Here is a 57,671-nt window from a genome sequence, read left to right as displayed (position 1 = left end):
GAAAAACTTTGAGCTATAGATGCAGCTTTTTTAGGATCTGCCTTTAAAGCAGATACTATATCAACCCAGTCAAGAGCTGATAAATGGTAAAAATGAACTATGTGATCCTGAACTGAATGCTGAGCAATTATGAGGTTTCTGATATACTGAGCATTTAAAGGTACCTCAACATTCAAAGCATTTTCTACCGACCTGATAGAAGCAATCGCATGAACTGTAGTACACACACCACAAAATCTCTGAGCAAATGCCCAAGCATCTTTCGGATCCTTACCCCTTAATATTACCTCTATCCCCCTCCACATCTGTGCAGATGCCCAAGCATTACTTACTCTGCCATTATTCACTTCAACATCAATTCTTAAATGACCTTCAATTCTTGTAATTGGGTCTATAGTTATCTTCTTTGCCATCCAAACCTCCTTGATATTGCTTTACTTTTTTCAACAGTTTCTTCAGTTAAAATTTCATCTGGATTGTGACCAGATGGTAAAACAGGAAACAGTTTTACAAAAATCAAATATAGTAAAATTTCCAACGCAACTATTCCCAGAGTTATCATAAACTCAGGTAGTGATGGGAAATATCTCCAGCCAGGCCCAGGGTTAAAGCCTACAATATAAACATTCATTCTATATAACCCTCCCCCAAACAGTATCAAACATGCAGTTACAAATAACCATCTGGGGGATTTCCTAATTTTATCATTTAATAACATTATAGAACCAACTACTATCAACATAAACTCAATCAAAAACATTATTGAATAAAAATCACCTTTAAAAACAGCTGATAACTGCCCTCTATAGTACAAATCTCCAATTCTTATGGAAATCCAGATTGCTGTTAACCAAGGTATTATACCAGCAAGTCCAGATAATTCTTTTACCTCATAAGGCCTATTGAATGCAAATGAGGATACAATCGACTCAAATATAACAATAGCAAAACCTATGTACACGCAGTTAATAAGGAAAAGCAGCGGAAGAAATCCAGTATGCCAAAGTGGATGCAGTTTATGCGTAGCTATTGTCATCATTGAGCCTAAAGATGACTGGTGCATTGAGGGAAGCGTGATACCTAGAGCAATGAAAAAGATAAGAACACTATTCAACTTTGGATATAACCACTTAGCATATTTTGCTAAAAAGTTATCCTGATTTTTTAATCTTTCTAAAATTGCAGGTAAAAACTCAACAAACAACACTAATGTATATGTCATTACACAAAGAGCCACCTCAAACATCACTGAATTAAATTGCCATCTTGAAGGAATGAAAAAGTTGTAAACATTCCAATACCTTCCAAGGTCAATAACCACTGATAAACCTGCCAGCCCATATCCAAACAAACTTGTTAGAATGGCAGACCTGATCAAAGGATGATACTTCCATCTATTCATTATATAAATCAATATTGCCATAGCATATCCACCACAAGCCAGCGCAGTACCTGTAGCCACATCATAAGCTATCCATATCCCCCATGGATACCCATCACTTAAATTAGTCACAGCTCCAATACCTTTTACATAGCGAACACCAATAAACATAAAACCAATGATAACAATGGCCAGCAAGAACAAAAATGGCTTTGTTACTATCTTTCTTTTCAACACTGTATATTCATTTTCATGGGCCATTACTTATCCTCCCTCTCATCAGACTGTTCATTTTTCTTTCTATTCCTGAGTGCAATTAAACAAAGCGTTGCATACAAAGCAACCGGAGCAATAAACCCCTTATACACTGTATGTTGAATCTTTTCGGTAAAAGCTGCTGGTGATTTACTATCTAATTTTGGAAAACCTAACTTTTCAAAAGGCACAGAAGCCAAATATATTACATTTGTTCCACCAGCTTCAAATTCTCCATAAATGTGATTAACATATTTATCAGGATTTTCCTTTAAACGTCTTTTTGCTTCCTTTAGAAGATCCTTTCTCTTACCAAAAACAACCGCTTTTGCTGGACAAACTTCTGTACAAGCAGGCTCGCCTTTCTCTTTAAGGTTGGTAAATTTACACATATCACACTTGACAATTTTTGGAAATGCCTTCTCCCATTCAAACTTAGGAATATTAAAAGGACAAGCCACCTGACAGTAACGGCACCCTATACAAATATCTTCGTTGTAATAAACCACACCATTTTCATCCTGCCTCATTGCCCCAACAGGACATGCTGAAACACAGGATGGTTTTGCGCAATGCATACACTGATGTTTAATGTATGACCACACATTCTCATTTTCTTTATACAGCTTTATAATTGTTCTTGTTTTACTATCTAAATCCTTAGGAGCATCCCACTTTCCATCTGGATCAAAATCTGCTTTTTCTGCAGGCATACCATTAACTCTTTTGCAAGCTGCAACACATGCTTTGCATCCCACACACGCGGTAGCATCATAAAACATTGCATAGGCATCATCTTTCACAAAATTTTCTTCATTAGCTTCTGCAGTAGCAACACCTGAAACACAAGCACCAGCTATTAAGCCAGCTGTAGTTTTTAAAAATTCTCTCCTAGTTTTCTTTTTCACTATCCTCCTCCTTTGGCAGCTTCTTTGCCAAAACAGCACCTGCACCAACTGCTGCTCCTGCTACTGCTCCGACAACAGCTGTAGTCACAGGATCTGCACCTTTACCACGTTCAGTTGGCTCAGTTGACGGATAAGTATCAGGAGGTGTTGGATTGTGTATCTGAACTTTTTCATCAATAGATTTTTTGAAAAGAATGGAAGGCTCTGTACATCCAATGCATGGATGACCAACAGAAACAGGCCAAACACCTGCATCATTAAACCTGAGAACAGAACAGTTTGCAAATGTAGCGGGTCCCTTACACCCTAGTTTATACAGGCAGTACCCGTTTTTATGGCCTTCATCACCATATTTTTCAGCAAATCTACCAGCATCAAAGTGCGGTCTTCTCTCACAGTGTTCATGAATTTTTCTACCATAAGCAAACAAAGGCCTGTTCAATTTATCAAGCTTAGGAAACTTATTAAATGTCATATAATACAATATTACCGATAAAAAGTTATAAGGATTAGGTGGACAACCAGGCACATTAATAACTGGTTTATCCTTTACGATATCCCAGACACCAACCGCACCAGTGGGATTGGGGTCAACAGCTTGAATACCGCCATATGATGCACAGGTCCCTATAGAGATAATTGCAGCTGCCTTTTCTGCCATTTCTTTCAATGATTCTACAGCTGTTTTTCCTCCCACCTTGCAGTAAACACCACCTTCTTTAGTAGGAATTGCTCCCTCAACAACCAAAATATAATTATTTTTATTTTCTGTAACTGCACTGTGCAAAGATTCCTCTGCTTGCACACCTGAGCCTGCCATCAAAGTTTCATGGTAATCTAATGACACCAGGTCAAGAATCAGCTCTGACAGGCCAGGATGGCTAGAGCGAAGAAGTGACTCAGAACAACCAGTGCACTCTTGAAAGTGCAACCAGACTACTGATGGTTTTTCTGCCTTTTCAGCTGCTTCTGCAACTTTTGTATGCATTCCATAAGGCAGTCCCATTAAAGCTGTTGTTTTGATACATATTTTAATAAAATCACGCCTACTAATGTTAAATCTTTTCATACTACCTCCATAAATGTTTATAAAGGCCTATCGGAAAAAATAATTAACAACAAAATTTATAGAAAACAAGAGTTTTTATTGAAAAAAACAATAATTATTATTGTTTATATTTATAATACAATGTTCTATCAGACCTTATACTACAATTAACGTATTAATGTCTTTCTTTTATCAATTATCATTTTTTTTAGTTTATAACCAATCTAAAAAAAACGTTTTAATAACAATGTTTCGCCATCAAAGCAGCAATAAAGCAACAAAACATCCTTCAGTTTTCTCACGCACGACAACTAATGCTTCTAACAATCCTCTATTTTCAATATATTTAGTTAATTAAAAATTCAAATTACATATATTTGTAAAATCTATATCACACTCAAATAACTATAGATTTATTCAATACTAATCATTAGGAATGATTATCACCACTAATCTCGTCTAATAAAACATCTTTATTTTATTTTTTTTTTTATCACACCGAAACATTAAGACAGCCAGCGGCCTATTTTTTAGAATTACATATCCAAAACCAGTTAGGATAATGTTTCTTAACTAATGATTAGCCTATGGAAGTATAGAATGACTTCATGAGTGTTATTTAGTTGATGCTGAAAAAATTATAACGTACTATCATACAAAAAATTATTCTAAGACAAAGAAGACATCACCAGTTTTTTTACAAAAATCCTAAAAGCCTGAAGATTTATTTTAAGAGTTATTCCAATAAAAAAATCAATGATAATATTTGTTGTGTTTTATTCCCACCTTGCCATTGATAAGGAGCTGGCAGGCAAAATTATCAAAAAAGAATCAGATAAAAATTTAAAAAACTCTTATAATCACCATTATTTTTTGCCAATAAATATTTTTGCACATCCCAAACGTGGATTGTCTCCAGATGTACTAAAATACATATAATAAGTTTATGATTTATCCATATCTTCATTGCAATTAAAGAATCGTTTTTGGTCTGGTAAATTAAAATCTGTACATTCTACTACCAATTGATAACTATAATTTCTTGTTAATAGCTGTCCTTCGAAATCTACACCACTGTTTTTTGTCATAATGAGATACTCTCCGTCACTACTTACTTTAAATTTAACAAGATACTCATCATTCTTATTTAATAAACAAACCATAAAACCACCTTCTTTATCCATTACACCTAAATTTTTTGCTTTATCTAACATACCTGCAATATCAGTAACTTCTTTAGCCTGTAAATCAAGAGCAAAATTTAAAGATACAAAAACCACAACAAGAAACATTAATACTTTTTTAAACACAATTTGCCTCCATTTAAATTTATCATTATAAAAGAACAACTCATAATGCACTAAAATCTCTAATATTAAAGATTTTCTTTATCAAGTATGCGGTACTGGATAGCTTCTAAAATATGTTTAGATAAAAGATCTTTTGACTCTTCCAAATCAGCTATGGTACGAGCTACCTTTAAAATCTTCGAATAGGCTCTTGCCGATAAGCCCAATTTCGTCACGGCCTGTTCCATCAATTTCAAACTTGATTCATCAAGTCTGCAATACTTTCTAATCTGCTTCTCATTCATCTGAGAGTTATATAGTATCCCTTCTTCCTTAAACCTTTCCATCTGTATCTTTCTTGCCACTTCCACACGCTTTCTTATATTCTCAGATGATTCACCAGGCTGCAGCTTTGATAAGTCTTTTATATCAATTGAGGAAACCTGCACCTGAATATCAATTCTATCCATCAAAGGACCAGACAATTTTGCTCTATACCTTTGAATTTGAGCTTGAGTACATACACACTCTCTTCTGTTATCCCCTAAATATCCACAAGGACAAGGGTTACACGCTGCCACAAACATAAAATTTGCAGGATACGTCACTGTTCTGTTTGCCCTACTTACTGTCACCACTCTATCTTCAAGCGGTTGCCTCAATACTTCCAGCACACTCTTTTTAAACTCAAGCAATTCATCGCAAAAGAGTATACCGTTGTGGGCAAGGCTCACAGCTCCCGGTTTTGCATCGCGTCCCCCACCTATTATAGATACATCACTGGCTGTATGATGTGGGGCAATAAAAGGTCTTTTGCTAACAATTTGATTTTTATTAATTAGCCTTCCTGCAACAGAATGAATCTTTGTAGTCTCAATTATTTCTTCTAAAGTCATTTCAGGAAGAATGGAGGGTATCCTTTTTGCAATCATCGTCTTGCCACTACCAGGAGATCCTATCATCAACAAGTTATGCATTCCAGCTGCTGCAATTTCAGCAGCCCTCTTCACAGCGAACTGCCCTTTCACATCTTCAAAATCATGATATTCATTTTCATGGATAAGCAATTCGGTAATATCCTTTTTTATGGGCCTCTCATCCATCTCGCCTGCTAAAAAGGCAAGCACTTTATCTAGAGAGTCAAACCCATAAATTTCTATACCATCTATTATAGCTGCTTCATTTATATTCTCTTTTGGAACAATAATTTTTTTAAAACCATTTTCCTTTGCAAATATCGTAAAAGGTAAAACTCCTTTTACCCCTCTCAGTTTTCCATCAAGTGAAACTTCACCAATGAAAAAAGTGTCATCCATTTCTGCATTTAAGAAACCTGACGCTGCAAGTAATCCTATAGAAATTGGTAAGTCGTAATGAGTCCCTTCCTTCTTAAAATCGGCAGGTGCCAAATTAATAGTAATAGGTTTGGCAAAAATATTGAATCCGAGATTTTTTAAAGCTGATTTAACCCTTTCACGACTTTCCTTGATACTTGTTTCTGCAAGACCAACCACTGTAAAGGAAGGCAATCCCATATTCGAAATATTAACTTCCACTTCAACCAAGACTGGTTCAATACCCTCAAGATGTGCAGTGGAAACCTTCGCAAACACATTAAAACCTTATTATCAATCATTAATTTTCATAAAGATAATAAAAAATACCTGTTTCCTCAAACTTCATCTTTATATTTGTAACCCCCTCTAAAAACTCCCTTAAAACCCCTTTTCTTTCTTCTGGCTCATACAAAATCACATCATTTGAGAAATGAAAATCCTTTTTCATAGAAATGAATGCATCTCTATAAGTTCCAATAGCATCAATTAGTCCAATTTTCTTTGCTTGATTACCAGTTAAAATCCTACCATCGGCATACTTCAAGAGCAATTCTCTTTTTATACTCCTTGCCTTGATTATATCCTCTACAAATTGATTGTAAACATCCTTGATGGCATTTTCCAGTAATCTCTTCTCCTCTTTGGTCATCTCCCTTGAAGATGAGCCTATATCCTTAAATTTTCCACTTTTGATGGTAACAACTTTTATTCCTATTTTATCATAAAGCTCCTTTAAATTTGAAAATTTCATAATCACACCAATACTTCCTGTAATGCTCCCAGAAAGAGCAAAAATTTTATCGCAAGCTGAAGCAACATAATAACCACCAGAAGCTCCAAGTGTGGAAATTGCTGCATAAACCGGTTTCTTCATGTTCCTAATAAATCTGTAAATCTCCTGGCTTGGAGCTACAGCACCACCCGGTGAATTTATTTTTAATATAACACCTTTAATGTATTCGTCTTTTTCAGCTCTTTCCAACTTTTTTGTCACCTTTTTCGAATCAACTATTACACCATTAAGCTCTACTACCAAGACATGTGGTTTTTTGAGCAATACAGAGGAATCACCTTTAGTAAGCATCAAAACCATCTCTATAAAAAATATTATAACAATCAAAAAAAGAATAAATTTAAAAAGAAGTTTCACCCATTTCATCAGCTTCCCCTCATTTTATACATATATAACAGGTAGAATGTATAAAAAATTCCTATATAAAAGGAGTAAATACTTATTCTCCCTAATCTAAATCTTGAAATCTTATCCTGTTTCACTCCTATTAGTGCAATAATTAACATTATAGCAGATAAAAGAGCTGATTTCAGGTGAATTAACGATACAAACTCAAATACAGAACCTTTCATATAAAAAATATCCACAAAAAACAAAATTGCCACATTAAACACACATGAACCAGCAATATTTCCAAAAGCCATATTTGCCGATCCAACCCTAATTGCCCCAATAGATGCCGAAATTTCAGGTAAAGATGTAACAAAAGCGAGCAAAAAAGCCCCCACAAAACTTCTACCAAGCCCTGTCTCCAATGCAATTACATCCGCTGATTTACTCAAAAGTAAACCTGCTACCACAATTATAATTGCAAAAAACGTAAAAAGTAACACAGCTTTCCTGAGCGAAGCAGAATCAACTTTTTCGTCTTCATTTTCCATTTGTATATCAAAAAATGAACTTCTATAAGCACTGTAAACAGACGCCACATAAATAACAAAAATAATAATACTACCTGATGATACCCATAAGAAATTAGGCATTTTGAATACAAATCCCATTATTGCAACAATGGTCAATAATAGAGCATAAATACCTGTCACTATATTAGCTAGGCTTATATCCACAAAGATAGAATCTTTTTTAAAAAGCAAGTCCATCAAAAATATTATAAATATGTTAAACATATTTGAGCCAAAAATATTTCCAAAGGCAAGAGAAGGCGCATCCACCACTGTAACAGAACCAATGGAAGATATCAGTTCAGGTAAGCTTGTGACTACTGAAAGAAGGAGAATCCCTACTAGACTATGTCCAAGATTCGTTGCAGATGCAATCACATCACCATATTTTGACAAAGCCATTCCACTATAAACAATTAAAATAGCACAAACAACAAAGAGAATATAATACATTGATTCTTACTCACTCCTGAAAAATTAATTTTGAGATTACTCTGGGGAGTCCCCAGAAACCAAGACAGTAAAGCAATTTTATTGTATTTCTGAATATAAAAGCCATTTTCTTAATTTTTACACATATTCAAAACCTAAGCTTTTCATTAAAAACATCAAAAACTAAAGAAAAACTTTACTCGCTTTTAATAAATAGCTTTTAATTAAAAATCAGTTAGCTTAAATAAAACTAACTGATTATTCAATATCTTTAAGCTTATCTTTTAAAATATTACCTAAGCTAAATCCAGTATCTTCTTTACTTTCCAACTGCTTTAAAAACTCTTTAACTTCTCTCTTTTCTGAATCAAGCAGATATTTTTTCCTGGACAAAAAGACCTTCTTATCCTTCGCATTATAGCCAATTACAACAGCTTTTATAGTATCTCCAACCTTTACAAGCTCTTCAGGCAACACTTTCTGCTCATCAAGCTCTCTTGCTTCAATCACCCCTTTAATCTTTCTTGGCAATTCCACTTCCACATAATCTTTTGTTACCAATGTAACAGGTACTTCCACAACTTTTCCTTTTGGCAAAATTTTATCAATCTCTCTCCAAGGATTCTTTTCAAGCTGTTTTATACCAAGAGAAATTCTTTCTCTCTTGTCATCAATCTTTAAAATTTTAGCTTCAACTTTATCACCAACTTTAAACATTTCACTTAAGTCAGTAACATCTTCAGTCCAAGAGATATCCTCTTTCCTGATAAGTCCATCAATAAATACTCCAAAATCTACAAATATACCAAAATCAGTAATACTTTTTACCTTACCTTTAATCACAGACCCCTCAGGGTGTTTGTTTCTAAGGCTTACCCAAGGATTTTCACTCAAAAGTTTCAAAGAAAGAACAACTTTTTTATTTTTATTATCAATATCTATTACCTGACCTTCAACCACGTCTCTCACATTCAATTTCACATTAGCTTTTTTCAGCCAGCTAAGCTCATCATCAGGGATATACCCATCAATGCCAGGCTCAAGTTCTACAATATAACCTTTTTTCACCCTTGCAACAACGGTACCTGATGCTTTTTCACCTTTTTTATATTTTTCATCTACTTTTGTCCATGGATCAGGCTGCTTGTCTTTTAAACTTATTTCAACCTTTTCATTTTCAGAATCAATATTCACTACTACACCTTCGATAACATCATCAATCTCTAAAAATTGATTTGGATGTTTTACTCTTCCCCAGCTGATATTCTCCTTTCTTAGGAATACATCAATTGGACCGACATCAACAAAAACACCATAATTTTTTATACTCTTCACCCTACCTTTTACAAGATCACCAACCTTTGTTTTCTCAAAGAAATTCCTTTTCTCTTCCTCTCTCACTTCCTGCAGATAAATCTTTCTTGAAGCAAGAAAGCTTTTATCTCTCTTGTTTAATTTGAGAATTTTAGAGTTGAAAACTTTTCCTATATAGTATTCAGGTTCACGTTGTTTATGCATATATTCCATATGTCCATCAGGAATAAAACCTTCCACTGTGCTGAATAAAACTTTAAAACCTTTTTCCACTTTTTCCAATACTTTCAATGGCAAGTATCTACCTTTTTCATGAGCTTCCAAAACATCCTGCCAGTCCTTTTTCTGATCAAGCACCTTTTTTGAAAGCCATACCCTCGCACCACCACCAGTCACTCCAACTACCATAACATCTACTTCATCACCTACTTTAACAGTCAACTCTCCATCAGCCAGGAAATCCTCTTTATTTGCAAACCCTTCACTTTTATAACCAAAATTTATCAATACATGATTGTCAGTAATCTGAACAACCTGCCCTCTTACCACAGTACCTTTTTTAGGCAGTGATAATGATTCTTCCAATAAAGCTTCAAAATCTTCCATTTCAAGTTCGTTATTGTTTTTTGCATTTTCTTGCATTTCCAACCTCTTCTAAATAGTTTATAACATCGTTTATCAGATAATCAGGAGTGCTTGCTCCTGCAGTTATACCAACTTTTTCAATATTTTCAAACATTTTTTCATCTAATTCATCTTTTGTCTCAATATGAATGCTGTTTTTACATATTTCTTTGCAAATTTCGTAAAGTCTTCTTGTATTACCGCTGTTTTTACCACCCACTATTATCATCATATCTACCTGTTTTGCCACTGCTTTTGCAGCCTCTTGACGGTAAGTAGTGGCATTACAAATTGTATTAACAACTTTTAGCTCATTGCATTTTTCTTTGATTACATCAACCACATTTTTGAAATATTCTCCGTTTTGAGTAGTTTGAGCTACAACACCATATTTTTCTTTAAAAGGTAATTGCTCAGCTTCTTCTTTTGAAGAAATTAGATAATACTCCCCTTCTACATAGCTCACTATCCCTTTGACCTCAGGATGCTCCTTTTCTCCAAAAACAACTACAGTATAACCCTCCTTTGATAAATTCATTGCTGATTTGTGCGCTTTTATAACAAAAGGGCATGTTGCATCTATAATATTCACATCCTTTTCTTTCAAAAAGTTATAATTATCTTTTGTAATTCCATGGGATCTAATAATAACCGTATGTTTCTTCTCAACATCACCTGTTGATTCTACTGGCAAAACCCCTTTTTCTTTCAATTTATTTACAAGCTGAGGATTATGTATTATAGGGCCAAGTGTTACGACATTTTCATATATTGTGGACGCATTCTCCACAATTCCAACAGCCCTTTCAACCCCAAAACAAAAACCGGCATGCTCTGCTTTTATAATTTTCACTATCTATGCACCTTACCAATATTTCTCTCAATTATTGAAACTACATCATCTATTGTCAAGCCTGTTGTATCTATTTCTATGGCATCATCAGCCTTTTTTAAAGGAGCCACATCCCTTTTGGCATCCATTTCATCCCGCTTTTTAATATCTTCTAATACCTCTTCAAAAGTTATCTCTACACCTTTTTCAATAAAATCTTTGTATCTTCTTTTTGCTCTCTCATTTAAAGTAGCATTTAAGAAAAACTTAAATTCTGCATCTGGAATTACCACAGTACCGATATCTCTTCCATCCATTACCACATTGTTTTCTGACGCAATTTTTTTCTGCATATCTGTTAAAACTGCCCTTACCTCTTTATTAGAGGCTACTTTACTTACAAGGTTTGTCACTTCTACACTTCTTAACTCATCTTTCAAATATAAAGCAATTTCATCTTTAACAACAAGATACTGCTCACCATCTTTATACTCAAAAGTAATCTCTTTTTCTTTAAGTGATTCTACGAGCTCATTAAAATCCATATTCTCAGTGAGCATGAGATAAGCAGCAAAACGATACATAGCCCCTGTATCGATATACAACAAGCCGTATTTTTTTGCTAAAATCTTTGCAATAGTACTTTTCCCACTACCTGCAGGCCCATCAATGGCTATGCGAAGCAACCTTAAACCTCTAACAGCTCAAACCTCTCAATAAAATCAGGAAACGATACATCAATACTCTCGATACTGTCAATTAAAAAGTTTCCAAATCTTTTTGCAAGTAAAATATTTATCATTGCAATACGATGATCATCAAAAGATTTTAACACTCCACCATCATTCACATTTTTAATTGGGTAAACCTTAAACCCATCGTTATACTCTTCTATCTTAGCACCCACAACATTCAAATTATGAACAATAGAATTAATTCTATCAGATTCCTTCACCCTCAGCTCTTCAGCATCCCTTATCTCAAGAGGATTCTCACAGAAAAGTCCAAGGACACCAAGAAGTGGAATTTCATCAATAATATTGGGAATAATCTCCCCCTCAACTTTGCCACCTTTTAAACCAGAGTGTCTTACAAAAATATCCCCTCTAACCTCAAAAGAATCATCCCGAACTGTAATAGAAATATCTGCACCAAGATCTTTTAAAACCTGAATAAAACCAGTCCTCGTAGGATTTAAACCCACATTTTTAATCAAAATCTCACTATTTTCAAACATTAAAGCTGCACCTATAAAAAAGGCAGCAGAAGAAAAATCCCCCGGCACTTCCACAATTGAAGGTTTTAAAATTTGCTTACCAGGTACCTTTATTTCATCATTATCTATTTCAAGATCCACACCATAATATTTTAGCATTACTTCTGTGTGATTTCTTGTTTTTACCCTTTCCACATAAACCGTTTCTCCATCTATCTGCAAACCTGCCAAAATTATTGCACTTTTCACCTGCGCACTTTTTACAGTTGACTCAATTTTTATCCCACGCATTTCAGATGGCAAGATGGTGATAGGTAAGTTTTTATTATTGTTTCTACCAAAAATAACAGCACCCATTTTGCTTAGCGGTTCTGTAACCCTGCCCATGGGTCTTTTTTTCAGAGAATTATCTCCCGTCAAGACAAAATATTTTCTCATAGGGGAAAAAAGTCCCGTTAAAAGTCTAGCTGTAGTCCCTGAATTTTCACAATTTATTATGTCAAAAGGCTCATTAAAATGTTCATACCCTTTAGAAATAACCTTAAAACCATCCTCAATCTCTTCAAACTGAACCCCACAGGCTTTTAAAGCGGCCATCGTAGCCTTTGTATCCCTTGACATAAGAGGATTTTTTACAACAGATTCGCCACAAGCCATTGCAGAAAGGATAAAGCTTCTATGTGTTATAGATTTATCAGCAGGAACTTCCACTTCACCTTTTAATGTTTTTACTTTCTCAAAAGTAACCATATATCACCCTCACCTACACTCACACTGCACACTTACACATACCTACACACATTTCACAGTCCTCTTCTTATATTGCTAATAAGACCAATATCGTGAAAAATTGCATCTTCCTTTTTATCAAGGATATTATCTTTCCAGCTATTTAAAATATTTATAAATTCATCAATCAATGAAACTACAACTTCACTATTATCAAGAAAAATATCGGTCCACATTCTCGGTTCACTTGCTGCAATCCTAGTGAAATCTTTAAATCCCCCCCCTGTAAAACCAAAAGCATCACGATTTTTTATATCTACCAAATCTATCAATGCAAAAGCTATAAGATGTGGGAAATGACTAATTAACCCAAAAAGTTCGTCATGTTTTTTCGCATCCATCACCTTTACAACCATCCCAATCTCTTCATGCATCTTTTTTAAAGCTAACACCGTATCATCATCTTTCTCTACCGTTAAAAAATGATATGCACCTTTCAACATGTTATCATCACTATACTCAAAACCTGATTTTTCCTTCCCAGCTATGGGATGGCCACCATAAAAATTCAAATTTAACTCTTTTGCTAACTTCACGAGGGAAAACTTTGTACTACAAGCATCAGTAATAGGTATAGTTATATTTTTCGCTGATAAATCTCTTAAAATCTTTTTTGCAGATGAAACAGGCGTTGTAATATATATCAAATCAAGGTCAAAAGTTAAAAAATCATCCAGAGTATTTGCAACTCCTTCGAAAATATCAGACTCAATGGCCTTTAAGAGAGTCTCATTGTTAGAATCCAGACCGTAAATTTTATACCCTTTTTTATAAAAAGCTTTGGCAAAAGAGCCACCGATAAGACCGATACCTATAACACCGATTTTTTCAAAAACCTTCGGCACCGAATCTACTCTTCCAGATGTTTCTCTAAAGTAGCAGCTATAACTCTAACCCTTCTCATCAACACATCAAAATTTTCTGGTAAAATAGATTGATCCCCATCACTTAAAGCCTCTGAAGGCCTTGGATGAACCTCCACCATTAAACCGTCCGCACCGGCAGCAATGGCAGCCTGTGCCATAGGAAGTATACAATCTCTTCTACCCGTCCCATGACTTGGATCCACAATAATCGGTAAGTGGCTTGCATTCTTAATAACAGGAACAGCAGCCAAATCCAGTGTATTCCTCGTCTCAGTATCAAAAGATCTTATTCCTCTTTCACAAAGAATTATATCGTAATTCCCTTCACTAGCGATATATTCAGCAGCCATTAGAAATTCTTTTATTGTGGCACACATCCCTCTCTTAAGCATAACAGGAACTTTTGCCTTACCCACCTCTTTTAAAAGCCTAAAATTTGACATATTCCTTGCACCAATCTGTAAAATATCAGCATATTTTGCCACCAAATCTAAATCCCTTGGATCCATAAGTTCTGTTATGACAAGCATACCGTAATGATCAGCCACTTCCCTTAAATATTTAAGCCCTTCTTCACCCAACCCCTGAAAAGAATAAGGGCTTGTTCTCGGTTTAAACGCTCCACCACGTAAAATCCTTGCACCAGCTTTGTAAATCGAATCAGCAACTTCAAAGAGCAACTCTCTACTTTCAACAGAGCAGGGGCCTGCCATCACTGCAATATGTTTTCCACCAATCTTAACTCCTTTAATATTTATAACAGTAGGCTCTTTCTTAAAATCTTTACTCACCAGTTTGTAAGGCTTTAAAATAGGAACAACCTTCTCAACACCGGGTAATGAACTCAATGGTTTATCACGTAAAGCCCTTTCATCACCAATAGCACCGATAATGGTTCTTTCTACCCCCATTGAAAGATGGGTTTTAAACCCATAATCGGTAAGTTTTTTTACTACAAAATCTATATCTTCTTTTGTGGCCTCAGGCCTCATTACAATAATCATGTTATACCTCCAAAACCTCTTTTAGCTTTTCTATAAAAATTTCATTCTCCTCAGGCAATCCGATGGATACCCTGATGTAAGGTGCAAGTTTCGGTCCAAGAAACCTCACAATTACACCTTTATATAGCAAATCATTAAAAACCTTATTACCGTCCTTCACATCTACAAGGATAAAATTGGCCTGCGTTTCATAATATTTCAATCCCAGTTTTTTAAACTCATTATAAAGATAAATTTTACCATCTCGATTATTTTTAATAACCTTCCTCAAGAACTCGTGATCTTCAAGAGCAGCTTCAGCCACAATTTGAGCAGCCATATTCACATTGAAAGGCTGGCGCACTCTGTTTAACATATCAATCCCTTCAGGACTTCCTATCACATAACCAATCCTAAATCCTGCCAAACCATAAGCTTTTGAGAAGGTCCGCATAATAAAAAGATTTGGATATTTATCCAACAATTTTACACTCTGAGGATAATCATGAGCATCAACAAACTCATAATAAGCTTCATCTAAAACAACAAGAACATCATCCCTAACATTATCAAGAAAATTAACTAGTTCATCATGGCTAAAATATGTACCTGTAGGATTATTAGGGTTTGCAAGAAAAACTATTTTTGTATTATTATCAATTGTATTTAGTATTTTTTCAAAATTTACTTTGAAATCATCGTCTGTTTCAACCCATTTGCAGAAAGAGCCGTTCGCCTGAGCAATTATTCCGTACACTGAAAAGCTTGGGAAAAAAGAAACCACATTTTCACCAGATTTTACAAAAGTTCTAATTAACAATTCTATAATTTCATTAGAACCTGTACCAAAAAGTAGCTTATTCTCTGCAACCCCGAGCTTACCGGCAAGCTTTTTTCTTAAATAATAACAATCGCCAAGAGGATATCTATTCAATTCATCCATAAAGGAAATTAAAGCCTCTTTACTCTTTGGCGAAATCCCCATAGGATTTTCGTTTGACGCAAGTTTTATTGCCTTTCTTATCCCCAATTCTCTTTCCAGCTCTTTTACAGGTTTACCAGGCTTATATGGTATAAGTAATGCAATATTTTCTCCTGCAAGCTTTTTAAAATCTATCATTTTTCCCCCTTTGGATAAGAGCCTAATATTTTTAATATATTAACATTTTTTGAAAAGTTATCCAGTGCAATTTTTACATTTTCATCCATAATATGACCATCTATATCTACGTAAAAAATATACTCCCAGGCTTTCCTTTTGGAGGGACGAGACTCTATCTTTGTCATGTTTATATTCTGTTTTGCAAAAGCCCTCAGTGCCTCATACAAAGAACCAGCTCTATGAGCTACAGAAAACATTATTGATGTTTTATCATTGCCGGTCCTTGCAGACTCTGTATATCCAATCACGAGAAACCTTGTAAAATTGTTTGTAAAATCTTCTATACTTTTTTCTACAATCTTCAAACCATAATGAATTTCAGCCATCTCAGAGGCAATAGCAGCTACAGATGCATCTTTTTTAGCAATTTCAGCCGCTTTGGCAGTAGACTCCACCTCCACTACAGTAATCCTTCTTGCATTTTTAGATAACCATTTTCTGCATTGAGCAATAGCATGGGGGTGAGAATAAATCTTTTTTATATCATCAAAATTTCCACTCAAATTCATCAAATGATGGGATACCTCAAGGTATACTTCGCCACAAATTTTAAGATTTGAATCCATAAACATATCAAGGGTATGATTTACCACCCCTTCAAGAGAGTTTTCTATAGGAATAACCCCATATGTACATCTCTTCTTCTCCACATATTCGAAAACATCAGAGATATTGGAAAGCGGAATTAATTTTGCTGCTAGTCCAAAATGTTTTATTCCAGCCAGATGGGTAAATGTCCCTTCTGGCCCAAGATAAGCAATTTTCTGCACCTCTTCAAGGGAAAGTGATGCAGATATAATCTCACGAAACACATTTTTTATATACTCATCAGGGAAAGGGCCACTATTTATAGCTTTTAATCTTTCGTAAATAGCTTTTTCTCTCGACGGCACATAAAGAGGTTTGTTTTGAGCTTTTTTTATCTTACCAATTTCAATGGCAAGCTCTGCTCGTTTATTCAATAATTTTAATATCTGCTCATCAATTACATCAATTTGTTTTCTTAATTCATCTAATCTTTCCATGTGCAAAATATAAATCAGAGTTAAAAAATATTCAACCCTTATTTAACCCTTAAAAACAACTTCAAATTCTGGAGTCACCCCAAAATTTAAAAAATAATATTTTATAATACATTGGAAAATATTTTTCGGGTTTAGGTTTCCAAAAAATCGCCATGGATGGCGATTTTTGAGAAACCTGCCTCGCAAGTGGCACTGGACGTGCCACGAGAATGAGAAAAATATTTTCCACTGTATTTAGTGTGTAATCTACTAATAATACTCATAATATTACTATTCTTAAAAAATAGGGGTGACTCCAAAACCTCAAATTAAATTGAACTTAAATGGAAAATACTTTAGAATTATATATGAGAGCAGATGCGTTTTTTTTTAAAAAAATCTTAGATAATCTACCAGACATCGTTTTTTCAGTAAACAAAGATCTTACCATCTTATTTGCAAATCACAAAGCAAAAGAAAAAGGTTTTATCGAGGGCAATAAATGCTTTGATAACAAAAAAGAATTTCACAATATTTGCCAAAATGTATCAAAATGTCCAGCTAAAGAAGTTATTATTACAGGAAAATCTAGCGATAATGAATTGAAAGTTCCATTTAATGGAAAAACAAAATATCTACAGATCACCTCAACTCCTATAATTATTAACAAAAAAACTATTGATAACGTATTAATTACCATAAAAGATATCACGGATAAAAAGAAAATTCAAATTCAGTTAGAAGAAAGAAATCAAATTTTTAGAGACCTTTATGAAAAAACCTCTGTTGCAATTATCTTTTATCAAGATGACATTATAATCTTCGCAAATCCTGCAGCCACTAAAATTACTGGTTATTCAAAAAATGAAATTGTTGGGATGAAATTCTGGGAGTTAGTAGATGATAATTTTCAAGAAATTGTAAAAAAACGGGGTAGAAAGCGACAAGAAGGGTATGACCCTGAAAACAAATATGAAATACTTGTAAAAAGAAAAGATGGAAAAAAGAGATGGGTTTTACTGGAAGGACGAGTTACAACTTACAACGGTAAACATGCAGGGTTAATAACTGCCATTGATATCCACGAAGAGAAATCTGCTAAAAAAAAGCTTCAAAACCATCTCAATTTGCTGTTTATCTTGCATGAACTTAATAAAAATCTCAAACTATTACAATCTAAAGAATTAATTTTATCAGAAACGGCAAATCTTCTTTCAAAATATAATGATATAAAATGTTTTTCTATCGTTTTACTTGATAATAATAAAGAAATCAGTGACTTTATAACTTACGGTTTTACAAAGGATGATGAAACACTATTTGCAAAAAATCTTGAAAAAGGGTTACCAGAATGTATCAACGCATTGCATAATCAAAATTATATCGTCTTAAATGATCATCATAACAATAAGACATGCAAAACCTGCCCATATTTAAACTTACAACATGGAAGCCTTACTTTTTCATCCAAAATTCAGTATCTCAATAATTTTTATGGATACATAATCTTAAACATAAATGCTTGGGATAGAAAACTCGAAGAATTTGAACGTATAATCCTAAGTGAAATATCAAACCTTATAGCAAGCACGTTCTACAGATTAGAACAATCTATGAAATTATCAAATTTATCTGAAGATTTTGAAAAATTTTTAGAAGAAAATCTTGCTGCAATTTGTATTACCACACCTAAAGGAGATTTTATCGACTGTAATCAAGCATTCTTAAATCTCTTTAAATATAAAGATAAAAATGAACTCAAAACGATTAACGCTTCAAATTTCTATAAAGATAGAAAACAGCGAGAACTATTTCTAAAAATTTTAAAGGAAAAGAAAACGGTAAAAAACATCGAAATGACTTATATCGATAAAGAAGGTAATGAAACTATCGTTTTAGAAAATGCTGTTGGTAGATTTGATAAAGATGGTAATCTTACACATGTGTATAGTTTTCTATATGACATAACTCTTTATAAAAATTTTGAATTTCAGATAATAAATACTGAAAAACTAAGAAGTATTGCATATTTTACTGCCGGTATAGCTCACGAACTCAACAACATGTTAACTCCAATTGTTACATTATCATCCTATCTTTTAAAAAATAAAGATCTGCCAGAACAGCTAAAAAAATCAGCAAAAATAATCCATGAATCTTCAAATAAATCTGCACAGTTAATAAATAAGCTATTAGAATTTAGTAGAGAATCTAAATCAGATATCAAAATTTTAAACATTAAAAAATTAATAAATGATACTGTTCCATTAATTAAAAGCACACTTGGAGAAAACATCTCTTTGATCATAGATATCCCTTCAAATTTGCCTGCTTTTGAGGGTGATCCAATCCAGATGACTCAAGTTATTTTAAATCTCACAGCAAATGCAAAAGATGCGATGCCAAATGGAGGAGTTTTTCAGATTACAGCAAATTGTAAAGTTATTGATGAATACAGTAGCCTCTTTAATCCTGAACTAAACCCCGGTGCATATATCGAGCTATCTATATCTGATACTGGTGTCGGAATTGCGGAAAAGGATTTACCCAAAATTTTTGAACCATTCTATACCACAAAAAAAGCTGGTGGAGGAACAGGCCTTGGTTTAGCTACCAGCTATGGTATAATAAAAAAACATGGTGGCACAATAACTGCAGAATCTGAGGTGGGTAAAGGTACAACCTTTAAAATCTATCTCCCCACAATTATGCATACCTACAATTTAGTAAGCGATTTGTCTATACAATCAAAAAGAGATAAAACCAAGAAAACAATATTATTAGTAGATGATGAGGATTCTATACTTGATTCAGCAAAAATTATTTTAGATCGTGAACTGTATGATATTATGACATCAAACAGTTATAACGATGCTTTAATTAAATTTACTAGTAACAATATTGAGCTAGCAATAATAGATATTTTTTTATATGACAAAAATGGCATTGATTTAGCAAAAAAGTTTTTAACATTAAAACCTGAAATGCCAATCATTTTTATTTCAGGGTCTGACGAATCCAAACTAATAAAAGAAATTTTCGATAAAAATTACCCCTTTTTCAAAAAACCTTTTGATGCCAAAGAGTTACTTAAGGTTATAAAAAATCTTTTGAAAAAATAATGCAAAAGAAATGAATTTAAATAAAATACTTGTAAATGAAATAAAAAAATTCTACACTACAGCAAAATTTGATAACTACAATATCTATTTTGGTGGACTCCTACTGTAAACTGCAAATTTGGTGCTGCTGATATCAGAAGAAAAGGTTATAAGGCAGTTGAAGAAAAATTATTTTTAAATTTTATATAAAAACCGTTGCAAAAAGTTTGTTTTTCATATATATGAGTTGTTCGCTCATTTTAAGATGGAGGTAGAGATAATGGCAAGAAGATGCGATATATGTGGTAAAGGTCCAATGTTTGGACACACAATTAGCCACGCTCACAACGTCTCAAAAAGGGTTTTTTATCCTAATGTGCATAAAATTAGAGTTATTGAAGATGGTAAAGTAGTAAGAAAGAAAGTTTGCACAAAATGTATTAAAGCTGGTAAAGTTCAAAAAGCATAACAACCCATATAACAGGCTCATTTTAATAATGAGCCTTTCTTTCCCTCTTATCTATTTTTATGGATGCCCCTTGAAAACTTTAAGTGCTGTATTTAAATATTTTGAAATAATCGAGAGTGATTCTTTTAATCTTTGCTGATTGTATTTTGATAGCTTTTCAGGATTAATATATTTATTAACCTGTTCCATTTTTTTACTTTTTTCAATCTGACTCCTCAAAATCATATCCACTAATATTTCATAGGCATTCATCACGTTTAACACCATATCTTCACCCAAAATCCCTTTTCTTTTAAGAGCTTTCAATCTGTCTATAGTATTAGTTTCGAATAATCCATGTTTTAAAATAAATGCTCTTGTAACATCCACGATAAAAGTAAGAGCTTGAGTTTTTAAATTGATTTCCCCTTTATGCTCTCCCTTCTTCTCCACAATAAACCTTCCAAACATCGAAAGAGGTATTCTATTATGTGTTTCTTTCTCCAACAACTGAATCAAAAAAATATCCTTTTCTTTTACTACCTTCACCACAAAATCTTTCAATTCCCAAACAAGTCTTTCATCTCCTGCCAAACACCCCATATCAAACATTATCGATGACCACATCAGCCCTATATTTCCAGGATTATTAACAATATTTGCAATGTCAGTTTTCCAATCCGACAATGTTTTTGACAACCTTTCATTTATAATCATAACATGACCTGGACATTTTCTATATCCCACATAATTAAGGTTTTCCACCAAATCATTAGCAAAATCCATCATAATCTTTTTTTCTCTTAATGTTATATCATCAGCAAAGATAAAACCATTATCCTGGTCAGGATCAAGCATCATCTCTTTTCTCGCACCACTTCCCATAATAACAAAAGCATGTTTAATATCTTCAATATTTATCCCTTTTTTACTATAAAACATCTGTACCGTTAATTCATAAACCCTCTTTTGGATTTCAAGGTGAATCATAGATAAAGTGGGTAACACCTCACTCGTCAATCTTGTCTGATCTACAAGTTTTTCCACAATCTTATATAAGTTTTTATAAATATCTTTCAACTGATCAAAATTGTTTGCATTTTCTACATTAATGCTCAAAATATTTAGGTTTTGATAAAGATATTTTAAAATATCATTATTTGAAATAATCCCCACCGGCTTCTCATTTTCAACTATCACAATGTATTCCTTATTGTTCAACTGCATATCGATAAAAGCTTCCACTAAAGGGTATTCCTTAGGCAATTTTAAAACATTTTTATCCATAAAATTACTTACACTCAAATCGTCACAATCCGTCTTTGCCAGGAAATGGTGAACAATATTTTTTGCTGTCAAAATTCCACTAACCTCTCCCTTGTTATTTAAAACCACAACTGAGCCAATTTTATATTTCCCCATCTTCCTACTTGCATCATAAACCGAAGCATCTTCTTCAATAGAAATAGGATCCTTTGTCATATATCTACCAATCGGCTTATAATTCTTATCAAATGATATCTCACCGGTTCTATCACACAATATATCCAAACGTTGTTTAACCTCATAATAGAACTTTTCTCTAAACTGCTCCGATTCATTAATAAGTTTATAGACACAAATTTCAGGCATAAAAACCAAAAAAGACCCTTTTTTTACTCGGGCATTTACAAGATAAGAGCCTTTACCAAGAAAAGCAGATAACCCTACAAAGTCTCCTTCCAAAAGAGTTAATATTACTTTATCATTGTCCATGTAAATAACTTCACCACTTACAATCAAATAAAGACCTTTATGATACTTATCCCCTTTAAAAAATAAAACCTCATCTTCTTCAAATTCCAAAATTTTTGATTGTGAAATTATCTTACTTACTTTTTCATAGGAAACATCAGAAAAAATATTGTTATTATTAATAAACTTAACCAAATCAACAGGCATAACCAACCTCGTATTTTTTATTAATTTTAACATATCATTGGTAATTTTTAAATATTTTTAGCATATTTGTTTAAAATTTTATTATCATAAAACAAAACTATTTTATATTAATAACACCAATTATTCATCTTATTTAATATATAGTAAATGAAATACAAAAAACTATTAGTTTATCACATATAACATATTGATAATACTTACATCTCAAAATAGAAAAATATTTTATTATTGACAATTATTAAACATTATACTATTTACGCCTCATAAATTAATATTTCCTAAACTAATAAAAGAAAACTTAAAATGAAAGGAGGTGAATTTAAAAAGTTTTTTAAAAATAACCAAGGAGGATGTCTATGAATATTGAGCAATTATTGAATTCCGAAAAATTCAAAAGATTGGTACGTACGAAATGGACTTTTAGTTTTATCATGCTTGCAATACTTTTTTTCATCTATTACGGATATGTTTTTACTATAGCTCTTAACAAACAACTCGTTGCCCAAAAAGTCGGCCAGTACACTACAGTGGGCATTTTAATGGGGGTTTTAGTTGTCGTTGGAGCATGGTTGTTAACAGTTATTTATGTTATCTGGGCTAACACAAAATACGATAAGATTGTGGACGAGCTCAAAAGTGAGCTAAAATAGGGGGAGTTATATGAATACAAGTGTTGGAAAACCAAATATTATTGCTATAGTTTTCTTCATTTTAGTTGTTATTCTCACATTAGTTATTACTTATTTTGCTGCCAGAAAAACCAAAACTACCAGCGAATTCTATGCAGCTGGTAGAAGCGTAAGCGGTTTTCAAAACGGTCTTGCTTTGGCTGGTGATTATATGTCAGCTGCGTCTTTTTTAGGTATTTCAGGTCTTGTTGCTTTAAAAGGTTATGATGGTATGATTTATGCGGTAGGTTGGCTAGTTGGTTGGCCAGCATTGATGTTTCTAATTGCAGAACCTTTAAGGAATCTTGGGAAATACACCTTTGCTGATGTTGTGGCTTTTAGATTAAGACAGGGGCCAATTAGAATTGCTGCTGCAATTGGTGGTCTTTTAGTTGTTCTTTGCTATACAATTGCACAGATGGTCGGTTCCGGTAAACTGATTCAGCTTATGTTCGGGATGCCTTATGAGCTTGCTGAAATTATAGTTGGTTTTGTTATGCTTCTATACGTTCTTTTTGGTGGAATGCTTGCTACAACCTGGGTACAAATTATTAAAGCTGTACTTCTTCTTTTAGGAGTTACTGTTTTGACCATACTCACACTTGCAAAATTCGGATTTAATCCTGGTGTTCTTTATGGCGAAGTTCAAAAGATGTATGGTGAAGCAATGCTTAATCCTGGTGGACTTATTACAACACCACTTGATTCATTCTCATTAGGTCTTGCTCTCATGTTTGGTCTTTTGGGACTGCCTCATATTTTAATGAGATTTTATACAGTACCTGATGCAAAAGAAGCAAGAAAATCTGTGGTTTATGCTACTACATTCATTGGATATTTCTACCTAATTATTCCTATAGTGGGATTTGGTGCAGCAGTACTGGTTGGTAAAGATCTCATCACTCAAATAGGTAAAGGTGGTAATATGGCAGCTCCGCTTCTAGCAGAGCTTCTCGGTGGAAAAGCCTTCTTAGGTTTCATAGCTGCCGTTGCTTTTGCAACAATACTTGCAGTTGTTGCAGGACTTACTCTTGCCGCTGCATCAGCTCTTTCTCATGACATCTATGTGAGTGTTTTCAAAAAAGGGAAAGCTACTGAATCTGAGCAGGTAAAAGTGGCTAGAATATCCACTGTAATTTTCGGTGTAACAGCCGTATTACTCGGTATTCTTTTCAAAGGACAAAACGTGGCATTTTTAGTGGGTCTTGCCTTCGCTATTGCCGCAAGTGCAAACTTCCCCGCTCTTTTCCTATCAATTGTCTGGAAAAAATTCACAACTGCAGGAGCAGTTTGGTCAATTTTGGCTGGAGGAATTTCAGCTACAATATTAATTATCTTAAGTCCTACTGTATGGGTAAAAGTGCTTCATAATCCACAGCCAATCTTCCCATTGAAAAACCCTGCGGTTGTATCAATGAGCTTAGCTTTTATAGTGGCAATCATCGCTTCTCTCATGACTCCAGATAAAGAAGCTGAGAAAAAATTTGAAGAAGAAAAAGTAAGAACATACCTAGGTGTAGGTGCAGAATAAGATAAGGGGGCATGTCCCCCTTATTTTTTTAAATCTTCCAAGACGAACAAAACGGCATCAAGTAGATTTTCACAGATAAAATCAGGCTTTTTTTCATAATTTTTCAGTTTAACTAATTCACCTTTACCATATCCCGTCATAACCATAATTGTTTTGCAACCTGCATTCCAGCCAAACTCCATATCGCTCAGTTTATCCCCTACCACATACATATTTTTCTCATCTATGGGCAACTCCTGTAATGCCTTATCAATCATACCTGTCTTTGGTTTTCTGCAGTTGCAGTCAAGAGCATACTCCTTAATTTTTGAAGAAGGATGGTGAGGACAGTAATATAGTGCATCAATTTTAGCACCGTTTTCATTTAAAATACTCTCCATCTTTTCATGCAAAAGATGCATTGTACCAATAGGGTAATACCCTCTTGCTATACCAGCCTGATTAGTAACCACGACAGCTAAAATATCATTTACATTTAGAAGTCTGACTGCATGAGACACAAAAGGGTAAACTTCAAAATTGTCGGGATGATTTATATAACCTGCTTCTTTATTAATAGTACCATCTCTATCAATAAACACTACGGGTCTCTTCTCCATCTCTTACCCTCTTGAAACGTTTGTGTATTAGATACCACTGTTCAGGATACTTCCTGATAATATCCTCATAAACTTCATTGATTTTTCTTGCAACTTTCTCCATATTCTCTTTAATATTCCCATTTCTCTCAGGAAATATTGGCGGATAATCAATCATTTTATAGTAACCATCTTCTCTAATGAGAAAAATGGGTAGAATAGGAATTTTTTTTCTAAGAGAGAGTAACGGTACACCTGCAATGAAGGAAGTTTTCAAGCCAAAAAAATCCACATAAACACTATCTTTTGAAAGGGCACTATGATCAAGCAGTGTCCCTATGGCATAACCTTCATCTACAAGTTTTGAAAGCTCCAACGCCACATCTCGATGAGTAAAATATTTTATTCCATCTGCACTTCTCTGTTTTTTAATAAAATCATCAATCTTTTTGTTTTTAATTCGCCGTCCTACTATAGCAGTATTTATTTTAAAAACTTTTTTAAAAATTACTGGAGTGAATTCCCATGAACCAATATGAGCACTTACGACAAAAACAGATTTATACTTTTCCAATAATTTTCTAATCTTATCTTCATTTTCAATAATAACATTATTCAAAATAAACTCATTATCCACCTTATGAAGATAAAAAATCTCCATAAACGAACAAAAAGTATTTTTAAAAGATTCTTTTACAACCTTTTTAATATCTTTTATTCCAATAATTTCACAGTTTCTCTCTGCAACTCTTCTCCTACCCCTGAGGACATAGTATGCAATATTACCAAGGAAGTTTCCATAACGATAAAGGGTAGTCAAATCTCGGTTCTGAAAAAATTTAAACAAAGCTTCCACTCACACCCACCTTTTTATTTCTGCAAGTATCCTATCAAGCTTATCTTCAGAACTTTTTTTCAACTCTCTTTCAAATCCATCAAAATCAGCTGGTAACATAAAGTCATCTCTGAAATATTCAATAAGCTGCTTTTTATCTTCCACCACATAAACAACATTATGTTTCCTTGCTAAATCATAAATCTCTTTGAAATTCCACATATTTTTCCCAATTGCCACCACTTTTTCAAACTGCAGTGCTTCGTAAATATTGTGCCCCCCAATATTTTCCACCACAGACCCACCTATAAAAATTTTCTCAGAAATCTTGTATAACTTTTCCAGTATTCCAAAAACATCCACTACGACTACCTTGGCATCTCTAACAGCTAAATCCCCATCACTCCACTTTGCTGGGCTATACCCTTTATCTCTAACAATCTGCACTACTTCTTCCACACGGTTTAAATGTCTAGGCACTATTATAAGTTTTTCAAAATATTTCCCCACACTTTCAAAAGCAGCTAAAACAAGTTCTTCCTCTCCTCGATGAGTGCTACCTGCAGTTATAATTTTCCCTTCTAAAAATGATAAATCTGAGGTATCAACATCTTTTTTTTCAAAAAATTTCAAGTTGCCAAGATTTATTAAATTTTCATCACACCCTATAATTTTTGAAAACTTTTCAAAATCTTCATCACTCTTTACAAAAATCTTTTCAAAACGTCTTAGAAGATTTTTAAATATAAACCTGAAGAAATAATACCCTTTAAAACTTTTATCAGAAATCCTCCCATTAATAAGATAAAGGCTACATCTTTTACTTACACTGTAAATTAAATTCGGCCATAACTCAGTATCTACTATAAAAAAAGCTTTTGTATTTAACAAATGTACAAGATAACTTATAGCCAAACTGTTCTCTAAGGGTAACAAGAAAGAAATATCAGGATTTATCTCTTTTTCAGCAATCTTTTTACCTGAATATGTCACAGTACTTACTACTATTGAAATATCTTTCAATTCTTCTCTAATTCTATCCACCAGTATCTTTATACTCTTTGCCTCACCTACACTTGCACAATGAAACCAGATACTCTTTTTGGGTATATTTTCTATTTTAATAAAACCGAATCTCTCAAAGTAATCTTTTTCCTCTTTCTTCTTCAATGCAAAAAGATAACCCAAAGGCACTGCAATGGGTAACAAAATCAAAATAATAACATTGTATATAATTCTAAAAATCAGCATCAAGAAGCTCCAGCATCCTTTTTTGTAAAAAGTTTCTATCCTTTTCCATTAACGAATCATCTATACTTTTTGAAAAATATATAGGCTCACCATACATTATTTTAACCTTTGAAAATGGATATGGGAGAATGAATCTATCCCAACTATTAAACTCTTTGTATTTTTCACATTTGCAAACAGCAGGCACTACAAAATTTGTCTTCTTTTTTGCAAGATAAATCACCCCAGGTTTAACCTCAAAACGAGGACCTTTAGGCCCATCCACTGTAACAGCAGCATCAAAATTATCCCCCATCCTCCGTTTTGCACCAATTACTGCCTTGACTCCACCTCTTGTGGATGAACCTCTAACTGTTTGAAATCCAAACTTTTTAAGAAAAAAATCAGCTATTTCCCCATCCTTACTCTCTGATACGATAGTTACAATCCCTTCATTTCTGTGAAGATAAACAAAAGGGAAAAGCTGCCCATGAAAAATGGCAAAAATTATCTGCTTTTTCTCTTTTCTCAAATTGCTTACAATTTCACCATTATAAATTTCATATTTTAATGTTTTGTAATATCCTTTTAAAAAGTAATAACCTAAATTAAGTAATGTTCTATTCATTTACACTATCTTTTACAACCTCTATAATCACATCCACCTCTTCATCTTCAAGAAAAGGATTCATAGGAAGAGAAACTACCTTTTTAGATAAGTATTCTGAAACTGGAAAATCTCCTTTTTTATACCCAAACCTTTCAAAACTTTTTTGCAAATGAACAGGCACAGGATAATAAATGGCAGATGCAATCTCATGCTCCTTTAGATTTTCAATAATTTTATCCCTTTTGTCTGAGACAATTGTAAACTGATGATACACATGAGTACCATCACTATTTTCTTTTTGAATATCCACAATCCCTTTTAGAGAATTTATGTATTTATCAGCTACATTCCTTCTGTCTTCATTGAATTTATCAATATACTTTAGTTTTACCCTCAGTATGGCTGCTTGTATATCATCTAACCTTGAATTAAATCCAAGCATCTCATGATAATAACGCACAAATGAACCATGATTTCTAAGAGCTTTTAAATTTTTGTAAACCTCTTCATCATTAGTAGTAACAAGACCACCATCTCCATAACAACCAAGGTTTTTGCTTGGGAAAAAGCTAAATGCACTTGCATCTGCAAAACTACCCACTCTTTTCCCTTTATAAACAGCTCCAAAGGATTGTGCACAATCATCCAACACTTTCACATTATGTCTTTTGGCAATATCAAGAATTTCATCCATATTAGCAGGATTGCCAAACAAATGCACAGGGATAATCACTTTTGTTTTTTCTGTAATTTTCTCTTCAAGTTGCTTAACATCCATATTCATTGTCTCTCTATCCACATCTACAAACACAGGTCTTGCGTTGCAATAAAGTATTGCCTCTGCTGTTGCAATAAATGTGAAAGGAACTGTAATTACTTCGTCTCCTTCTTCCACTCCCAATGCACGCAAGGCAAGATGCAAAGCATCCGTTCCACTGGCAACGCCAACAGCATATTTAACTCCCAAATAATCTGCGGCCTCTTTTTCAAAAGCTTCCACATTTGGACCTAATATAAACCTTGTCTCTTTTATAGATGATTCCACTGCTTCTCTTACTTCATCACCAATCAAATTTAGTTCCCTTTTAATATCTAGCATTGGTATCATATCTATTCCTCCTTCTAATACTTTTTAAAATCTATTTTTTATCCGATGAATCTATGGTCTTAGGATCAAGAATATCCCTCAGCCCTTCCCCTAGTAAGTTGTATCCCAAAACGGTTAGGAAAATAGCTATACCTGGGAAAAAGGACAACCACCAGGCAAACATAATATTGTCTTTACCTGCAGTCAATATATTTCCCCATGAAGGAGTCGGCGGCTGAACCCCAAGTCCCAAAAAACTCAGTGCTGATTCTGTAAGAATAGCACCTGCTACACCTAAAGTAGCCGTAACAAATATAGGGGTAAAAACATTTGGCAAAATATGCTTTATTAAAATTTTCCAAGTTGGCAAACCCAAAACTCGTGTTGCCAACACATACTCCCTTTCCTTTACACTCAGTACCTCTGCACGCACCATCCTTGCAACACCCATCCAACTTGTAAGACCAATTATAATCATTACATTTGTAAGACTTGGTTTTAAAAAACCAATAACGGCTAAAATAAGAAAAAAGGATGGAAAACAAAGCATTATATCTACAAATCTCATTATCAAAACATCAACAAAACCACCATAAAAGCCTGAAATTAAACCTAAAATTGTTCCTATTAAAATGGAAATCCCCACTGCTACAAACCCTACAAACAATGAAACTCTGGTTCCATAAACCACCCTGCTAAAAACATCTCTACCAAGATCATCTGTACCAAATAAATGCTCTTTTGATGGTGGTAGAAAAATATTGTTTAAATCTATTTTAAAAGGGTCATGGGTAGCTATTACAGGTGCGAAGATAGCAATAATAAAAAATAAACCTACCAAAATTAATCCTATCCAAAAGAGCTTATTTCCCCTTTTTACCATACCTAATCCTTGGATCAGCCAATGCATAGGCCACATCAGCAATGAGATTACCAATCAAAGTAAGAACAGCTCCAATAACAAGTATCCCCATAATTGTAGGATAATCCCTCATCATAACTGATTGATAGAAAAGCTGTCCCATCCCTGGCAACCCAAAAATTGATTCAAAGATTACGCTACCACCAATAAGCCCTGGAATTGATAGCCCTAAAATAGTAATCACAGGTAGTAACGCATTTTTTAAAGCATGCTTAAACAGTATCTTCCTTTCAGGTAACCCTCTAGCCCTTGCAGCTTCAATATACTCATCATTTAAAACATCAAGCATACTATTTCTTGCAAAACGGGAAAGCCCTGCAAGTCCACCAAATACGGAAATTCCTACCGGCAAAATCGTGTGTTTTACAATATCCACTACCTTCCCAAATGTTGATAATGACTCATAATTGTAAGACTTCAATCCTGCAATAGGGAGCCACCCCAAAATCACTCCAAAATAATACATACAAAGAAGTGCTAACCAAAAAGTGGGAATAGCAAAACCTATAAAAACAAATATAGTTACTCCTCTATCAAAAATAGAATCTTTATAATATGCAGATAGTATCCCCAGAGGCAAAGCTATAAGAAAAATAAGCATCATTGATGTTATATTTAGATACAGTGTTAAAGGTAACCTCTCTTTAATCTTTTCTAAAACAGGTTTTCTGTCGGCAGCAAATGATTCTCCAAAGTCAAGTTTTACAAGTTTTTTTAGCCATAACCAATATCTCACATGTATCGGTTTATCAAGGTTATAAAGCTTTATAAACTTTGCCCTTGCTGTTTCAGATATCTTAGGATTCATCTGCGAAAGAAATTGCACAGGATCACCAGGTGCTAAATTTATCACCAAAAAACTGATAAGTGTAATCCCCACAAGAAGAGGAATCATCCCAAATAATCGTTTGACAATATAAGCTAACATACTACCTACTGGGTAAAATGATACTTCTGCTCAGATTTTGGAACATACCATTCTATAAAGTTATACATAAGACCCGCAGGTGCGGGCTTAACATTTCTAAAACGTTTGTGAAGGGCAATCAGTGCATCAGGTACGTATAAAAATGTATATGGTTGCTCTTCTGCAAAAATCTCCTGGATTTTATAATAATATTCTTTTCTTTTTTCTGTATCAAACTCTGTCCTTGCAAGTTCAATAAGTTTATCAACCTCTTTATTTTGATAACAGATAAAATTGAGTTTTTTATCTCTACAATTTGAAGAATGCCATACATCATAAAGATCAGGCTCTTGTGGAATACTCCATCCCAAAATGACCACTTGAAAATTTCTTTTATCAATATATTCACTAATGAAAGTAGCCCATTCCAAAATTCTGATTTCCACATCCACTCCTATCTTCTTCCAACTTTGCTGTACAATCTCCGCAATCCTACTACGGGTGGAATTACCCTGATTTGTCAAAATAGTCACTTTAAACTTCTTTTTCCCTTTTTCAAGGATACCATCACCATCTCTATCCTGCCAGCCAGCTTCTTTTAAAAGCTCTTTTGCCTTTTCAAGATCATACTCGTATCTTTTCACATCCCGGTTATACCAAATAGTACCAGGTTTATAAGGACCTGTGGCAATCTCTCCCAGCCCAAATAATACCCCTTTTATAATATCATTTTTTGGAGTGGCGTAGGATAATGCCTGTCTAACCCTTTTATCTGCAAAAAAAGGATTTTTTAAATTATAACCGATATAAGTGTAAGAATTTGCAAGATATTTATATTTTTTATAACTTTTTTTAAATCTTGGATTTTCAGTCTGCTTTGTATACTGTAATGGAGACAACCCCATAAGGTCAATATTTTCATTAAGTAATTCCAAAAACATGGAAGATGTATCTGGAATTATTCTAAAAATATACCTTTCAACGTAAGGTTTCCCCTCAAAATAGTCTTCATTTGCAACTAGAGTAATATGATCTTGTGACTTCCATTCCAAAAACTTATAAGGACCAGTTCCAACAGGTTTTCTCTGTAATGGAGATTTTGTAACTTCGACCCCTTTTAGTAAATGTGAAGGTAATATGGAAATAGTCCAGCTTGAAAGTGCAGGTGCATATGCTTTTTTATAAAAAACTTTCACTGTATAATTATCAACTACATCCACTCTATCTATCAATCTAAAATCTGCATCATAAGCTGTGGGCGTCTTATCATCAACAATTAACTTATAAGTAAATTTTACATCTTCCGCTGTAAAAGGTGCACCATCATGCCACTTCACACCTTTTCGCAAATAAAATGTTATTATTTTTTTATTTTCAGAAACTTCCCATTTTTCAGCAAGATCACCAACAAGATTTAGGTTTTTATCGTATTTTAACAATCCATTATATATAAGTCCTGCTACAGAATGGGATGCCGAATCTGTTGCCAATATTGGAATAAGATTACTTGCGTCTCCAATACTCCCTTCTACAAGGGCATCACCATAAGCTTTGACTTCAACAGTCGAATCTTTCTTATATTCAGCAGAAGGGGAATTGTTTTTATCCCCCTCACTGCATGAAAACAAATTAATTACAAAAAAAAATATAATAAATAACTTTAAAAACCTCATTTGCTCTGTGTTGGCACCTTAGGAAAAGATTGATTGTTTTGAACTGGTGCTGAAACTGGTATTTTATTTAAAATGGACTCTCCTGTTCTGTTTTTTGATAAGATAGTAAGAGTAATTGAAGTAAAAAAGAATACTATCACAAGAATTGTTGTAATCTTGTTCATAATATTAGCAGGTGTAGCTGGTCCGAAAGTATCTGAAGAACCACCACCAAAAGCTGAACCTAAATCAGACTCTTTACCTGACTGCAATAAAACAGCCAAAATTAATAAAATACTAACAAACACATGAATGGCTATAATAACTGAATACATTTCCCACCTCTATTCATAGAATTTTAAAATTTTTACAAAACTTTCAGCCTTAAGGCTTGCACCACCTACAAGAGCGCCATCAACATTTTCAGCACTCATAAGCTCTTTAATATTTTCAGGCTTTACACTACCACCGTATAAAATTCGAAGATCATTCGCAATATTTTCTCCATAAAGCTTTGACACAAAACTCCTGATTTCTCTATGCATTGTCTCAGCATCATCTTTGCTAGCAGTCTTGCCTGTCCCAATTGCCCAAACAGGTTCATAAGCGATTACCACTTTTTTCATGTCATCAGAGTTTAAACCTTTCAATCCAAGAGCTACCTGCCTTAACACTGTCTCAACTTCACATCCTGCTTCTCTCTCCTCAAGTAATTCACCAACGCATAAGATGACATTTAACCCCTTATCCACAGCTTGACGAACCTTTTTGTTAATAATCTCATCACTTTCTTTAAAAATGTGCCTTCTTTCAGAATGTCCCAAAATTACACAATTTGCACCAGCTGATATTACCATGTCTGCTGATACTTCCCCAGTAAATGCACCAGAATCTTCAAAATATATATTTTGAGCAGCTAATATATGGCTATCATTTAAATATTTTTTAATCTCACCCAAAGCAACAAATGATGGAGCAAACCCATAATCCACTTTCAGTTGATCAATACCAGCATCTATTACAGAATTTACAAGATTTACTCCTTCAGAAATTGTTAGATTCATTTTCCAATTTCCAACGATTAGAGGCTTTCTCATTTCTTAGATTCCTCCAATTTTTTTTCAATATTATTTATATCTTTACCCATTTCACAACTTCCATTGAAAGTAACTCCGTCCTCTATTATCAATGATGGAGTCTTTATTGTACCTTTGACAATTGCGGGTTTATACAACTCAACTTTATTTTTTGCAATAATATTTCCATCAAAAAAACCTGAAATTTTAACAACTCCTGCTTCAACGTTTGCCTTGACTTTACCAGTCTCAGCCACAACGAATGTATCACTGCTTTTCACTTCACCTTCAAACTCACCATCAATCCTAACCAAGCCATCAAAAATCAAAGTACCTTCAAATTTGGTGTTTTTCCCTAAAAATGCGTTGATAGTATTACTCTCTTGTTTACCACCTTTTATCATAACTCGCCTCTCAAGATATTAATGATTCTATCAAGTTCATCGCTACTATTGAAGTTTATAACAATAGCACCGCCTTTCTTCTTCATCTTGATATCAATTTTGGTTTTAAAATAGTTTTCAAGCTCTTCCTCAAGAGCCATAATAAAGACATCTTTACTCTGCTCATCTTTATTTTGAACTTTTTTATTTTTTCTTTTTACTAACTTTTCTACATCTCTTACAGAAAGATTTTTTTCAATAATTTCCTTAAGAACATATAGACGATACTCAATATCCTCTATCCCAAGAAGCGCTCTTGCATGCCCCTCACTAATATGTCCTTCCTTTAGAGCCTGAAAACTCTTTTCATCAAGATTTAAAAGTCTGAGAGTATTTGCCACTGCCGCCCTACTTTTCCCCACAATTGAGGCTACCTGTTCCTGAGTATAACCATACCTTTCCATAAGTGTCTTGAATGCTTCAGCCAACTCAACAGGATTTAAAGATTCTCTCTGAATATTTTCAATCAAACCTATTTCAATTTTTTCCTGCTCCGTGGTTTTGTCTATAACAATAGCTGGTATTTTTTTTAATCCTGCAAGGGCAGCTGCTCTCCATCTCCTTTCACCGGCTAAAATTACATACCCATTTTCTACTCTTTCCACTAATATGGGCTGTATGACCCCTTTAGATTTTATAGAAGCAGCAAGTTCCTCAAGTTTTTCCCTATCAAAAATCTTACGAGGTTGGTTTTCATTTGGTTTGATGTCTACGACATCAATTTCTTTAACAATTTTTCTTTCATCTTTATTATCATTTTTAGAGGGAATCAAAGACTCCAAACCTCTTCCTAAAGGGTTTCTCTTACTCATCTTCTACTTATCACCTCTTTTGCAAGTTCTATATAACTTTCAGCACCTTTTGATCTTATATCGTAAGAAATAATAGGCAACCCATGACTCGGCGCTTCACTCAATTTTACATTTCTAGGAATAATTGTTTTAAACATTTCATCTCTAAAGTATTCTCTAACCTGCCTGTAAACTTCCTTAGACAAATTATTTCTAGGATCATACATTGTAAGTAGTATACCTTCCAGTTTCAAACCAGGATTTAAATTTTCCTTTATCAGCCTTACCGTGTTTAATAGCTGACTTAATCCCTCAAGGGCATAATACTCACACTGTAAAGGAATGAGCACTGTATCAGCAGCTGTAAGAGAATTAATTGTCAACAAACCAAGCGATGGGGGACAGTCAATAATTATAAAATCATAGTCATCCTTTTTTTTATCAAGATGTCTCTTGAGTCTTGTTTCCCTTGATAAAACAGTAACAAGCTCAATTTCTGCTGCTGTTAAATCTATTTTACTTGGAACCAAAAACAAATTATTAATCTTTGTTTCAAAAGTAACCTCATCAAGCTCAACGTCCCCAACAATAACATCATATACACTTTTATCAAGCTCATGAGGTAAATACCCAAGCCCACTTGTAGCATTCCCCTGAGGATCCATGTCCACGATCAAAACCTTTGCTTCTGCAATAGCAAGTGCAGAAGACAAATTAACCGCTGTGGTTGTCTTTCCTACACCACCTTTTTGATTCGCTACAGCAATAATTTTACCCATAACTTTGTAGATTACTCCATAAAAAATTAAAAATCAAGTTTATGATTTCAATATTTATAATTTTGAATCAGCCTCTAGCTTCAAGAAAAATCAGCAGTTCCATTAAAGTAAACATTCTCTTTGCAAGCAACTTTTTTATCATCAACCTAAAAATAACAGAGGTAAGTTCTGCATCAAAAAGTGCCCTGTGCCTTTTGTATGGAGAATTTAGCTTAATATTATACTGCTCCATCAAGGCATCAAGGTTGTGATAACGATTATAAATATTAACTTTCCTTGACAACGTAAGAGTATCAATTACAAAGTCAAAGGGGTCACTAATAGAATAATCTTTCATGACTCGTCTTAAAAAGCCCATGTCTTTTTTTGCGTTGTGAGCCACAAGAATACTACCCCTTGCAAATTCTAAAAACTGATAAAATGCTAAACATTCATCCGGTGCATCTTCAACATCTTTATCAGTTATACCATGGATAGAGACTGAATTATCTGGTATATGAATACCAGGATTAACTAATAAATGAAATTTATTTTTATAATCCATCTTCAATCCTGGCTTTATTTTTACAGCGCCTATCTCCACAATTCTATCTCCATCAAATGGACGGACACCGGTTGTCTCAATATCAAAGACACAATACTCAAGCTCATCAATTCTAGAATCTAGTATGTCAGATTTTTCCAAAATCATTCTATTTGCTAACAATCCTTGATATATCGTTATAAAAAGCAAAAAACATAAGTGCTATCAATAGAGCTAATCCTATATATTGTGCTATCTCTCTTACCCTTACGCTAACAGGTCTACCTCTTATTATCTCTATAATATAGAAAAAGAGGTGTCCACCATCTAGCACAGGAATTGGCAAAAGATTTAAAATAGCAAGATTAATACTTATTACAGCCATAAATGCCAATAGACTTGCAACCCCTGTCTCTGCTGTCTGTTTTGCCATCTGAAAAATCATAATTGGTCCACCAATATTATCTGCAGGCACCACTTTTTGTATAATTTTAACAATTCCAACAAGGGTCAATTTTGTAATTTCATTTGTTTTTTCTAACCCCAAAATAATTGCTTTTACCGGATTATATCTAACTAAAACTGTATCACCTTTTGGAACAATTCCTACCAATCCAACTTCTTTATCTTCACCAAAAATATTTTTAACTACTGTTTTTTTAGGCACTACTTCTATATTTAAGATTTTCCCGTCTCGCTCTATTTTTAAAACAATTTTTTCACCTGCTTTCCCCTTAATATACTGACTCATTTCATCCCAATACTTAATAGGTCTACCATCAATCTCAAGAATTTTATCACCTGTCTTAATCCCAGCCGAATATGCAGGCATATCCTTTTTAACTTCCCCCACAACAGGCAAAAACTCATTTACACCTGCAACAAACAGTAGCGCGAAAACAAAGATTGCTAACAAATAATTAAACAATGGCCCCGCAAAAACGATAAAAAACCTATGCCAAACAGGTTTTTCGAGAAACGCTCTATCTCTATCTGATTCATCAATGCCTTCTTCCAGATTTTCCCCATACATTTTCACATATCCACCCAAAGGAATTAATGAAAGAGCATATTCTGTCTCGCCCCACTTTTTAGCAAAAATCACAGGACCAAAGCCTATGGAAAATCTTAAAACTTTTACACCAAACAGTTTAGCAAAAATAAAATGTCCAAACTCATGTATAAAAACTAACACACCAAAAACAAGTATAGCAGAAATAATCCCCATCAAAACTCCTTCTTAAATTATATTAGACATTAATTTTCTACTCTTTTCTCTTGCTAATTTATCCATCTTTACTATTTCTTCAATATCCATTACATCTTCCACAGGAAAATCTTCTATCGTCCTTTCAATTATCATAGGAATTTCATTAAATTTTATCACTTCTTTAAGAAACGCATCCACTGCTACTTCATTCGCAGCATTTAAAGCTATATAAATGCTATTTTTATCAATTTTCAGCGCTTCCATAGCAATTCTCAAACAAGGATATCTTTCAAAATCTGGCTTTATAAAAGTGAGTTTTTTAAGTTCAAAAAAGTTCAATCTCGGAATATCTAACTTTACCCTTTCAGGATAACTAATGGCATAAGAAATTGGAATTTTCATGTCTGGAACTCCCATTTGGGCAAGATAACTCCCATCACAGAAAGCCACGATAGAATGAATTATACTTTCAGGATGAATTACTACATCAAGTTTATCATGCCCAACATTAAACAAAAATCTTGCCTCAATAAGTTCTAAACCTTTATTCATCATCGTAGCAGAATCAACAGTTATTTTCCTTCCCATACTCCAGTTAGGATGATTCAACGCCTCCTCTACACTTATAAACTCAAAAGAATCAATAGGCCTATTACGAAATGGTCCACCACTAGCAGTCAAAATAATTTTTTCAAGATAACTTGTATCATGGCCTAAAAGGCATTGATAAACTGCAGAATGTTCGCTATCAACAGGAATAATCTTAGCATCATTTTTCTTCGCTGTCTCGTTTAACAATCTGCCAGCAGCAACCATAGATTCTTTATTGGCAAGAGCTATATCAATACCTTTTTTTAAAGCACAGTAAGTTGGAATTAACCCAGAAAAACCTACTGCTGCTGAGAGAATAATATCTATTTCTTCATTCTCTATTACCTTTAACAGTTCATCAATACCTGTTAAAACTTTATCCGTATGATGCCGTTCTGATGTCAAAACAAGATGCTTTGCGTTTACCTTCTTACCAATTTTTATTAATTTATCTAACTGATTATGAGCAGTTAGAAAAATAACCTGAAAGTCATCTTTCTCCTGTTCAATAATATCTATTGCCTGACTACCTATGGAACCAGTAGCACCAATAATCCCTATTTTTCTCATATCACCTCATGAAAAAGTAGATATAGTAATAAAGTGCAGGAGCACCAAAAACAAGGGAATCAATCCTATCAAGCATCCCCCCATGTCCAGGAAAAATAGAACCGCTATCTTTTACCCCAGATTTTCTTTTAAACATTGATTCCACAAGATCGCCAAGAACTCCAGCAGTTACAACAATCATTGAGCTAAAAATAATATCAAAAAAATTCATTTTTATAAAAATTAATCCATAAACTAATGCAGCAATGATACCTCCAATATAGCCAGCAATAAGCCCTTCAATACTTTTTTTAGGACTGATAAGCTCATAAAGTCTGTTTTTGCCATATTTTATACCAAAGAAATAAGCAAAACTATCACTCATCCAGATTATAAAAAATAGATAAAAGACAAAATGATACCCTTCATGCCTTAAAAGCTGAAGATGAGAAAACATAAATGGCACATAGAAAATTGATAGAAGTGTGATAGAAGTGGTTTTATATGTATCATCAAGCGGTTTTGAACCAAGTAGCTTCAACACAAGAGTGAAAAAGCAAACTATAAAAACAGCAAATAAAAATATATTCATATCATTTAAATAAAAAGCAAAAGGGATAATAAACGCTCCTACAAAGGTAGGCACCTTCAGAAATTTAAACTCACTTTTGTCAATCAACATCGAAAACTCATATGTAGCAATAAGTATAACCACTTCGAGTAGCAAAAAGAAATAAAAGTCATTAAGATAAATCACTCCAAATACTAAAAATGGGATTATTACAAGAGCCGTTAACACCCTCTTTTGTTTTTCGCTCAAATCTTCCCCCTCTTTATCTGTTCATCTGTCATACCAAAACGTCTATCTCTTTTTTGGTAATCAAGAATTGCCTTATCAAACTCTTTCTCATCAAAATCAGGCCATAACGTTTTCGTAAAATAAAGTTCAGCATAAGCAAGGCGCCAAAGCATAAAATTACTTATTCTCATTTCTCCACTTGTCCTAATAAGAAGATCAATATCTGGCACTTCAGGAGAATATAAAAAGTCTGAAAAAATCTTTTCATCAATCTCCTTGATACCACTATCCAATATTTTATTAATAGCATCAACAATTTCTTTTCGACCACCATAATTTAATGCAAGATTTAATACCATCCCAGTATTATTTTTTGATGTCTCAATAAGTTTTAAAACCTTGCTTCTTGGCTCATCCGGTAGCTCCATTAGCCTACCAGATACAATAAATTTTATATTTTTTTCAATAATATCAGAAAACTTTTTATCCACAAATTCACTCAACAATGTCATTAACCCACTTACTTCATCTTCTGGTCTTAGCCAATTCTCTGTGGAAAAGGCAAAAAGAGACAAATATTTTACACCAAGATTTGATGCATGGCTAACAATTTTTTCAACAGCCTGCACACCAGCTCTATGACCAAAAATACGGGGCAGCCCCCTTTTTTTAGCCCATCTTCCGTTACCATCCATAATGATGGCAACATGGGCAGGTATATTCCTTTGTTCCACTACAGTTCCATAATCTCTTTTTCTTTTTTTGCAGTTATTTCATCAACCTTCTTAATATATTCGTTTGTAAGCTCCTGAATTTTATCTAAAGCTTTTCTTGCTTCATCTTCTGAGATCTCTTTATCTTTTTCAAGCTTTTTAATTTTATCATTACCAGCTCTTCTCTCATTTCTTATGGCCACTCTTGCTTCTTCTGCCATTTTATTTACGAGTTTTACAAGATCTTTTCTCCTCTCTTCTGTCAAAGCTGGAATAGGCACCCTAATCATCTTTCCATCATTGGAAGGGTTTAAACCAAGGCCACTGTTCATAATAGCTTTTTCTATTACAGGAACCATATTTGGCTCCCATGGTTGAATAGTAATCAGACGTGGATCAGGCACCTGAATGGTAGCCACCTGAGGTATTGGTGTAGGTGTACCGTAATAATCCACTTTGATATTTTCAAAAAGAGCAGCTGATGCTCTACCTGTCCTAACTCCTTTTAATTCCTCTTTGTAAAATGAAATAGTTTTCTCCATTTTCTCTTTTACTTCATTAAAAACCTCATTAATCATGCTTTCCCTCCACTAATGTTCCTATTTTTTTACCAAGTAGTATATTTTTCAAATTTCCTTTACCAAATAAATCAAAAACAATTATCGGAATTTCATTATCCATACACATACTGATAGCAGTAGAATCCATTACCTTAAGACCTTTATTAAGCACTTCAAGATATGTAATAGCATCAAATTTAACAGCATCTTTATATTTTACAGGATCTGCATCATAAACGCCATCCACCTTGGTGGCTTTCAATACTACATCCGCATTTATTTCAGAAGCTCTCAAAGTCGCAGCAGTATCTGTAGTGAAATACGGATTACCAGTACCTGCCCCAAAGATTACTACTCTTCCCTTTTCAAGATGTCTTATGGCTCTCCTTCTGATAAAAGGTTCAGCAACTTGTCTCATCTCAATGGCTGTTTGAACTCTGGTGGGGACCCCAAGATTTTCAAGGGCATTTTGCAAAGCAAGAGAATTAATCACAGTGGCAAGCATCCCCATATAATCAGCAGAAACCCTATCCATCCCTTTAGCAGATTCTGAAACACCTCTAAAAATATTCCCACCGCCAACAACTATTCCAATCTGAACTCCCATCTCATAGGCTTCCTTCACCTCTGAAGCAATAAATTTAACCACATCACCATCAATTCCAAAATTTTGTTTTCCCATTAAAGCTTCGCCACTCAATTTTAACAAAATTCTTTTGTACTTAATCTCACCCATTTTCACCCTCAATATCTTTTTCACCTTTTAAAATAAATTTGAAAGTAACAGTTTTTTTAACATAAGGAAAAGACACCTTCTCCACATATTCCACCGTATAAATTTTCTTAAAATTAATAACATTTATCTTTATATCTTTTGCTGTAATAGGTATTTTCAAATCTTTAGCTTCTTCCAGTAAATTCTTTTTCACATCAAAATCAGGAAATCTTTTTTCACTATAAATAATATTATTAAAAGCATTTTTATAAATATAGTATTTAACCCAGGGTATTGCCAGTGATACCCCAACATAAATCAAAATAACAACGAAAGCAGTTTTAATTATAAACCTAATCATAGCCTCTCAATTTATAAAAATAATAACTATTAATATTCTATCATAATTAATGTATTGTTTTCAATATCCTATTCAATCTTAATTCAAAACCACCCGAAAACTTCCACGACCAATAAATAATCCATGCCTTCCCTTTAATTTTATCTTCTGCGACAAAACCCCAGTATCTGCTATCATAACTTGAATCTCTGTTGTCCCCCATTACAAAGTAAAACCCTTCAGGAACCACAAAAGCAGGAGTATTATCCCTTGGAGTAAAATTTCCTGGAAGCGTAAAGCCTGATGTATGAATAACATAAGGTTCCTTCACCTTTTTATCATTTACATAAAGCTCTTTATTAATTATCTGTATCTTATCACCAGGAACCCCAATAACACGCTTTATAAAATCTTTTGAAGGTTCTACTGGCCACTCAAAAACAACGATATCTCCTCGTTTAGGTTTTGAAAATGTATAGGCAAGCTTATTAACTAAAATATGATCTCCTATTAAGAGGGTATTCAACATAGAACCTGATGGTATTTTATAAGCCTGAACCACAAAAGCCCTTATTATCATTGCAATTACAAAAGCAACAACTAACGAATCGATAGTATCTTTAAATTTATTTTTCTTTACCTCATTACTCATATCAATCCTCACCAAGCTTTAACACAGCTAAAAAAGCCTCTTGAGGCACATCTACTTTACCTATTTGTTTCATACGCTTTTTACCTTCTTTCTGTCTTTCTAAAAGTTTCTTTTTCCTTGTAATATCACCACCATAACATTTCGCAGTCACATTTTTTCTATAAGCTTTTACTGTGCTCCTTGCAATAATTTTATTCCCAATGGCTGCCTGAATAGCTACATCAAACATCTGCCTTGGAATCAGCTCCTTCAATTTATCAACAAGATCTCTCCCTTTATAGTAAGCATGATCACGATGAACAATTATACTCAAAGCATCCACAGGTTCTTTATTTATCAAAATATCAAGTTTTACCAGATCGCTTGCTTTATATCCAGAAAATTCATAATCAAAGGATGCATACCCTTTCGTTCTTGACTTAAGTCTATCGTAAAAATCTATTACCACTTCTGACAAAGGAATTTCATACTCTAAAATTACCCTTTGTTCAGATATGTAGTTAAAATTCTTTTGAATCCCTCTTTTTTCCTGTAAAAGCTGTAAAACACCCCCAAGATATTCAGAGGGAACAATTATTGTGGCAAGGATATAAGGCTCTTCAATAGCCTCTATATCACCCACAGGTGGTAAATCTGCAGGATTATCAATTTCTAAAACATCTCCATTTCTCTTTTTAACCCTATACACAACAGTAGGTGCAGTAGATATCAAATTCAAATCGAATTCTCTTTCCAACCTCTCCTGCACAATTTCCATGTGTAGAAGCCCAAGAAATCCACATCTAAATCCAAACCCAAGAGCAGCAGAATTTTCTGGCTCAAAAGTAATGGAGCTATCATTTAGTGACAACTTTTCCAGAGCATCTCTTAAATCATCGTAATCTTTAGTATCAACAGGATAGATACCACAGAAAACTACAGGCTTTACTTTTTTAAAACCAGGGAATGGTTGCTTTGTTGGATTATCAGGATGAGTAATTGTATCACCTATACTCACATCCTTCAATTCTTTAATTCCTGCAATAATAAATCCAACTTCTCCTGCAGATAATTCATCCACATCTTTAGCAAGAGGTGTAAATACCCCCACTCTTGTTACTTCATATTCTTTACCTGAGGACATAAATATAATTTTATCCCCTTTTTTAACCTTTCCATCAATTACCCTAATCAGGGTAACAACACCCTGATAAGAATCATACCAGGAATCAAAAACCATTGCTTTTAAAGGCTCATCAATACTTCCTGAAGGTGGTGGTATTTTTCTGACAACTGCTTCCAGAATCTCCTTTGTCCCAATCCCTTCCTTTGCACTTGCAAGTATCGCTTCACTTGCATCAATCCCTATCACATCCTCAATCTCTTTTTTAACCTTTTCAGGATCAGCTCCAGGTAAATCTATTTTATTTAAAACAGGAATTAATTCTAAATCATTATCAAGAGCTAAATAAACATTTGCTATGGTCTGAGCTTCTACCCCTTGAGAAGCATCAACCACAAGCAAAGCCCCTTCACAAGCTGCAAGACTTCTTGAAACTTCATATGTAAAATCCACATGGCCTGGGGTATCAATCAAGTTTAACTGATATCTATTACCATCATCTGCATCATAATAAAGCCTTACTGTTTGGGCCTTGATTGTTATCCCTCTCTCCCTTTCAATATCCATCTTATCCAGTACCTGTTCTTTCATTAACCTCTTATCCAAGGCACCGGTATACTCAATCAATCTATCCGCTAAAGTGGACTTTCCATGATCAATATGAGCAATAATTGAAAAATTTCTTATAAACTTCTGCTCCATTAACAGCTAACTCCTAAACCTTACTTCTTCCCACACAGGTATAATTAAACCCAAGTTTCCTCATCTTGGCTGGTTCATAAATATTCCTTAAATCAGCCAAATTTTTTTCTTTCATTAAACCACCAATTCTTTCCATATCAAGCTTTCTAAACTGATTCCACTCAGTAACAATTGTTAAACAATCGGAATCCTGCACCGTCTCATATTCATCACTGCAGTACTCTATTTTATCTCCAAATATTTTTTTTGCATTCTCCATTGCAATCGGATCAAAAGCCTTTATCTTAGCACCATATTTAAGCAGTTCATTTATTATTATAATGGCAGGAGATTCCCTCATATCATCTGTATTTGGTTTAAATGCTAAGCCAAGTACAGATATTGTCTTACCTTCAAGGACACCTTCTTTCTTTTCAACCCCAAGCAACCCCATAATCTTGTCTACCATCCTAAGCTTTTGCTCCTCATTAACCTCTATTGCTGCCTCTACCACTTTAAATTGGTAACCATGCTCTTTAGCTATATTACACAACGCAAGGGTATCCTTTGGAAAACATGAACCTCCATAACCAGGACCAGGATGTAAAAACTTAGGGCTAATACGCCCATCCATTCCCATTGCCTTTGCTACTTTATGAACATCAGCTCCCACAAGATCACATAAGTTTGCCACTTCATTGATAAATGTAATCTTCAGCGCAAGAAACGCATTGGATGCATATTTTATCATTTCAGCAGTTTCAATGTTTGTAACAACAAATGGCGCTTCTCCAAGATAATGAGCACTATAAATATCTTTCATTATAGCCACTGCTTCATCACTCTCCGCTCCAATTACTATTCTATCAGGTCTCATAAAATCATTTACAGCAGCACCTTCTCTCAAAAATTCAGGATTACTAACCACATCAAATTTGTACTTGTCCCCCACGATATCCCTGATAATCTTTTTCACTTTCTGACCTGTTCCCACCGGCACGGTACTCTTATTTACAATCACCTTATACCCATTCATATATTTTGCTATATCTTTAGCCACATTTTCCACATACGTCAAATCAGCACTTCCATCATCTTTAGGAGGTGTGCCCACTGCTATAAAAATAACAAGATTATTTTTTACAGCCTCTTCGATATCTGTGGTAAATTTCAATCTCCCTGCTTTGCTGTTTTTCTCCACAACAACATCAAGACCTGGTTCATAGATGGGTATTTCCCCTCTATTTAACATCTCAATCTTCTTTTCATCTATATCAACACAGGTTACAAACATACCAAATTCAGCCAGGCAAGCACCGGTCACAAGACCAACATATCCCGTACCTACAACCGCAATTCTCATATAATTTCCTCCATTAAAATTAAACTACTTATTAGATTTATATTAAGCTAAATCGTTAAAAACTAATCCTGAATCTAATTTTGGATAGAAATATGTGGATTTTTGTGGCATTACAAGGCCATTTTCAGCAATTTCTCTTATAATTTCAATATCAACCCCTTTAATAATAAAAGCAACTATATCTTTTTCCTTTTCAATTTTTTCAATCTGCTCCATATTCTGAACAAAATAAATTCCTTCTTTCTTTAGCAATTTTTCATCGGTAAATCCAATTACACCTTTTAAAATGGTCTCTTGCAATACGTATGTATCCACTTTTCTGTAAATTGGATGAAGTTTCTCATATTCTTCATCCCTGATTCTTATAATAAAAAATTCACCCTTTCTATACATTAAAAATGATGGAATTTCAGAATCAGTTAATAATTTCTCACCTTCCTCAAAATTACCTACTTTTTTAATATCATACATTTTTTGGATTTTATCCATCAAATCATCAAAATTGTTACTGTACTCTACCACTCGATGAGTTGGAAATACTTTAAGCCCCTCATCATAAAAGTTTACAAACATCATCATAACAAAATCGTATGGTTTTATCTCATCCTCAGAATCATTGTTTATTTCTCTCATGTAATCTCTGTATCTTAGTGCTGTTTCATACCTGTGATGCCCGTCAGCAATATATATCTTTTTATCTCTCATAAAATGACTAATTTCTTCCTTCAATTCATCATCGTTTATTAACCATAAACTGTTTTTTACCCCTTCATCATTCACTGCTGAAGCAGCAGGCATATCTTTTTTTACTGCAGAAAACAATTTTTCAAGTTTGTTTGATTTATCAATATACAATCCGAAAATCTGACTGAAATTCGCCTTTGCAGCTTTCATCAGATTAAATCTATCCATCTTTGGTCCGGCCAAGGTTTTCTCATGTGGGAATACATTCCCTTTGCCATATTCTTCGAGTTTCATTAGCCCGATAAATCCTGTCCTGACATATTTTTTACCTTCATACTCATATTCCTGTTCATAAAGGTAAAAAGATGGTTCACTGTCTTTTATTAAAATCCCCTCTTTTTTCCACTCATTATAAAGTCTAGCAGCCTCTTCATATTTATTTTCACCATCAGGTAAAATTAACCTTACCACATTGTATGGAGATTTCAGCTTTAATATCTCTTTCTGTTCCTCACTTATTACATCATATGGTGGAGCTAATACCTGTTTCAAAAGTGTTTTTTCCAGATTATACCTTACCCCTTTAAACGGTTTCACCATTACCACAGGCGCCTCCTCAACTCATTTTAATCCTGGCAAATTTCTTTTTGCCAACCTTCAATATAAATTCATCTTCTTTTATCTCTTTGTATATATCTTCCACTCTTGCCCCATCTATATAAATTGCTCCCTGGCTGGCAAGCCTTCTGATCTCACTATTTGAAGCAGCAAATTTAACCTCTTTGATAATATCTATTAATTTCATCCCTTTCTGCAAAGTAAATTCTGGTAAGTCATCAGGGATTTCCTTTTTACTAAATAATGCTTCAAACTTTTCCCTGGCATTTTTTGCATCTTCAGCACTATGAAACCTTGTTACAATTTCTGCGGCTAACTGCTTTTTTGCTTCCATAGGATGAAGAATTCCATTTTTTATATCAATTTTCATTTTTTCAATATCATCTTCACTTTTATCAGACAGCAATAGATAATATCTAAACATCAACTCATCCGAAATGGACATAATTTTACTAAACATGGTAAAAGGATCTTCAGTAATTCCAACATAATTTCCAAGGGATTTACTCATTTTCTGAACCCCATCAAGCCCTTCAAGAATAGGCATAGTAATTGCAATTTGAGGTTCCTGCCCATAATCCCTTTGCAATTCTCTACCTACCAATAAATTGAATTTTTGATCTGTTCCACCAAGCTCAACATCTGCTTTTAAAGCAACAGAATCATAACCTTGAACAAGAGGGTATAAAAATTCATGAATACTGATAGGTTTATTTGCTGCATAGCGTTTCGAGAAATCATCTCTCTCAAGCATTCTTGCCACAGTATATTTTGAAGCCAGCTTAATCATATCATAGGATGTCATTTTATCCATCCAACTGCTGTTAAATGCAATTTCTGTTTTATCAGGATCAAGAATCTTAAATACCTGCTCTTTATAAGTTTCAGCGTTTTTAAGTACCTCTTCCCTTGTAAGCGCTTTTCTTGTTTCAGATTTACCTGTAGGATCACCAATCATACCTGTAAAATCGCCAATTAAAAATATTACTCGATGACCAAGATCTTGAAAATGCTTTAATTTTTGGATTAACACTGTATGTCCAAGATGAAGGTCTGGAGCAGTTGGATCAAAACCCGCCTTAACCCTCAAGGGTCTATTTTCTTTAACAGCTCTTTCAAGTTTCTTTTTCAACTCATCTTCAACAATTATTTCCTCTGTACCTCTACGTATTAATTTTAATTGTTCTTCTACAGGTAACAACCTATCCTCCTTATGCTGTTAAAATTTTTAAATAAGCATTTATTAGTGTATTCCCAAAAAAAATGTATATAAATGTAGCTAAACCTATAAAAGGACCAAAAGGAATAGGATAGTCCTTATTTTTCGAAATGGCAATAAAAATAACACCAACAACTGCTCCCAAAAGAGAACTAGCAAAAAGTATAAAAAACAATGGTTTAAATCCTAAGAAACTGCCAATCATTGCAAAAAGCTTTATATCTCCACCACCCATCCCTTCCTTACCAGTCAAAAGCTTATAAATAAATCCTGGTAAAAAGAGTAATAAAAATCCCACAGCAGCACCAACAAGTGAAACAATTATTCTCTTCTCAATCAATGCAAATATAAATCCCGGCAAAAAACCACCCAAAGAAAGCTCATTAGGGATAATCCCAGTTTCAAAGTTATCATCCAAAGCTGTTTTAAAGTCTATCACTCCTGCACAAAGAAGTATGGATAGTAGTACAAAATATTTGAAAAAGTTTATATCAAAACCATACATTTTATATAAAAAAAATGTAAATAAACCTGTAGTAAGCTCAATTAACGGGTATTGGACGGAAATTGAAGCGTTACAATTTCTACATTTCCCCTTTAAAATCAAATAACTTATAATCGGAATATTATCATACCATTTAATTTTTGTATTACATTGGGGACATTTAGAAGATGGCGTAACTATAGACTCCCCATAAGGAAGTCTGCATATTATCACGTTATAAAAACTGCCGAAAATTGTACCTATTATAAAAATTATAAATGTACCCATATTATTGATTTTCTTTTAAAGATACCTCTATAACAAAGACTTCATTATCAATTTTGAATTTTACTCCCAAACATGGAACATTACTAGGTCTTTTTATTTTATGTCCTTTACCAGTCACAACATTTGGAATAGAAATTTTAAACTTTAACCCTTTATCCGTAAAGATCTTCTTTGCACCACCTGCTATCATATTAATAAGCTCACCAACAGCATCTACCACTTCGTCATCAACACTTTTTTTATCCTCACCAATAAATTTTGATACAACCTTCAAAGCCAACGACTCTGGAAAACTGATTACGACAGAACCTACTGCTTGACCAGTTAAGCCTATTATTCCAGAAATATCAAATGATGGTTCATCATCCTTTTTAATAAACAACTCTTCTTTTTTAGGTCTTAGCCCTAACATTGTCTCAAAAACAGCTAAAGTTGACTCTATAAAAGGATTAATATGTTCAGCTTTCATTTTTACCTCACGAAACACCCAAGATAACCATCTTGTTTTGATTGGCAAACTCTACACACTTCTCTTTATCCACTATAAATGTCTTACCAGCTTCAAGGGCTAATATTTTCCCGCCATTATCCTTCATATTCTTTAAAGTGTCAACCCCCACCGTTGGAACATCAAACCTTAAATCTTGCGAAGGCTTTGCAACCTTTACCACTACCCCATCTTTCTTTGCATACATACAGCCCCTTTTTATTGCTTCATCAGTACCCTCAATAGCTTCTACAGCCATTACTGCCATATCCTTTACCACAACAGTTTGTCCAATATCAAGCCTTCCAATCTCTTTTGCCATTTCAAAACCAAACTCAATATCTTTCAATTCATTTTTAGACGGTTTCTTCTTTGTAAGAACTCCCTCTTCAACAATTAAATCTTTAAAAACATCAGTTTGCTTTAAAACGTGTATCCCTCGCTCTTCTAATAGCTCTACAATCTTCAGCATAATCGTATCATCTTTTCTATCTTTCAAACTCATCAACACCTTCATAGAGAACAGATCAAGTTTCAAATTGCTATAAAGCAGAGACTTATTTATCTTCCCAGCAAATAAAACAGCTTCCACTGACTCTTTTTCTAAAGTATTTAAAACCTTTCCAGCTTGTCCTACACTAAATGTATATATTTTATCAGAGACAAATGATAAATCGGTATTAATTTCTTCATTGAATGCTATAGTTACAACAAAATGTCCTTCTGCTTTTAAATTCCTTATAGCAATTAATGGTAATTGTCCATAACCAGCTAGCAGACCAATTTTCACAGAACTACTTTCCCTCTTTATGCAAAATCTCATCGATTTTTAAAGCTATTTCCAGCGACTTCAATTCATGTTCCACAGAAACCATTCTGCAACTTCTGTTATCAATACAATCTATAAAATGCTTTATTTCAAGCTTCAAAGGATTATCCTTATAGACAAACATCCTCTCAAGGATATATTCATTTTTGTAAGTTAACTCTTTATCACCAAAAATATGCTGACTCTGCCCCTGTCTATAAATATTTATATCCTGATTTGTATAATCAAGATAGATATACGCATCTTTCTGAGCTATACTCATGGTTCGATCTTTTTTCTGGTTAACTCTACTTACAATTATATTTACTACTGTTCCTTTTTTAAATTTTAAATTTACCGACGCCAAATCTGTTAGATTTGAATACACGCGACTACCCTGCGCCTGTATATCAACCACTTCATCGTCTAATATATTTAGAATAATATCAATATCATGAATCATGAGATCTAAAATTATGCTATCATTCTTCATCCTTTCAGCATAAGGCCCCACTCTACGCGATTCAATTAAAAAAGGATCACGTACAATCTTTTTCAACTCCATTACAGCACCATTGAATCTTTCAACATGCCCAATATTCAGTACAAGATTTTTTTCTTCAGCAATTTTAAATAACTCTTTCGCTTCTTCTAAATCAGTAGTAATCGGCTTTTCAACAAGAACATGTTTTCCTGAAAGTAAGCATTTTTTTGCTACTTCATAATGAAGTCTAGTAGGTACAGCTACAGTAACAGCATCCACAAGATCGAGCATTTCTTCATAGTTTGTATAGCCTCTCACTCCAGTCTGTTTAGATAATTTATTCACTTCCTCTTCATTTATATCACATATTCCCATCAATTTAATTTCAGGAATTTCATCATAAAGATTAAGATGGTACTTTCCCATTCGCCCAAGGCCAATAAGTCCCATTTTGATCATATTTATCTCCTTATAATACCACGTTTTGAACTTTCAAAAAAACTCACAAACTCAATACCTTCATTGGAATTAGCAATTAATTTCATTTCATTAATCGCTTCTTCCTTGGTAAGTGATTTATCAAGATAAACTTTAAGAAGCTTTTTCAACTCACTCCTAACTTCAGGAAGAATATTTCTCCTTCTCAATCCTACCACATTTAAACCATGTATCACAGCAGGATTTCCTTCCACAAGTGTAAATGGTGGAACATCCTGGGTAATTCTACTCATACCACCAATCATTGCAAGTTTACCAATTCTAACAAACTGATGAACAGCCACAAGTCCTGAAATTACTGCAAAATCACCCACATGCACATGTCCCGCAATACCTGAATAGCTTGTAAGAATAATATTATTACCAAATTTACAATCATGTGCAATATGACTACTTGCCATAATATAACAATTATCCCCTATTTCAGTTATCCAATCTTCCTTTGTAGAAGCCCTGTGAATGGTAGTAAACTCTCTAATTACACAATTTTTCCCAATCTTAAGCTTTGTATCCTCACCTCTATAGGAAATATCCTGTGGCGGACCACCCAAATGAGCATTGGGAGAAATTACTGTATTTTCAAGTATCTCAGTATTCTCCTCGATAACCGCTCCTACTCCGATTTTTACACCGTCATGAATAATACAATTTTTACCAATGTAAACATTTGGCCCAATTTCTACATTTTGGCCAATTTCAGCAGTTTTATCTATTATAGCTGTTTTATGAATCATCTTTGCACCATCGCCATAAATTCTGCCTCACACACAACGTGGCCATCCACTTTAGCTTCACCCTTTAGTTTCCAAACATCCCTTTTTCTTTTTACAACTTCCACTTCCAAAATTAGCTGATCCCCAGGAACGACAGGTTTTCTAAATTTAGCATTATCTATTGCCATAAAATACACTTTTGCATTTTTCTTATCTTCTTCACTATAAAACTGAAACGCCAAAATTCCGCCAGCTTGGGCAAGCGCCTCAATTATTAAAACCCCTGGCATTACTGGATCTTCAGGAAAATGCCCTAAAAAAAACTCTTCATTCATAGTCACATTTTTCAATGCTATAATCTTTTTATCTGTCATCTCTTTTACACGATCCACCAGAAGAAAAGGGTATCTATGTGGTAAAATATCTTTAATCATATTAATATCCATTTTACCCCTCTCTTTCTTTGCCAATATACTTTTCTATATTTTTCAAGATTACCTGTGTTTTTAACCATTTTTTATGCTCCATCACAGGACTTCCTGAATATATTCCAGGCTTTTTAATATTTCCTGGAACTCCAGCCCTTGATGCTATTATAGTCCCACTTGGAATGTTTACGTGATCTGCCACACCAGATTGTCCACCTATTATAACAAAATCACCAATATTAGAACTACCTGCCACAGCAGCCTGAGCCACAAGAATACAGTGTTTCCCTATTCTCACGTTATGTCCAATTTGAACAAGATTATCAATCTTTGTCCCTTCACCAATTACTGTATCGTTTAATGTCCCTCTGTCTATAGTGCAGTTAGCTCCAATTTCCACGTTATTTTCAATAACAACAGAACCCACCTGCTTTATCTTAAAATGCCCTTTTGAAGTATTTACATAACCAAAGCCATCCGAACCAATGACTGTACCAGAATGAACAATCACATTATCACCAATCACCACATTATCGTAAATTGTAACATTTGGATAAATAAGGCAGTTCTTTCCAATAATAACATTTTTACCGATAACACATCCATGTTCAATCTTGGTATTTACTCCAATTTTAGTCCCATCACCTAAAACAACAAAACTACCAATATGTACAGGTTCTTTTATCTCCACATCACCAATCACTGCTGTTTCAGATATATAATGGCATATTTTTTCATCTGGATAAAAAAGGTCAATAACGGTCTTTAAAGCCCATTTTATATCCGATACAAAAATATGAGGTTTTTCAATAGATTCACCCCTCAAGGATTCTTCAATAACAGCAGCAGAAAAATCTCCTTTATTAAATATATCAATATGAGCTTTTTTACTTACAAAAGTAACAGAATTCTTGCGTTCAGCATCAATTGAAGTCACATCTTCAATATATATATCTTCACCTACAAGTTTAGAATTTAAAGCTTTAGCTATTTCACTAAGCTTCATTTTTGTCTTGCATGCCATTCTTTATTATATCTTTCTATGACAAGATTCGTAATGTCTACTTTATTAGAATTATACATTACCCCCGCTTCCCTTATTTCCAAAATAACATCATATTTTAACTCTTTCCCCAAAGCTTCCACAACCTTTCTCAAATCATTTGCAATTCTAGCAATATATTCCTTTTCCTTTTTCTTCAATTCTTCATTGGAATCAGCCACAAATCTTTTTAACTCTTTCAGCTTTTTCTGATACTCATCAAGTTTTGCTTGTTTTGCTTCATCAGAAAGTAATGAGCTCTGATTGTTTATTTCCTCTTGCATCTTTTTTAATTCATTCTGTTTTTCATTAATCTCTTGCTGTTTTTCATTGTATATTTTTTTCATCTCTTCAACAGCTGCTTTACCTGCATCACACTCATCAAGAGCTCTTTGCATATTTACAACACCAATCTTTAACTCAGCAAAAGCAGAAAATGCTCCAAACAAAAACATTGCTACCACAAATAAAGTAATTTTTCTTTTCACTTTTTCTCCTCCTAATTTTTATTTTAATTTAAAACATTCCACCTATTGAAAAATCCCACCTATCTAGAGATTCTCCTTCTTTTCTATCAAGCTTTCTTCCATACTCAAGCCTCAATGGTCCAATTGGGCTAAACCACCTAAATCCAAAACCTACAGATTTCCTTAAATCATAAGAGAAATAATCCTCACCATTGTCATAAACTTGTCCAGCATCAAAGAATATGACACCCTTCAATTTTGCAGCCTCAGATAAAGGAAATGTCACTTCAGCATTGAACAGTACATATTTATCACCACCATAATCGTACCCGGTCTCATCCTTTGGTGATATATCACCATATTTAAATCCTCTCACACTGTACATACCACCCAATCTATAACGCTCATCAATAGGTATTGGATCACCATTCAAAGATTTTACATACCCTATTTCACCATGCAACATCCCCACAAATTTCCAGAAAAGAGGAAAATATTGAGCAGACTCAACCCCAGTTTTCACAAAATTGTTATCCCCACCAAGAATACCACCAGCATATTTTACAAAAACACGAGATTTATTACCCTTTGTAGGATCAAATGGATTGTCTAATGTATTCCATACCAATGATGGAGTAAAACTTATTGTGACAGTTTTACCTTCTTGTTCTTTAATGTAATCGGATGCTGTATCATCAATATCATAAATATCAATCTTATCATAAGCCAGACGATAATAAGCATAAAGTTTTCTTTCAATAATAGAATGTCCAAGTCTCAATGCCCCACCCATCGATTTCTTTGTATATTCAAAATAGCTACGTTTCAGATTGTAAAGATCAAAACCAAATGTGATTGGTCTATCAAACAACCATGGATTTGTAAAACTTAAAGTATAATCTGTCCTTTTTGCTGAAAATTCTGATTTCAAGCTCAACTTGTAACCCAAACCAAAAAGATTTTGTTGGGAAACTTGGATTGTCCCTACAAACCCATCCAGTGTAGAGTAACCGGCACCAAGAGTAAACATACCTGTAGGTTTTTCTCTTACATCAAGTTTCAAATCAACTTTATCCTGAGCTACTGGATCTTCAACAAGACTAACTTCTTCAAAATAACCGGTATTTTCAACATGCCTTTTAGATGCTCTTATCTTTTTACTGTTGTAAATTTCCCCTTCATGTATATCAAACTCACGTCTTATCACTCTGTCTCTAGTTTTTGTATTACCATTTATGATTATCTCATTTATATGGACAAGAACATTTTCTTCAATTTTGTAGACAATATCTACGGTTTGTTTTTCATCATTTAGTATTGTGTTTGGGTCAACATTTGCAAAGGCATAACCTATCTCTGTAAAAGCATCTGTCAAAGAGTCTATATCATGTCTAAATTTCTCACTTGAAAAAAGCTCTCCCTCTTTTAATGTTAAACGTTTTTTAAGTTCATCATCTTTTCTATGAACATTCCCTTCAAAAGTAATTTTTCTTACTTTATAAGGCTTACCTTCTTCAATCCTGAAAGTAATAGTAATTTTTGTTTTATCATCACTCAATTTCACTTCAGGCTCTGCAACTTTTACCCTCATATAACCACTATTTAGATATTTTGCTCTGATTCTCTCCCTATCAAGTTCAAGCTCTTCCCTCTTTAATTTACCACTACCCGTTAACCACGAAAAGAATCCCTTCTCATCTGTTTCAATAATCTTTTTTAATTCTTTATCCTTAAAAGCCTTATTACCGTAAAAATTAATTTTTACTACTTTAGCTTCTTTGCCCTCATCAATTGTAAATATCAGGTCAACACTGTTATCCTTTCTTTCTTCAATATCATAACTAACTTTGACATTATAAAAATTTTCATCCTCATATTTTCTTCTAATTTCTGCTATACTCTGTTCAATCCTTCTTTTATTAAAAGGATCCCCCTCATGAATCACTAATACTTCTTTTAGAGTATCCTCTTTGATTTCATCATTACCTTCAAAATATATTTTATTTATATAAGGTTTTTCTTTTACAATATAAGTAAGAACTACCTTCTCATCTTTGATAGTCAAATCAACTTTTACATCTAAAAATAAACCTGTCTTATAAAGATTTTTTACCGACTCATCTATTTTCTTTAAATCAAAATCGTCACCTGGTTTTACACCATTTTCAATAATTGTAGACAAAGGTATTCTGTGATTCCCTCTTACCTCAACCTTATCGATTTTAATTTCTGCATAAACTGTAAAAGAAAAAAGAAGAATAAGTAGAATCAACCTAATTTTTTTAATCATCAATAACCTCAACAATATCTTTAATTCTATTAAAATAAACTTTTGTTAAATTTTTATTAGCAATTAACCTAGCAGTTGACTCCATTATTGTTTCAATCTCTTTTAAACCGTTCCTTTTCAAGGTTTCACCAGTAGAAACAAGATCCACAATTAAATCTGATAATCCCACCAATGGTGCAAGTTCTATAGAACCATAAAGTTTTATGGTTTCTACAAAAAAACCTTTCCTGAAAAAAAACTGTTTTGTGATATTTGGATATTTTGTGGCAATCCTTAAATTATGATTATACTCCCCATTCCAGTCTTTTAGACCAGCCACACACAACCTGCAGTAACCAAATCTTAAATCAAGGAACTCATAAACATCAGGCTCAAGTTCATCAAGAATATCTTTTCCTACTACACCCAAATGACATGCCCCATTCTCCACATATGTAGGCACATCCATGTTTCTAACAATCATAAAACGAATTCTGTTTTCTGTATCCTCAAAAATCAACTTTCTCGAACTAAAATCTATGCAATCTGTAGAAATCCCTTTTTCAACCAATAATTTTATTGTATCTTCGGCAAGTCTTCCCTTTGGAAGAGCAATATTTATAAATTCGTCAAACCCCATTTTCCTCTCTCTTTATTTTAGCTCCTAAACTGTTAAGTTTCTCATCAAAGCGCTCATACCCTCTATCTAAATGATAAATTCTATGAACGTGGGTTTCTCCATCAGCCACAAGACCGGCAATAACAAGAGATGCACTTGCCCTCAAATCAGATGCCATTACGTGGGCACCACTCAATTTTTCCACCCCATTCACCACAGCAGACCTATCTTTCAATCTGATATCTGCACCCATCCTCTTAAGTTCTGCTACATGCATAAATCTGTTTTCAAAAATCGTTTCAGTAATTACTGAAACACCATCAGCCACACACATCAAAGCCATAAACTGAGCCTGTAGATCCGTAGGAAAACCAGGGTAAACCTGTGTAGTCACATCTGCAGCTTTCAACCTGCCAGTAGAAGAAACCCTTACTCTTTTATCATTAATAAAATCTATACTCACACCAGTTTCTGAAAGTTTTTCAAAAACTGTTGTCAAACATTCCTGTGGAACACCTTCTATTTCCACATCTCCTCCAGTGATAGCAGCAGCACACATGAGAGTAGCAGCTTCGATCCTATCATTCATCACAGAGTAATTTGCTGGAGACAATGAATCCACTCCATAAACTGTTATTGTTTTTGTTCCAATCCCTTCTATCTTAGCACCCATCTTTTTTAAAAAGTTTGCAAGATCAATCACCTCAGGTTCAATTGCAGCATTGTAAATAGTAGTTTTTCCCTCAGCAAGAACAGCAGCCATTAAAACATTCTCAGTACCTGTGACAGTAACAAGGTCAAAATATATATCAGCACCTTTCAACCTATCACACTCAGCAACTATATAACCATGCTCAATATTAATATTTGCACCCATCTGTTTCAAAGCCTTAATATGTTGATCCACAGGTCTCTCCCCTATTGCGCACCCTCCGGGAAGAGAAACACGTGCCTTCCTTCTTTTTGCAAGAAGAGGCCCCAAAACAAGAATACTTGCTCTCATTGTTTTAACAAGGTCATAAGGTGCTTCA

At 33.9% G+C, this 57,671-nt stretch carries 59 protein-coding genes (2 of these 59 running past the window's edge); 5 read left to right on the top strand and 54 right to left on the bottom strand.

Annotated features, from left to right (window positions below; genetic code table 11):
• The 4 genes in view from FHQ18_RS08590 to FHQ18_RS08575 are tightly spaced (each overlapping or abutting the next) and all read right to left on the bottom strand, a layout consistent with a single transcriptional unit that may run on beyond the window.
• A protein-coding gene (locus tag FHQ18_RS08590; protein WP_149266760.1) for a nickel-dependent hydrogenase large subunit crosses the window boundary here: on the bottom strand, positions 1 to 413 show its start. 1,270 nt of this gene lie to the left of the window's left edge; 413 of the gene's 1,683 nt are visible here — the first part of the coding sequence; its start codon is at positions 411 to 413; its stop codon lies beyond the left edge, outside the window.
• On the bottom strand, positions 398 to 1,642 hold the full coding sequence (hybB, locus tag FHQ18_RS08585; protein ID WP_149266759.1) for a Ni/Fe-hydrogenase cytochrome b subunit: 1,245 nt from the start codon (positions 1,640 to 1,642) through the stop codon (positions 398 to 400). Before hybB ends, FHQ18_RS08590 begins: the two co-directional genes overlap by 16 nt.
• Positions 1,642 to 2,544 carry a hydrogenase 2 operon protein HybA gene (gene hybA / locus FHQ18_RS08580; RefSeq protein WP_149266758.1) on the bottom strand — a complete coding sequence of 301 codons (903 nt, stop codon included), beginning with the start codon at positions 2,542 to 2,544 and terminating at the stop codon, positions 1,642 to 1,644. The genes hybB and hybA overlap by 1 nt, the downstream gene beginning before the upstream one ends.
• A complete protein-coding gene (locus tag FHQ18_RS08575; protein ID WP_149266757.1) occupies positions 2,528 to 3,613 on the bottom strand; it encodes a hydrogenase small subunit in 1,086 nt (361 codons plus the stop codon). The genes hybA and FHQ18_RS08575 overlap by 17 nt, the downstream gene beginning before the upstream one ends.
• A gap of 735 nt (positions 3,614 to 4,348) precedes the next feature.
• On the opposite strand from FHQ18_RS08575, the gene FHQ18_RS08570 reads away from it, so the two are divergent.
• Complete coding sequence (locus tag FHQ18_RS08570; protein WP_149266756.1) at positions 4,349 to 4,531, top strand: hypothetical protein; 183 nt, start codon at positions 4,349 to 4,351, stop codon at positions 4,529 to 4,531.
• A gap of 5 nt (positions 4,532 to 4,536) precedes the next feature.
• Here the strand turns inward: FHQ18_RS08570 and FHQ18_RS08565 are convergent, their stop codons facing one another.
• The 12 genes from FHQ18_RS08565 to pheA all read right to left on the bottom strand — a co-directional run bounded on the left by FHQ18_RS08565 (position 4,537) and on the right by pheA (position 17,156).
• A complete protein-coding gene (locus tag FHQ18_RS08565) occupies positions 4,537 to 4,902 on the bottom strand; it encodes a hypothetical protein (RefSeq protein ID WP_149266755.1) in 366 nt (121 codons plus the stop codon).
• Between the two features lie 65 nt (positions 4,903 to 4,967).
• A complete protein-coding gene (locus tag FHQ18_RS08560) occupies positions 4,968 to 6,494 on the bottom strand; it encodes a YifB family Mg chelatase-like AAA ATPase (protein WP_149266754.1) in 1,527 nt (508 codons plus the stop codon).
• Between the two features lie 22 nt (positions 6,495 to 6,516).
• Positions 6,517 to 7,377: a signal peptide peptidase SppA gene (gene sppA, locus FHQ18_RS08555; RefSeq protein ID WP_149266753.1), complete on the bottom strand. Its 861-nt coding sequence runs from the start codon at positions 7,375 to 7,377 to the stop codon at positions 6,517 to 6,519.
• Positions 7,377 to 8,366 (bottom strand): sodium:calcium antiporter, encoded by a 990-nt coding sequence (locus FHQ18_RS08550; RefSeq protein WP_149266752.1) that lies wholly within the window; start codon positions 8,364 to 8,366, stop codon positions 7,377 to 7,379. The genes sppA and FHQ18_RS08550 overlap by 1 nt, the downstream gene beginning before the upstream one ends.
• 237 nt (positions 8,367 to 8,603) lie before the next feature.
• A complete protein-coding gene (locus tag FHQ18_RS08545; protein ID WP_149266751.1) occupies positions 8,604 to 10,301 on the bottom strand; it encodes a S1 RNA-binding domain-containing protein in 1,698 nt (565 codons plus the stop codon).
• Positions 10,276 to 11,136: a 4-hydroxy-3-methylbut-2-enyl diphosphate reductase gene (ispH, locus tag FHQ18_RS08540; RefSeq protein ID WP_149266750.1), complete on the bottom strand. Its 861-nt coding sequence runs from the start codon at positions 11,134 to 11,136 to the stop codon at positions 10,276 to 10,278. Before ispH ends, FHQ18_RS08545 begins: the two co-directional genes overlap by 26 nt.
• Positions 11,136 to 11,801, bottom strand: coding sequence for a (d)CMP kinase (gene cmk, locus FHQ18_RS08535; protein WP_149266749.1), 666 nt, complete (start codon positions 11,799 to 11,801; stop codon positions 11,136 to 11,138). The genes ispH and cmk overlap by 1 nt, the downstream gene beginning before the upstream one ends.
• A gap of 2 nt (positions 11,802 to 11,803) precedes the next feature.
• A complete protein-coding gene (gene aroA, locus FHQ18_RS08530; protein ID WP_149266748.1) occupies positions 11,804 to 13,081 on the bottom strand; it encodes a 3-phosphoshikimate 1-carboxyvinyltransferase in 1,278 nt (425 codons plus the stop codon).
• Between the two features lie 53 nt (positions 13,082 to 13,134).
• Entirely contained in the window at positions 13,135 to 13,965 is an 831-nt protein-coding gene (locus FHQ18_RS08525; protein ID WP_149266747.1) for a prephenate dehydrogenase, read from the bottom strand.
• Positions 13,966 to 13,970: 5 nt separating this feature from the next.
• The gene (aroF, locus tag FHQ18_RS08520; RefSeq protein WP_149266746.1) at positions 13,971 to 14,990 is read right to left on the bottom strand and encodes a 3-deoxy-7-phosphoheptulonate synthase; all 1,020 of its coding nucleotides are present in this window, start codon (positions 14,988 to 14,990) and stop codon (positions 13,971 to 13,973) included.
• 1 nt (position 14,991) lies between these two features.
• Positions 14,992 to 16,089 (bottom strand): histidinol-phosphate transaminase, encoded by a 1,098-nt coding sequence (hisC, locus tag FHQ18_RS08515; RefSeq protein WP_149266745.1) that lies wholly within the window; start codon positions 16,087 to 16,089, stop codon positions 14,992 to 14,994.
• Entirely contained in the window at positions 16,086 to 17,156 is a 1,071-nt protein-coding gene (gene pheA, locus FHQ18_RS08510; RefSeq protein ID WP_149266744.1) for a prephenate dehydratase, read from the bottom strand. The genes hisC and pheA overlap by 4 nt, the downstream gene beginning before the upstream one ends.
• A 323-nt stretch (positions 17,157 to 17,479) precedes the next feature.
• Between pheA and FHQ18_RS08505 the strand changes: the two genes are divergently transcribed.
• Both FHQ18_RS08505 and rpmB read left to right on the top strand, forming a co-directional pair.
• Entirely contained in the window at positions 17,480 to 20,257 is a 2,778-nt protein-coding gene (locus FHQ18_RS08505) for a hybrid sensor histidine kinase/response regulator (RefSeq protein WP_149266743.1), read from the top strand.
• A 259-nt stretch (positions 20,258 to 20,516) separates the two neighbouring features.
• Entirely contained in the window at positions 20,517 to 20,705 is a 189-nt protein-coding gene (rpmB, locus tag FHQ18_RS08500) for a 50S ribosomal protein L28 (RefSeq protein ID WP_149266742.1), read from the top strand.
• Between the two features lie 57 nt (positions 20,706 to 20,762).
• Here rpmB and FHQ18_RS08495 read toward each other — a convergent pair whose 3' ends face one another.
• Positions 20,763 to 22,625, bottom strand: coding sequence for a putative nucleotidyltransferase substrate binding domain-containing protein (locus FHQ18_RS08495; protein ID WP_188020377.1), 1,863 nt, complete (start codon positions 22,623 to 22,625; stop codon positions 20,763 to 20,765).
• Positions 22,626 to 22,981: 356 nt separating this feature from the next.
• Here FHQ18_RS08495 and FHQ18_RS08490 point away from each other — a divergent pair, with 356 nt between their 5' ends.
• Together FHQ18_RS08490 and FHQ18_RS08485 are read left to right on the top strand one after the other, a co-directional pair.
• On the top strand, positions 22,982 to 23,275 hold the full coding sequence (locus FHQ18_RS08490; protein WP_149266740.1) for a DUF485 domain-containing protein: 294 nt from the start codon (positions 22,982 to 22,984) through the stop codon (positions 23,273 to 23,275).
• Positions 23,276 to 23,285: 10 nt separating this feature from the next.
• Positions 23,286 to 24,824: a sodium:solute symporter family transporter gene (locus FHQ18_RS08485; RefSeq protein ID WP_149266739.1), complete on the top strand. Its 1,539-nt coding sequence runs from the start codon at positions 23,286 to 23,288 to the stop codon at positions 24,822 to 24,824.
• Between the two features lie 20 nt (positions 24,825 to 24,844).
• On the opposite strand, the gene FHQ18_RS08480 is transcribed toward FHQ18_RS08485, so the two are convergent.
• The 37 genes from FHQ18_RS08480 to murA all read right to left on the bottom strand — a co-directional run.
• Positions 24,845 to 25,423: a D-glycero-alpha-D-manno-heptose-1,7-bisphosphate 7-phosphatase gene (locus FHQ18_RS08480; RefSeq protein ID WP_149266738.1), complete on the bottom strand. Its 579-nt coding sequence runs from the start codon at positions 25,421 to 25,423 to the stop codon at positions 24,845 to 24,847.
• The gene (locus tag FHQ18_RS08475) at positions 25,395 to 26,258 is read right to left on the bottom strand and encodes a lysophospholipid acyltransferase family protein (RefSeq protein ID WP_149266737.1); all 864 of its coding nucleotides are present in this window, start codon (positions 26,256 to 26,258) and stop codon (positions 25,395 to 25,397) included. Before FHQ18_RS08475 ends, FHQ18_RS08480 begins: the two co-directional genes overlap by 29 nt.
• On the bottom strand, positions 26,259 to 27,488 hold the full coding sequence (locus tag FHQ18_RS08470) for a 3-deoxy-D-manno-octulosonic acid transferase (protein WP_149266736.1): 1,230 nt from the start codon (positions 27,486 to 27,488) through the stop codon (positions 26,259 to 26,261).
• Entirely contained in the window at positions 27,475 to 28,095 is a 621-nt protein-coding gene (locus FHQ18_RS08465) for a lysophospholipid acyltransferase family protein (RefSeq protein ID WP_149266735.1), read from the bottom strand. Before FHQ18_RS08465 ends, FHQ18_RS08470 begins: the two co-directional genes overlap by 14 nt.
• Positions 28,088 to 29,185 carry a DegT/DnrJ/EryC1/StrS family aminotransferase gene (locus FHQ18_RS08460; protein ID WP_149266734.1) on the bottom strand — a complete coding sequence of 366 codons (1,098 nt, stop codon included), beginning with the start codon at positions 29,183 to 29,185 and terminating at the stop codon, positions 28,088 to 28,090. The genes FHQ18_RS08465 and FHQ18_RS08460 overlap by 8 nt, the downstream gene beginning before the upstream one ends.
• A 31-nt stretch (positions 29,186 to 29,216) precedes the next feature.
• Positions 29,217 to 30,047, bottom strand: coding sequence for an ABC transporter permease (locus FHQ18_RS08455; protein ID WP_149266733.1), 831 nt, complete (start codon positions 30,045 to 30,047; stop codon positions 29,217 to 29,219).
• Positions 30,028 to 31,014 (bottom strand): ABC transporter permease, encoded by a 987-nt coding sequence (locus FHQ18_RS08450; RefSeq protein WP_149266732.1) that lies wholly within the window; start codon positions 31,012 to 31,014, stop codon positions 30,028 to 30,030. The genes FHQ18_RS08455 and FHQ18_RS08450 overlap by 20 nt, the downstream gene beginning before the upstream one ends.
• Positions 31,015 to 31,019: 5 nt before the next feature.
• Entirely contained in the window at positions 31,020 to 32,666 is a 1,647-nt protein-coding gene (locus FHQ18_RS08445) for a peptide-binding protein (RefSeq protein ID WP_149266731.1), read from the bottom strand.
• Positions 32,663 to 32,980, bottom strand: coding sequence for a preprotein translocase subunit SecG (gene secG / locus FHQ18_RS08440; RefSeq protein ID WP_149266730.1), 318 nt, complete (start codon positions 32,978 to 32,980; stop codon positions 32,663 to 32,665). Before secG ends, FHQ18_RS08445 begins: the two co-directional genes overlap by 4 nt.
• A 9-nt stretch (positions 32,981 to 32,989) precedes the next feature.
• Complete coding sequence (gene tpiA / locus FHQ18_RS08435; protein WP_149266729.1) at positions 32,990 to 33,742, bottom strand: triose-phosphate isomerase; 753 nt, start codon at positions 33,740 to 33,742, stop codon at positions 32,990 to 32,992.
• On the bottom strand, positions 33,739 to 34,125 hold the full coding sequence (locus FHQ18_RS08430) for a bactofilin family protein (protein ID WP_149266728.1): 387 nt from the start codon (positions 34,123 to 34,125) through the stop codon (positions 33,739 to 33,741). The genes tpiA and FHQ18_RS08430 overlap by 4 nt, the downstream gene beginning before the upstream one ends.
• Positions 34,122 to 34,976, bottom strand: coding sequence for a ParB/RepB/Spo0J family partition protein (locus FHQ18_RS08425; protein ID WP_149266727.1), 855 nt, complete (start codon positions 34,974 to 34,976; stop codon positions 34,122 to 34,124). The genes FHQ18_RS08430 and FHQ18_RS08425 overlap by 4 nt, the downstream gene beginning before the upstream one ends.
• Positions 34,973 to 35,734 carry a ParA family protein gene (locus tag FHQ18_RS08420; protein ID WP_149266726.1) on the bottom strand — a complete coding sequence of 254 codons (762 nt, stop codon included), beginning with the start codon at positions 35,732 to 35,734 and terminating at the stop codon, positions 34,973 to 34,975. The genes FHQ18_RS08425 and FHQ18_RS08420 overlap by 4 nt, the downstream gene beginning before the upstream one ends.
• Before the next feature lie 67 nt (positions 35,735 to 35,801).
• The gene (locus FHQ18_RS08415) at positions 35,802 to 36,425 is read right to left on the bottom strand and encodes a 3'-5' exonuclease (RefSeq protein WP_149266725.1); all 624 of its coding nucleotides are present in this window, start codon (positions 36,423 to 36,425) and stop codon (positions 35,802 to 35,804) included.
• 1 nt (position 36,426) lies between these two features.
• Positions 36,427 to 37,485, bottom strand: a complete 1,059-nt coding sequence (gene rseP, locus FHQ18_RS08410) for an RIP metalloprotease RseP (protein WP_149266724.1) — start codon at positions 37,483 to 37,485, stop codon at positions 36,427 to 36,429.
• Positions 37,486 to 37,497: 12 nt separating this feature from the next.
• Positions 37,498 to 38,628, bottom strand: coding sequence for a 1-deoxy-D-xylulose-5-phosphate reductoisomerase (gene dxr, locus FHQ18_RS08405; RefSeq protein WP_149266723.1), 1,131 nt, complete (start codon positions 38,626 to 38,628; stop codon positions 37,498 to 37,500).
• Between the two features lies 1 nt (position 38,629).
• Positions 38,630 to 39,427, bottom strand: coding sequence for a phosphatidate cytidylyltransferase (locus FHQ18_RS08400; RefSeq protein WP_149266722.1), 798 nt, complete (start codon positions 39,425 to 39,427; stop codon positions 38,630 to 38,632).
• Positions 39,424 to 40,140 carry an undecaprenyl pyrophosphate synthase gene (locus FHQ18_RS08395; protein ID WP_149266721.1) on the bottom strand — a complete coding sequence of 239 codons (717 nt, stop codon included), beginning with the start codon at positions 40,138 to 40,140 and terminating at the stop codon, positions 39,424 to 39,426. The genes FHQ18_RS08400 and FHQ18_RS08395 overlap by 4 nt, the downstream gene beginning before the upstream one ends.
• Positions 40,140 to 40,697, bottom strand: a complete 558-nt coding sequence (gene frr, locus FHQ18_RS08390; RefSeq protein ID WP_149266720.1) for a ribosome recycling factor — start codon at positions 40,695 to 40,697, stop codon at positions 40,140 to 40,142. Before frr ends, FHQ18_RS08395 begins: the two co-directional genes overlap by 1 nt.
• Entirely contained in the window at positions 40,690 to 41,415 is a 726-nt protein-coding gene (pyrH, locus tag FHQ18_RS08385; protein WP_149266719.1) for a UMP kinase, read from the bottom strand. The genes frr and pyrH overlap by 8 nt, the downstream gene beginning before the upstream one ends.
• Positions 41,408 to 41,755 (bottom strand): hypothetical protein, encoded by a 348-nt coding sequence (locus tag FHQ18_RS08380; RefSeq protein ID WP_149266718.1) that lies wholly within the window; start codon positions 41,753 to 41,755, stop codon positions 41,408 to 41,410. The genes pyrH and FHQ18_RS08380 overlap by 8 nt, the downstream gene beginning before the upstream one ends.
• A 46-nt stretch (positions 41,756 to 41,801) precedes the next feature.
• Positions 41,802 to 42,386 carry a signal peptidase I gene (gene lepB, locus FHQ18_RS08375; RefSeq protein ID WP_149266717.1) on the bottom strand — a complete coding sequence of 195 codons (585 nt, stop codon included), beginning with the start codon at positions 42,384 to 42,386 and terminating at the stop codon, positions 41,802 to 41,804.
• 1 nt (position 42,387) lies between these two features.
• On the bottom strand, positions 42,388 to 44,190 hold the full coding sequence (gene lepA, locus FHQ18_RS08370; protein ID WP_149266716.1) for a translation elongation factor 4: 1,803 nt from the start codon (positions 44,188 to 44,190) through the stop codon (positions 42,388 to 42,390).
• A gap of 13 nt (positions 44,191 to 44,203) precedes the next feature.
• Entirely contained in the window at positions 44,204 to 45,532 is a 1,329-nt protein-coding gene (locus tag FHQ18_RS08365; protein WP_149266715.1) for a UDP-glucose dehydrogenase family protein, read from the bottom strand.
• A 42-nt stretch (positions 45,533 to 45,574) separates the two neighbouring features.
• Complete coding sequence (locus FHQ18_RS08360; protein ID WP_246798726.1) at positions 45,575 to 46,816, bottom strand: DUF1015 domain-containing protein; 1,242 nt, start codon at positions 46,814 to 46,816, stop codon at positions 45,575 to 45,577.
• Positions 46,817 to 46,832: 16 nt separating this feature from the next.
• Positions 46,833 to 48,035 (bottom strand): tyrosine--tRNA ligase, encoded by a 1,203-nt coding sequence (tyrS, locus tag FHQ18_RS08355; RefSeq protein ID WP_149266713.1) that lies wholly within the window; start codon positions 48,033 to 48,035, stop codon positions 46,833 to 46,835.
• A 10-nt stretch (positions 48,036 to 48,045) separates the two neighbouring features.
• Positions 48,046 to 48,825 (bottom strand): prepilin peptidase, encoded by a 780-nt coding sequence (locus FHQ18_RS08350; RefSeq protein WP_149266712.1) that lies wholly within the window; start codon positions 48,823 to 48,825, stop codon positions 48,046 to 48,048.
• Position 48,826: 1 nt separating this feature from the next.
• A complete protein-coding gene (locus FHQ18_RS08345; RefSeq protein WP_149266711.1) occupies positions 48,827 to 49,294 on the bottom strand; it encodes a chemotaxis protein CheX in 468 nt (155 codons plus the stop codon).
• 7 nt (positions 49,295 to 49,301) lie between these two features.
• Positions 49,302 to 50,102 carry an LpxI family protein gene (locus tag FHQ18_RS08340; RefSeq protein ID WP_149266710.1) on the bottom strand — a complete coding sequence of 267 codons (801 nt, stop codon included), beginning with the start codon at positions 50,100 to 50,102 and terminating at the stop codon, positions 49,302 to 49,304.
• Between the two features lie 4 nt (positions 50,103 to 50,106).
• Entirely contained in the window at positions 50,107 to 51,063 is a 957-nt protein-coding gene (locus FHQ18_RS08335; RefSeq protein WP_149266709.1) for a Gfo/Idh/MocA family protein, read from the bottom strand.
• Positions 51,064 to 51,065: 2 nt separating this feature from the next.
• Positions 51,066 to 51,836, bottom strand: a complete 771-nt coding sequence (gene lpxA / locus FHQ18_RS08330) for an acyl-ACP--UDP-N-acetylglucosamine O-acyltransferase (protein ID WP_149266708.1) — start codon at positions 51,834 to 51,836, stop codon at positions 51,066 to 51,068.
• The gene (gene fabZ / locus FHQ18_RS08325) at positions 51,833 to 52,261 is read right to left on the bottom strand and encodes a 3-hydroxyacyl-ACP dehydratase FabZ (RefSeq protein ID WP_149266707.1); all 429 of its coding nucleotides are present in this window, start codon (positions 52,259 to 52,261) and stop codon (positions 51,833 to 51,835) included. Before fabZ ends, lpxA begins: the two co-directional genes overlap by 4 nt.
• A 1-nt stretch (position 52,262) precedes the next feature.
• On the bottom strand, positions 52,263 to 53,267 hold the full coding sequence (gene lpxD / locus FHQ18_RS08320; RefSeq protein WP_246798711.1) for a UDP-3-O-(3-hydroxymyristoyl)glucosamine N-acyltransferase: 1,005 nt from the start codon (positions 53,265 to 53,267) through the stop codon (positions 52,263 to 52,265).
• Positions 53,246 to 53,773: an OmpH/Skp family outer membrane protein gene (locus tag FHQ18_RS08315; protein WP_149266706.1), complete on the bottom strand. Its 528-nt coding sequence runs from the start codon at positions 53,771 to 53,773 to the stop codon at positions 53,246 to 53,248. Before FHQ18_RS08315 ends, lpxD begins: the two co-directional genes overlap by 22 nt.
• Positions 53,774 to 53,801: 28 nt before the next feature.
• Entirely contained in the window at positions 53,802 to 56,042 is a 2,241-nt protein-coding gene (gene bamA / locus FHQ18_RS08310; RefSeq protein WP_149266705.1) for an outer membrane protein assembly factor BamA, read from the bottom strand.
• Positions 56,035 to 56,661, bottom strand: a complete 627-nt coding sequence (gene hisG, locus FHQ18_RS08305; protein WP_149266704.1) for an ATP phosphoribosyltransferase — start codon at positions 56,659 to 56,661, stop codon at positions 56,035 to 56,037. The genes bamA and hisG overlap by 8 nt, the downstream gene beginning before the upstream one ends.
• On the bottom strand, positions 56,651 to 57,671 hold the 3' portion of the coding sequence (gene murA, locus FHQ18_RS08300) for a UDP-N-acetylglucosamine 1-carboxyvinyltransferase (RefSeq protein WP_149266703.1). Its footprint extends 242 nt past the window's final position; the window shows 1,021 of its 1,263 coding nt (coding positions 243-1,263); its start codon lies off the right edge, out of view; its stop codon occupies positions 56,651 to 56,653. The genes hisG and murA overlap by 11 nt, the downstream gene beginning before the upstream one ends.

The sequence above is a fragment of the Deferribacter autotrophicus genome, from assembly GCF_008362905.1.
Taxonomy (GTDB): Bacteria; Chrysiogenota; Deferribacteres; order Deferribacterales; family Deferribacteraceae; genus Deferribacter; species Deferribacter autotrophicus.
Note: the sequence above shows the minus strand (reverse complement) of the source record. Positions and strands in the feature narration are given on the sequence as shown.

Bases quoted from the DNA above. Each gene is read 5' to 3' on its own strand.
- hybB (WP_149266759.1), bottom strand. From the start codon at position 1,642: ATGGCCCATGAAAATGAATATACAGTGTTGAAAAGAAAGATAGTAACA.
- FHQ18_RS08575 (WP_149266757.1), bottom strand. From the start codon at position 3,613: ATGAAAAGATTTAACATTAGTAGGCGTGATTTTATTAAAATATGTATC.
- FHQ18_RS08570 (WP_149266756.1), top strand. From the start codon at position 4,349: ATGATAATATTTGTTGTGTTTTATTCCCACCTTGCCATTGATAAGGAG.
- sppA (WP_149266753.1), bottom strand. From the start codon at position 7,377: ATGAAATGGGTGAAACTTCTTTTTAAATTTATTCTTTTTTTGATTGTT.
- FHQ18_RS08550 (WP_149266752.1), bottom strand. From the start codon at position 8,366: ATGTATTATATTCTCTTTGTTGTTTGTGCTATTTTAATTGTTTATAGT.
- FHQ18_RS08545 (WP_149266751.1), bottom strand. From the start codon at position 10,301: ATGCAAGAAAATGCAAAAAACAATAACGAACTTGAAATGGAAGATTTT.
- aroA (WP_149266748.1), bottom strand. From the start codon at position 13,081: ATGGTTACTTTTGAGAAAGTAAAAACATTAAAAGGTGAAGTGGAAGTT.
- aroF (WP_149266746.1), bottom strand. From the start codon at position 14,990: ATGATTATTGTAATGAGGCCTGAGGCCACAAAAGAAGATATAGATTTT.
- hisC (WP_149266745.1), bottom strand. From the start codon at position 16,089: ATGATAGATTTTAAAAAGCTTGCAGGAGAAAATATTGCATTACTTATA.
- pheA (WP_149266744.1), bottom strand. From the start codon at position 17,156: ATGGAAAGATTAGATGAATTAAGAAAACAAATTGATGTAATTGATGAG.
- FHQ18_RS08505 (WP_149266743.1), top strand. From the start codon at position 17,480: ATGGAAAATACTTTAGAATTATATATGAGAGCAGATGCGTTTTTTTTT.
- rpmB (WP_149266742.1), top strand. From the start codon at position 20,517: ATGGCAAGAAGATGCGATATATGTGGTAAAGGTCCAATGTTTGGACAC.
- FHQ18_RS08495 (WP_188020377.1), bottom strand. From the start codon at position 22,625: ATGCCTGTTGATTTGGTTAAGTTTATTAATAATAACAATATTTTTTCT.
- FHQ18_RS08490 (WP_149266740.1), top strand. From the start codon at position 22,982: ATGAATATTGAGCAATTATTGAATTCCGAAAAATTCAAAAGATTGGTA.
- FHQ18_RS08485 (WP_149266739.1), top strand. From the start codon at position 23,286: ATGAATACAAGTGTTGGAAAACCAAATATTATTGCTATAGTTTTCTTC.
- FHQ18_RS08480 (WP_149266738.1), bottom strand. From the start codon at position 25,423: ATGGAGAAGAGACCCGTAGTGTTTATTGATAGAGATGGTACTATTAAT.
- FHQ18_RS08470 (WP_149266736.1), bottom strand. From the start codon at position 27,488: ATGCTGATTTTTAGAATTATATACAATGTTATTATTTTGATTTTGTTA.
- FHQ18_RS08465 (WP_149266735.1), bottom strand. From the start codon at position 28,095: ATGAATAGAACATTACTTAATTTAGGTTATTACTTTTTAAAAGGATAT.
- FHQ18_RS08460 (WP_149266734.1), bottom strand. From the start codon at position 29,185: ATGATACCAATGCTAGATATTAAAAGGGAACTAAATTTGATTGGTGAT.
- FHQ18_RS08455 (WP_149266733.1), bottom strand. From the start codon at position 30,047: ATGGTAAAAAGGGGAAATAAGCTCTTTTGGATAGGATTAATTTTGGTA.
- FHQ18_RS08450 (WP_149266732.1), bottom strand. From the start codon at position 31,014: ATGTTAGCTTATATTGTCAAACGATTATTTGGGATGATTCCTCTTCTT.
- FHQ18_RS08445 (WP_149266731.1), bottom strand. From the start codon at position 32,666: ATGAGGTTTTTAAAGTTATTTATTATATTTTTTTTTGTAATTAATTTG.
- secG (WP_149266730.1), bottom strand. From the start codon at position 32,980: ATGTATTCAGTTATTATAGCCATTCATGTGTTTGTTAGTATTTTATTA.
- tpiA (WP_149266729.1), bottom strand. From the start codon at position 33,742: ATGAGAAAGCCTCTAATCGTTGGAAATTGGAAAATGAATCTAACAATT.
- FHQ18_RS08430 (WP_149266728.1), bottom strand. From the start codon at position 34,125: ATGATAAAAGGTGGTAAACAAGAGAGTAATACTATCAACGCATTTTTA.
- FHQ18_RS08425 (WP_149266727.1), bottom strand. From the start codon at position 34,976: ATGAGTAAGAGAAACCCTTTAGGAAGAGGTTTGGAGTCTTTGATTCCC.
- FHQ18_RS08420 (WP_149266726.1), bottom strand. From the start codon at position 35,734: ATGGGTAAAATTATTGCTGTAGCGAATCAAAAAGGTGGTGTAGGAAAG.
- FHQ18_RS08415 (WP_149266725.1), bottom strand. From the start codon at position 36,425: ATGATTTTGGAAAAATCTGACATACTAGATTCTAGAATTGATGAGCTT.
- rseP (WP_149266724.1), bottom strand. From the start codon at position 37,485: ATGGGGATTATTTCTGCTATACTTGTTTTTGGTGTGTTAGTTTTTATA.
- dxr (WP_149266723.1), bottom strand. From the start codon at position 38,628: ATGAGAAAAATAGGGATTATTGGTGCTACTGGTTCCATAGGTAGTCAG.
- frr (WP_149266720.1), bottom strand. From the start codon at position 40,697: ATGATTAATGAGGTTTTTAATGAAGTAAAAGAGAAAATGGAGAAAACT.
- pyrH (WP_149266719.1), bottom strand. From the start codon at position 41,415: ATGGGTGAGATTAAGTACAAAAGAATTTTGTTAAAATTGAGTGGCGAA.
- FHQ18_RS08380 (WP_149266718.1), bottom strand. From the start codon at position 41,755: ATGATTAGGTTTATAATTAAAACTGCTTTCGTTGTTATTTTGATTTAT.
- lepB (WP_149266717.1), bottom strand. From the start codon at position 42,386: ATGAGTAATGAGGTAAAGAAAAATAAATTTAAAGATACTATCGATTCG.
- lepA (WP_149266716.1), bottom strand. From the start codon at position 44,190: ATGGAGCAGAAGTTTATAAGAAATTTTTCAATTATTGCTCATATTGAT.
- FHQ18_RS08365 (WP_149266715.1), bottom strand. From the start codon at position 45,532: ATGAGAATTGCGGTTGTAGGTACGGGATATGTTGGTCTTGTGACCGGT.
- FHQ18_RS08360 (WP_246798726.1), bottom strand. From the start codon at position 46,816: ATGGTGAAACCGTTTAAAGGGGTAAGGTATAATCTGGAAAAAACACTT.
- FHQ18_RS08350 (WP_149266712.1), bottom strand. From the start codon at position 48,825: ATGGGTACATTTATAATTTTTATAATAGGTACAATTTTCGGCAGTTTT.
- FHQ18_RS08345 (WP_149266711.1), bottom strand. From the start codon at position 49,294: ATGAAAGCTGAACATATTAATCCTTTTATAGAGTCAACTTTAGCTGTT.
- FHQ18_RS08335 (WP_149266709.1), bottom strand. From the start codon at position 51,063: ATGATCAAAATGGGACTTATTGGCCTTGGGCGAATGGGAAAGTACCAT.
- lpxA (WP_149266708.1), bottom strand. From the start codon at position 51,836: ATGATTCATAAAACAGCTATAATAGATAAAACTGCTGAAATTGGCCAA.
- fabZ (WP_149266707.1), bottom strand. From the start codon at position 52,261: ATGGATATTAATATGATTAAAGATATTTTACCACATAGATACCCTTTT.
- lpxD (WP_246798711.1), bottom strand. From the start codon at position 53,267: ATGGCATGCAAGACAAAAATGAAGCTTAGTGAAATAGCTAAAGCTTTA.
- bamA (WP_149266705.1), bottom strand. From the start codon at position 56,042: ATGATTAAAAAAATTAGGTTGATTCTACTTATTCTTCTTTTTTCTTTT.
- hisG (WP_149266704.1), bottom strand. From the start codon at position 56,661: ATGGGGTTTGACGAATTTATAAATATTGCTCTTCCAAAGGGAAGACTT.